Raw genomic sequence first — 57671 nt, 5'->3', positions numbered from 1 at the left:
AATCCGGATGGAACTTCTCTGTTGGCAAATCCGAAAATCTGTTCGGATTCTCTGTATTGAATCATTGCGCGGAATGTATACAGATCTTCCGGCGTTGTAACTTTAATATTACCTCTTGGGCCGGCTACAAGTGAAACCTTCTTTCCAAGCATTTTCATCATACTGCATGTATCTACGACGCCTTCATATCCCGGGTTATTCATACGCATCTGTGCATGTGCTTCCAGCACATCACCCAGATAAAAACACTGTGGTGCCTGGGCTGTATAGAATTTGGAACGCGGTGGAACTTCATCTACTGTTTTTCCATCCTCGCTGATGACCGGTGTCTCAAATAACGGTGTACATGTAATCGCATTTCCGTGTTCTTTTACGCATGCCAGGTCATCATCAATGACTTCCTTTGAAATACATGGACGTACACCATCATGGATGAGTACAATTGAATCCGGTGTATTGTTCTCTCTTGCTGCCTGTAATGCATTGTAGATGGAATCCTGTCCGGTTGCGCCGCCCGGAACGATTTTTTTCACTTTGTCGATCATATGGCGCTGTACCATCTTCTGTAATTTGCGAATATACTCTTCTTTACATGCCACGTAAATCTCGTCAATGTCCGGATGCTCTTCAAAAATATCCAGTGTATGGATAATGATTGGTTTTCCGTTTACTTCGATAAACTGTTTCGGAAGTCCGGAACCCATTCTGGCTCCCACTCCACCTGCGAATACAATTGCAATATTTTTACTCATGTCTTTTCTCCTTATTTTACCTGTTGTTTTTCTTTTTGTTCTATATTAGCTATTCAACGTTTTCCAGTTCCAGATATTCCAGAGTTCTCTTGAATCCATCTTTTACAGAATACTTTGGGTTCCATCCAAGTTTTCTGAGCTTCTCACTGCTTAAGATTCCCAGTGTATATGGCGCAGTTCCCTTTGTTCCGCCCTCCGGAATATCAAATACAAGTTTCAGTCCTCTCTCCGGATAAATGCTTACAAGAATCTCTGCCAGATCACGGATGGAAACTTTTCCTGCTTCATTACCAATATTATATACAATATCTTCCGAATCTAACAGAATCCGGTACATACCTGCGATAGCATCCGCAATATAAGTATAAGTTCTGACTGCTGTTCCTTCACTCTTCAATACAATGTCTTCATTATGATATACATTTTTCAGAAAATCTGCCTGTACACGTCCATCATAAATAGACATTCCCGGTCCGTATGTGTGTGCCAGTCTGGCAATCTTTGTATTCAAGCCATACTCTTCATGGAAGCATACGCACATCGTCTCTGCTGCTTTCTTTCCTTCGGAATAGCAGGATCTTGGATTCAACTGGTCTACAAATCCGTAAGTATTCTCATAGAAGAATTCCTGTCCTTCATCCGGCTGTCCGTAGATCTCTCTGGATGAAATAAAGAGATATCCTTCTGCATTTTTCTCTTTTGCAAGTTCCAGTGTTTTAAATGTTCCGATTGTATTTGCGGCAATTGTCTCCACCGGCTGGTTCTGCATAATAAGCGGACTTGCCGGACTTGCTGCATGGATAATATAATCAATATCTCCGACATCCGGGATATCTTTTGTCACATCAGCTACTACAACATTCACATCTTCACGGTTTCTGATCTCTTCCGGAAGTTTATTTACATTTCTCATAACAGCATCCACTTTAATACCATAATGCTTCTCATCGTTGAGCATCAGGAGTACATATAACATATAAGAACCTACCATACCGCTTGCACCGGTAATCATTACGGTTTTATTTTTCAGTTTCTCCCATGAAAGATCTTCTGCAATAATTGTCTTTAAATCGTCTTCTAAAACTCTGTTCATCTTCGTTCCTCCGTTTATTTAATAAATCGAAATATAAAATCTGCAATGTCTTTTGTTGCATGTTCTGTTGGTGTTACATATTTATCTGCAAACTGCTTTAAGGCTTTCTTATCATAAGAGTCTTCTTCGATCGCACGCACGATCTCAGCTGCATCTTCGGATATCACACCCGGCAGTTCGTTTTCATAGTCAATCGCAAGTCCTCTGCCATTTTTATAAAAATCCATGTCGAAATCATAGAAATACAGCGGAATGCCGAGTACTGCTGCTTCGTATATAATACAGGAATAATCACTGACTACATAATCTGCTACGGACAGCATCTCAAAACTTGAAAATCCGTCAGCGCTCATGGTCTCATTCTGAAGCTTCATCTTCGACAGCGGATGTAATTTCACAACCAGATTATATCTGTCTGTATCGACTGCATGAATCAATTTTTCAAGTGCCGGACCAAATGCTGTCTCATCTTTCCGAAATGTCGGAATGTATAAAATCACCGGCTTTTCTTTCAGTTTCGGATATTTTGCATATATCTTCTCTTTTGTCTTTTCCTGATAAGACCTGCTGTTTAGCAGATCCAGTCTTGGAAGCGGCATAGTGACGATTTTTTCAATCTCACAGCGGAATCCTTTTGCCAGATGATCCTTGTACGCATCTGCACTCGCAAATACATAATCATAATTCTGATGCATCTTCATTGCTTCGGCTATCTCGCGTCTGCTGCCTTCTGCTGTATCCAGTGCTGTATAGCCGAACTTTTTCATTGTTCCCATGGAATGCCACATCTGGATAACCGTCAGCGAATTTTTATGTTTTAGCAGGCTGACCGGAATACAGTAAGTATCCAGCACCGCTACCTGTGCGGTTGCAAGATGGTACATCTGCGTCAGCATATGGAAACCATAACGAATCTTTCCGAAAAGGCTGGAATCCACGCCCCCATCCAGTGTTTTACACAGCAACACAACCTTAACACTTTTGTTTTGTTTTAAGAGTTCATGTTCCACCATACGGAATTCGTCCGATGGCTCATTACTCTGCCGGCTGAGCATGACAATTTTTTTCTGTGTCGGCAATAATTTCATACCATTATATAAAAGCTGCAGCCCTGCCGTACCTATTTTAATTATTTTTACCATGTTTTTTTTCTTTCCATTTTTCAAATTTATACGGACAGTGTTTGTTGTTCTTATCAAACGCCTCTGTACTGTCTGATTTCAGTAATACAATTGCCGTCTGGAAAATAAGCTGGATATCTTTCAGTATACTGAACTGTTCAATATACATCATATCCATGATCAGCTTATCTTTCGGTGTCGTATTATACTTGCCTCGGATCTGCGCATACCCGGTCAAACCGGCTTTCATGCGGAGACGGTACTCAAATTCCGGAAGTTCTTCGGTATATTCCTTTACATTTTTAATCATCTCTGGTCTCGGACCAACAAATGTCATATCACCTTTTAATACATTTAAAAGCTGTGGAAGTTCATCAATTCTTGTTCTGCGAAGAAACTTGCCCGGCTTCGTGATACGGTCATCATCCTTTGTAACGGAATGGTTATCATTATTCGGCTTCATGGTGCGAAGCTTATACACTTCAAAACGCTTGCCGTGAATGGTCGCTCTCTCCTGTTTAAAAAGAACCGGCCCTCCATCATTAAGTTTCACTGCAAGACTTCCAAGGATCCAGAACGGGGAAGATAAAATTCCTAGCACAAGCGACAGAACAATATCCATGCTCCGTTTTACAATTCTCTGCTCCATAGTAAGTGCTTTTACATTCTTATTCAGCAGATATACATCATTCAACACATATTGTTCCGCATTCAGTTCCATAATATCTTCGATCTCCGGATTGAAATAAAGATTCACATTGTACTGATAGCACCAGCGCATAATATCTGTACGCGCTTCTACCGGTACATCATATACGAATACAGTCTGCGCTTCTTTGATATACTTTCGCTTATCCGGATTGCGATAATCCACAACAGACGAAATCTGATATTGCTTTTTGAATTTTTGCATAGAAAATACAAGCTCGTCCAGCCTGCGCTGTGAAGATGTGATCACGCAACACTGTTCCGGCTTGTGGATCAGGAAAAACAACCAGTTTCCCGCATATGAAAAAAAGATAATGAGAACAAGCTGTACACAAAGAGCGAGTCCTAAAAGTCCCAGACTGTTCAGACGGAATTGCCATACGCTCGGTACATTGGTTCTCATGATCATTAACTGCAGATAAGTAACAATATCTGTGCAGATCACGGCAAGTGTCAGTGAATAGATGATCGGCTTACTCTTTCTGCGCCCCACATCATATTTCCCGTATACAGACAGGAACAGCAATCCAACAATCGCGAATGTTGATACAGTAATTCCAAGTGTACGGGACAATCTGGTCAGTCCGATACTCTCTCTTCCCATGATACGGACAAACGCCATCATTAAAGATATATAGAAAATAAATTTTATAAATAACCACAATGTTGTCTCAAATTTATGCAAATGTTTTTTCATTCAGCCACCTCAAAATACGCATATATTTAATATACCTGTAACATTATATACGAATATGTACGATATTTCAAGGTTTATCGGCACGACAAACGGCACCGCGCTCTCCCATGGGATTACACGATGCCGTTTCATTCCTTTTTTTATGTAAATATTTTTATGCTTTTTTCAAATACTTTGACGCAATGTAATAGTTTTTGCTATTCATTTTAAAGCGATACCACTTATATCCATCTGCCTTTTTGGAATAGCCGTTTTCTACGTTGAGCTTCTGTCCTTTTTTCAAAGTTCCCTTCGTCGCATACTTCGTTCCGGCTCCTGTCCGGTAATTGACACTTGTTGTTGTCACATATTTTGTATATGTTTTCTTTGCCGCTGTTACCTTTTTCAGGTATTTTGAAGCAACATAATATTTTTTACCGTTCATCTTAAAGCGATACCACGTATAACCGTCCGCCTTTTTGGAATAGCCGTTTTCTACATTGATCTTTTGTCCTTTTTTCAGTGTTCCTTTCGTCGCATACTTTGTTCCGGCTCCTGTCCGGTAGTTAACGTTTGTTGTTGCTTGGTATGTTGAATATGTTTTTGCCTGTGCAGGCTTTGGATCTGGTTTTGGCGTTGGTTTGTCATTCGAAGAACCGCTCTTTTTCGTCACTTCAATTCCAATAGCATCAACTGCTTTTCCGGAACTTGTCACTGCATAGATCATACATTTTCCGGCTTTCTTTCCTGTGACTTTACCACTGTCATTCACAGTTGCCACTGCCGGATTACTTGTCTCATAATAAATCTTTCCTGCTTTTGAAGATTTTGCGCTAAGCTGTTTTGTATTGCCTGCCACAATCTTCGTGTTCGTATTCATCTGCAGATAACGGCTGGATACATAACCTGTCTTTCCGGCATACGTTACTTTCATCCAGTACGGATTTGCCTCCTGCGTGGAAACCGCCAAACTCTTGTCCGTATATTTTCCGCCACTGACTGTCACTTTCTTTCCTTTCGGTATCGTGCCAAGTGAAGGCGTACTGGACGAAACGCCTTTGCGTAGCGTGACATTCGTTGTAACAGTTCCACTCTTCACAGATTTGGAAATCGTCACGGTCGCTCCCTGTGACGGCATATTTTTATAAACCGGAATGTAAAATACATAAGCATCATTGACAATATTCATATTGTTATATGTATTATAAGTAGAATTTGCTTCCGCTGCCGCTCCCGTCAGATTCTGCATATACTGATGGCTGTAATATGGTTTTACAATTGTATTAAAGCGTTCATAATAAATCGTATTCTGTCCGCGCTTGATGAATTTTTCTGCGATCCATTGCGCCCCTCCGGTAATGGAACTGACCGGAGACATCCACGGTCTTGTATAGGAAGTGTTCTTCCCGCTCGATCCGCCCTTTGCAAAAATAAGACCATTGGCAACCGCTGAACCGGTAGCTCCTCCCGGCACTGCACCTATATTATAGTAATTATAATATCCACGGTAAGATTTCCTGCCATAGGAATATTTGCCGGAAATACTTCCATTTGTCAGCTTAGCGCCTGTCTCCTGCCGGATCTTGGATGTCAGGAACAGTGGACTGACGCCCGCATTTGCACCGGCAGCAAGAATCGTCTCGCCATACGTCCGTTTCAAATTAAATGTTTTTCCTTTTTTGTCCAGATAACTGATCTTCTTTTTATAAAGATCTGTCCCTTTTAAAATATTTTCCACACCAGTCAATGTATGATATTTGGAATTATAATTCAACGCTTCAAACATGAAAATATATCGATCCGTCAGAAAATTCCTTGGATCTGCATAATAAGCAACTGCCGGTCTGCTTGCCGATACCCAGTTTGGTCCATCCTTTCCTATGTAGGCTCCTGTAGAAGCATTATAATCTGTACTCTTTTTACTGAGCAGAAGGCTTCCTGCTGTCTTCGGCAGAAGACTGTTATTCGTGCTGCTCTTTCCACCAGAAATACTTTCCTTAGCCACGACTTCATTCCAGTCCTGCCCTGTATTTTTCGCAATAAACATCCAGTTTGGATGTGCTTTATGAAGTGTGGCAAGCAGCTTCTGATAATCAGCAGGAAATTTCTTCAGTTCACTGCTGTAAGTTCCTGTCACCGCTCTTGCTTTGTTCTCCTTGAGCCAGCCTGTATACTCCTGTACCAGCTCTTTTGTCTCTTCATCCTGCTTCGCAGGCTCTTCCGTTTTTTCTGATGTTTCCGTCTTTGCCGAATCCGGGCTCTGCATTTCCGCAGTTTCCGCCGTTTCTGTATTTTCTGCGGGCTCTGCCGCACAGACCGGCAAAGTACACAGCATCACACCTGTTAATGTCATTGCAAACATCTGCCTTATTTTCTTATTTTTCATTGCAAAGCCCTCCTCATTTTCTTTTTAATTTTTGACACAGAACTTTCATATGGAACAGTTACATATAACGCTTTTCCTTTATAAGAATAGCAATACTGTTTTCCGCTGGAATCTCCTTCCGCCGCCACAGACTGAACATCCCAGCCTTTCATTGTGCCAAGCTGCATGCGGATCAGCGACTTGATCTGATTCTCAGACATATTCGTATCTGCGCTTCCTGCCACGCTGTTGATTATACTGTTTGCATGTAAGACGATCTCCGGAGACATCGCTTCATGAATCAGTGCAGTCAGAAGCGCCTGCTGGTTTTTCCCCCTCTGATTATCTCCCGCTGCCAGGGCATGTCGTTCTCTTACAAACGCCAGCGCCTGCTTTCCATTAAAATGATTCGTTCCTTTTTTTACATCCACTACTGTTCCGGATTCTTTTCCTGTTGTAAATGCCAGCTTGGATTCTACATCTACTCCTCCCATAATATCCACGATATTTTCTACCGAAGAAAAGTTTACACGTACAAAAAACGGAATCTCTATATCATATAGATTTTCCAAAGTTGCAATCGATGTGTCGATTCCATATACTCCTGCATGCGTAAGCTTGTCCTTTTGTGTTCCGGACACCCCCGGAATCGTCACATAATAATCCCTCGGTGTTGTCGTAAGAAGAATCTTATGTGTCTGCGGATTCACAGTTGCAATCAGATTCACATCACTACGGCTCTTTTTATTAATATTACCATAAACATCAATACCGCTGATATAAACGTTGAACGGCTTTTGTATTACATCAATTGATTTTTCTTCCGTGTATTTACCGCTTTCTTCACCAATTGCGATCGTATCCAGCGCCGAATTAACTTTTAATCCATAAAAACAGAGAATACACATCAACGCCGCCGTCACAAGAGAAATCCATTTTCCGGTTGATTTCTTTTTCCATCTGCCATTCACTCTGCGTTTCCCGTAACGCACAGCCCGCATCTGCATAATCTTAACGATACATGCAAATATCAGCAATATCGCTGCAAATCCCACCATATATGGCACCGGTAAAATTCCAAGAATAATCATGGAACCAAAAGCTGCAATGGAAGCAAGAACCTGCAGAATCCACAACAAATGAGAAACTGCACCAATCTTTACCGGTCTCCAGTCATCCCGGCGTTTTTTACGTTTTCTTCTCTTCTGATTACCGGATCTTGCTGTATACGGATCTGCATCACGGTATCTCCGTCCTGTTGTATACGGATCCGTATCGCAATATCTCTGTTTTCCAGACCGTCTGCTATATTCATCATACAGATCCTGACTGTAGAAATCATCATACAGATCTTCACTGTATCCTTTCCTGCTTCTCTTGTATTTTCGTTCCTGATTTGGCAAATGATCTAATTCATTATACAATTCATCTATATCCTTAGCCATTATTTATCTCCCTTCTGTATATCCGAGTTCCTTAACAAAAAACAGTTTTTCCTGTTGGAAAAACTGTTTTTACTTTTACTCTCCCAATCCGTCTTCTACAGCGCTGACCATCGCTTTCATTGCATCAGCTTCGTCTTCGCCGTCGCAGATTAAGACAATCTTATCCCCTTTTTTTATACATGCTCCAAGCACACTCAGCACACTTTTTGCATTTGCTACTGTCTCTTCATGTTGAAACAGCACTTTGCAGTTATAATAGCTCGCCGTATTACAGAATACCCCCGCAGGTCTCAGATGAAGCCCCGTCGGATTACTGATCGTTACTTCCTGCTTTAACATATTGTTGCCTTTCTCTTAATTGTTTTCTTTCGTTTTTTCTTCGTCCTTGACATTCGCCTTCGCTTTATTTTCAAGCACTACTTTAATGCTCATACTCTTCTCCAACGTACAATGTTCCGGAAGTGATACCTGAATTGGAACATTATAAGTTCCGGGTTCCGTATATTTTGCCAGATCAATACTTACACTTTCATCGATATCTATCTTATTGAGCGCATCTTCCGGTCCACGAATCTGAATATCCAGTGCATCTGCGGATTCATAATTGATAGACAAATCACTGTCAAGATTCAGAACCGATACAGAACCTACTGATATTTCGAAAGATTTTGTTCCGTCCTTTTCTATCAGGATCGTTACTGCCACAGAATTTGCATTCTCATCAGCCAGTACGATTCCATCCGGAAGATACTCCGAAACATCTATAACCTTTTCTGTCTTTTCTTTCAGATTTTCCATTGCCAGCGCTGACGCCGGAATCTGAATCTCTGATAGCTGCTGAAGCTTATCAACATCTCCTGACACACTGATCTCTTTCGGTTCGTATTTAATATTTGAAAATTCATAACCATTTGCTGCCTGGATCGCTGAAGTGTCAAAATTCAACGGTACGTTTTTTGTACGAAGCAGTTCAACGTGAATGTCTACACCTTCTGTACCAAGATTATTGCTCAAGAGATTCTGGTCAATCTCATTGTTATCTTCATCATATAGTTTCAGCTCAGATTCCAGCGTTGATGTCTTGGATAAACCAGACACACTGACTGTAGCTTCTACTTTACTGATCTTATCAATTACGGATTTCGGTCCACGGATCGATACTTTCTCCGGCATAGCCTCAATCTGTCCTAAAACATATCCATCACGTACCGTACCTGTTGTCTTTGGAACGATTGGGAATTTCTTTGTCTCCTCATCTTCCAGTTTCACCTGCATATTGCGTGGTGTCGCATATGCATCCGCTACTTTATAATTTTTCACCGTAACTTCAATCGGTATCTGTGTCTCCAATGTAAGTTCCTTCATATCAGCAACAGCAGTGATATCATTTGCACTTAATTTACTCAAAACAGAACGTTTTGCCTTTACCGTAACTGTAACATTCTGTGTATCATCCAGAATCTGATACGTCTTTGGAGAATCCTCTGAAGCAAGCACTTCTGTATTGATCACTGTTACAGGAATGTTACTGAAATTCTGATCCATGATCGGATCATCAATATTAACCACTATAAGCCACAACAAACCTGCAGCCAGAAAGGCTAATATCTTAAGACTAAAATTATTCGACAGTCTTGTTCTCATTCTTACGCCTTCCTTTCCGCAAAGAATACCATTTACCGGACTCCACCTTGCGGTTCTGGATCTGTTCCAGACTCGCTCTTAATTCCTCTCGTGTAATATCACGAAGAAGTTTTCCACTGTGCGCAACTGAAACAGCACCTGTTTCCTCAGAAACAACAATGATCACTGCATCACTGACTTCGCTCATCCCCACAGCTGCACGATGTCTTGTTCCCAGATCTTTGCTAAGTTCCATGTTGTCCGACAACGGCAGATAACAGGTTGCCGACACAATTCTGTCTCCACGCACAATAATCGCACCGTCATGAAGTGGTGTATTATGTTCAAAAATCTGTTCCAGAACCTGTTTGGAAATCAGGCAGTCCAAATGAATTCCTGTACTCTCGTACTCTGTCAGACGGATTGCCTGCTCTACTACGATCAGCGCACCTGTCTTCACACTTCCCATACTATAAGAAGCTTCTACAATACTTGTGATCGTATCCTCGCTGAACCGCACTCTGTCTCTTGTCGTATCAAACGGAACCATAGAAGAAAGTACACTTTTTTCTCCCAGCTTTTCCAAAGCTCTACGAAGTTCCGGCTGGAAAACGACAACTGCTGCCGTCGCCATAACCGTAACTGCGTTCTTGGCAAGGAACAAAATCGTATGCATCTGGAAAATTGCGGCAACAAGAATAAACACAGCCAGCACAAGGATTCCTTTCATCAGCATCCATGCCTTTGTATTCTTTACCCAGATCATCAACTGATAGATCAGAAATGTAAGAATCAATACTTCTACAATATCTGTAATCCTTATATTAGGAAAATACACCTCTGTTACATATTTCTGCAAAAAATGAGAAATACGCTGTTCCATTCTGTCACCTCCTTCTTTTTTTATCGCATTCTTTATTTCATATTAAGATCTTTTTTCAAACTCTGTGTCAAAAGCAGTTTATTTACTTCATCAATATCATGTTTCTTTGCAGAAGGACCTTTTTTAGCTGTCGGTCTCTTCCGTCCCTGATTGCTCTGCCTCTGATTCGGATGTACTTTTTCAGCTCTGTCATTCTTAGGCTGTCTGTTCTTGCGGATCTTATTTGTATCCATGATCTCCGTTCCATGTCTTTCATTGATCCGTTTTACGGTCTTCTCCGGTGTTGCCACTGAAAGCTTCGGAACTGCTTTTACATAATAATAGTATTCGTCATCTTCATATTGCAAATTCTCACTTTTTGCATAATCCACAGAGAAGAAAAACAATTCAAGAATCAGTCCAATGATCACCGCAAATATATTGCCAAAGATCAAACCTACATAAGAAGTATGAACTCCCAGTGCCACATCTCCGATTGCAATCACGATAATATTCGCTACTGCTCCGGCAGCAATTGCAATCTTCCATGCATGATCTGCCGCCTGACGGTGAATCGTATATACAAGGAACAAACAGATGATAAATGCTGCAATTGCAATCCACATTTCCTTATTCTGAAACACCTGCTTTACATAAGCAGTAATCTCTGTCATCATTTTTGCTTTCCCGGAACTTTCCATTCCCGGAGCTGCTTTCTTCACATATGCCATCATATAATATACAATCGTTCCACAAATTACAGCTACCAGACTGATCGGTGTTGCAACCAGACCTAATGCGATTGGAATAATGTATGGAATATTGAACGCAAATGCGATTGGTGTCAGCAATACTACAATTGCCATTTTCGGTGTCAGGCGTAAATAAAAAATATACATAACAAGAAAAATCAACGCTGTAACTGCCAGTGCCGAAACGGATGCTGCAAACATATGTACCAGAATCAGCGCTGTAGCAAGAAGTACCGTGATGATCATCGGGAAGAATGTACAGATCACAGCAAGAGCCAGCGTTGCTACCGGTGATGCCGCCGCTTTCATAAAGCCGACATTACCATTGATCAGATAAAACGTCACCAGTGCGAGCACAAATTGTATTCCCTTATCGAATACTCTGGAATGTGCTGCATACAGTTCCCGCATTTTTTCTCGTATTACAAACAGATTATCCATATTATTGTTTCTCCTTTTCATACAGTTTAAGCAGTTTTATCAGATCATGATTATACATCTTCACTCTCTGTCTTGCATCCTTATGTTTCTGATTATACACATGGCTTGTCACACCGGCATATATCGCCAGTATCACAACATATCCTACTACTGCAACAAGCATCATAATGAGCATTAACAGCAATGACATATGACCTACGATCAGGTCAAATCCCGCCAACAGTATCAGCATCCACACACAGATATATCCAACCGTAACCCACAAAAATGAGCAGATTGAATGTAAGCCGACATAATCTTTTCTATAGTATTCACTGATCTTAAAATCTTCTTTTCCCTGTGTCTGTTCATATAAAGCAAGTTTTGTCATCAACTTCACTTTGCTTCTATCTAACATAATCCACCTCAAACTTCTATTTTCTACTTTTAAACATCATTTTAAGTATAACAAATATCAGTATCCTTGTCCAATACTTATAGTTAAAAAATAGACTTTTTCAGCGCCTGCTTTTTTCAGCAGAAATGATACTGCATCGATCGTATTTCCGGTTGTATAAATATCATCTACAACAACAATCGTACAGCCTTTCCGGAAGCGGTATTTTAGTCCAAATGCCTGTTTCAGGTTCTGCTTTCTTCCTCTGTGTCCCTGGTTTTTTTGTGGCTTTGTATTCTTTGTGCGGACTACAAGATCTGTTTCCACAGGCAGGTTCATAAGTCTGCCGATCTCTGCAGCAAGAAGTTCTGCCTGATTATAGCCTCTCTTCTTTTTTCTCTTTTTATGTAACGGAACCGGTATGAGTACATCCGGATTCCATCTTCGGATCTCTTTTTCAAATTGTCCGACCAGTACTTTTGCGTATTCTTTAGCGAATGCTCTTTGATTATGATATTTAAATTGATATATAGAATTGCTCACCGGTTCTTTATGCACCCACACTGCACTTCCGGCATCAAAATAGTGCTGTCCCTCTGCACAGTCATAGCAGTATTCTTTTTCAGATACATGCAGTGGCTTTCCGCACTGTACACATCTTGGTTCAGTCACAAAAAGTGGCTTAAGCTTCTTCTGGCATTCAGGGCAGATCCCCGTTCTGTATGCCCTCATGCAGAATGGACACCTCTCCGGCCATAAAAGTTTTAACAGCCACTTCCATATTTTTTCTTTATTATCTGCTTTACTATTGCTGTCTTTATTCTTAATCAATAAACTCCTGGATTCGTTCTGCCAGGCTCGTATTCCTGTTCTGTTCGTGTGTATTACGAATCATTTCCTGAAATACGGTTTCACTCCCCACAAGTGTCACACATTGTTTTGCCCGTGTCACTGCTGTATACAAAAGATTTCTCGTATAAAGTTGTCTTGGTCCCTGCAAAAGCGGAATGACAACCGCCGGATATTCACTTCCCTGCGCTTTATGAATCGTGATTGCATATGCAAGTTCCAGTTCATCTAACAGCTGATACGGATATTTGACTTTCCGCTGTTCATCAAACTCTACCGTCACAGTTTCTTCGTATGTATTAATCTCACGGATAATTCCGGTATCTCCATTAAAAACGCCCTGCCCTTTGTCTATGGTCATTCCATATTTTGTAGATACTTCCCATTCCAGTTGATAATTATTTTTAATCTGCATAACTTTATCACCTTCACGGAAAAGCCGTTCTCCATATTCTTTTTCCTTTTTATTCTTCTGTGACGGATTCAGATATTCCTGTAAAATCCGATTCAGCCGTTCCACTCCAAGAAGACCTTTGCGCATCGGTGTCAGGACCTGGATATCATATGGTTTTGCGTGTACATATTTGGGCATCTTCTGTTGGACAAGTGTAATTGCAATACTAATGATCACATTCGGATCCTGTCTTTTCAGGAAGAAAAAATCCATACTCTTATTATCCAGTACAATCGGTTCTCCCTGATTGATCTTATGCGCATTCACTACAATATCGCTTTCTCCCGCCTGTCTGAAAATCTTTGTCAGCATAACGACCGGAAAACATTTCGAAGCTATAATGTCTTTTAAGACACTTCCCGGACCTACACTTGGAAGCTGATTCCGGTCACCCACAAGGATCAGACGGGTTCCCGGAACAATCGCACCAAGCAGTGCATACATCAGTGGCAGATCCACCATCGACATCTCATCTATGATAATTGCATCTGTTTCCAGCGGATTCTCCGCATTTCTTCCAAATCCGGATGGGGTGTCTTCCTCCTCCGGATTTCCATTCACTTCCAGCAAACGATGAATCGTCTGTGCCTCATATCCGGTTGTCTCTGTCATTCTTTTTGCAGCACGTCCGGTAGGCGCAGCCAGCGCAATCTCCATTCCTTCGCTTTCAAAAAAATGAATCATTGCATTGATGGTTGTTGTCTTTCCTGTACCCGGGCCTCCGGTCAGCACCATAATCCCGTTTCTCGCCGCCTCCATGACCGCTTTTTGCTGCATTTCATCCAACTGCATCCCTGTATTTTTTTCAATTTCATGAATGCGGTGGAGAAGGACTACATCTGCAATTTCATCCCTTGTATTCAGATCATGCAGCATCTTTGCTGTATTCAGTTCCATATAATAATAATGCGAAGCATAGATTCTGTCTTCTTTTACAACGATTTTCTTTTCCATAGAAAGATCCATCAGATATGGCTCCAGATCTGTAATTCGTACGCCAAGCAGTTCGCCCGCGCGATACAGCAGTTCCTTCTTATGCAGGTAAATATGTCCTTCCATGACACTTTCCTGCAAAGTATAAAAAATACCGCTGCGGATCCGGAAATCGGAATCTGTATGGATTCCAACTTTTGATGCGATCTCATCAGCAGTTTTAAAGCCAACACCCGGCACATGATCTGCAATCTGATATGGATTATTTTCTATCACACGGTAAACATTCTGCCCGTAATGCTGATAAATCTTTGCTGCAAGAGTCGTAGATATTCCATAATTCTGCAGGTAGATCATTGCCTCCCGCATTTCTTTTTTCTCTTCTACCTGAACAGCAATCTCTCTTGCCTTCCGCTCGCTGATTCCCTTGACTTCTGCCAGACGTTCCGGCTCTTCTTCAATGATCCGGAATGTCTCTTCCTTAAACTTCTTGACAATACGTCCCGCAAGTGCCGCTCCCACGCCTTTAATTGCGCCTGAGCCAAGATATCTCTCAATGGAAATCAGATCTTCCGGCGCACATACTCGTGAAGCCGATACCTGAAGCTGTGTTCCATACAGCTTATGTACCGTATATTCGCCTTCAAGCTCCAGAAGTTCGCCTTCTTCTATATAATGAAACTTTCCTACACAGGTCAGTTCACCATCTTCATTATTTAAATTAAAAACTGTATAACCATTTTCTTCATTCCGGTATACAATGTGTTCTACATAACCTTTTATCTCTTCCATATGTGCTTCTTCGTATTTGTATTTTAATATTCTTTCTGTCCACTCATAAATTCAACATACTGTCCGGTTCCAATAGCAACTACCTGCATCGGTTCATCAGCAGTCATTGTATTAATACCGGTACGCTCTTCAATCAGCTCTTCCAGCCCGCGGAGCATTGCTCCTCCACCGGTCAGAACAATGCCACGCTCCAAAATATCTGCTGACAGCTCCGGCGGAGTTCTCTCCAATACGTTCATAATTGATTCTACGATCTGTCCCGTTGTCTCCCTTAATGCCTGCTCCGTCTCCGACGAAGAAATTGTTACGACTTTTGGTAATCCGGTTACAAGATTACGGCCTTTCACTTCCATCACTTCGTCTTCCATCATCTGATAGGTCGTTCCGATCTTAATCTTAATATCTTCTGCTGTTCGTTCACCAATCAGAAGATTGTGTTTTTTCTTCATGTAACGGACAATGGCTTCATCAAAATCATCTCCTGCAAGTTTCAGTGAGGCACTCACAACTGTTCCCCCCAGAGAGATCACAGCTACATCTGTTGTTCCTCCACCGATATCTACGAGTAATGTGCCACATGGCTTGGAAATGTCAATTCCGGCACCAATCGCTGCCGCAACCGGTTCCTCGATCAGTTTCACATCTCTCGCACCTGCCGCATAAGTAGCTTCTTCTACCGCTTTACGCTCCACTTCTGTCACACCGCTTGGTACACAGATACTGATACGTGGCTTTTTAAATGAACGCTTTCCCATTGCTTTCTGTACAAAATATTTGATCATCTTTTCCGTCACAGTATAATCTGAAATCACACCATGGCGCAGCGGACGGATCGCTACAACGTTTCCCGGTGTTCTCCCGAGCATCAGTCTTGCTTCTTCTCCGATCGCTCTTATTATATTTGAATCTCTGTCAAAAGCCACAACAGATGGCTCTTTTAAGATAACTCCCTTTCCTTTTACATATACCAGAACACTGGCAGTGCCTAAATCAATCCCAATATCGACCGACATGTTCAATCCCCTTTCATTTCTGCATCTGGTTTTCATGCATGTATCATTATAATCAAATTCCTCTAAAATAGAAAGCCCTTTTTCCTTAATTATTTGTGAAGCAAACGTGTATCCTGTCGAATGGAACTATTATTTATCTAACACCTGTCGGATATATCTGCCTGTGTAGGAAACCGGATTGTCAGCCACCTGTTCCGGTGTTCCCTGCGCAATAACAGTTCCGCCCTTATCTCCGCCTTCCGGGCCCATATCAATGATATAATCCGCAGTCTTAATAACATCCAGATTATGTTCGATCACAAGAACGGTATTTCCATCTGCGGAAAGTCTGCGCAAAATTTCCGTAAGTTTGTGCACATCTGCAAAATGCAGTCCGGTTGTCGGTTCATCCAGAATATAGATGGTCTTTCCTGTACTTCTCTTACTCAGTTCTGTTGCAAGTTTGATTCTCTGCGCTTCTCCTCCCGAGAGCTGTGTCGAAGGCTGTCCCAAGCGGATATAAGAAAGTCCTACATCGTACAGAGTTTCCATTTTTCTGCGGATACTTGGTACATTTTCAAAAAAATGCAATGCTTCTTCCACCGTCATATTCAGCACATCATAAATACTCTTACCCTTGTATTTTACCTCCAGAGTTTCTCTGTTATACCTCTTTCCGTGACAAACTTCACAAGGCACATATACGTCTGGCAGGAAATGCATCTCTATTTTTAAAATACCGTCTCCACTGCAGGCTTCACATCGTCCGCCCTTCACATTGAAACTGAATCTTCCTTTTTTATAGCCTCTTGCTTTGGCATCCGCTGTTGACGCAAAAAGATCACGGATCAGATCAAAGACGCCGGTATACGTGGCAGGATTTGACCTCGGTGTACGCCCAATTGGAGACTGGTCAATGGCAATTACTTTGTCAAGCTGTTCCAGTCCTTCAATATTCTTGTGCTTTCCCGGAATTGTTCTGGCACGGTTCAAATCCCTGGCAAGTCTTTTATATAAAATTTCATTTACAAGAGAACTTTTCCCCGAACCTGAGACACCGGTTACACAAGTCATAATGCCAAGCGGAATCTCCACATCGATCCCTTTTAAATTGTTCTCTTCTGCATCGGTAATTTTCAGCCAGCCTGATGGCTTCTCCCGCACTTCCGGCACCGGTATCTTCTTCTTGCCACTTAAATATGCTCCTGTTATCGAATCCGGATTCGCCATGATTTCTTCAGCAGTTCCCTCTGCTACAACTTTTCCACCATGTTCTCCCGCTCCCGGTCCAATATCAACAATATAATCTGCTTCCCGCATTGTATCTTCATCATGCTCTACTACAAGAACTGAATTGCCCAGATCACGCAGATGTTTCAGCGTATTTAATAATTTATCATTATCTCTCTGATGAAGTCCGATGCTCGGCTCATCCAGAATATATGCCACACCTACCAGGCCGGAACCGATCTGTGTTGCAAGCCGGATTCTCTGCGCTTCCCCTCCGGATAACGAACCGGTTGCTCTTCCAAGTGTCAGATAATCCAGCCCAACATCCAGAAGAAATCGGATTCTTGCACGGATTTCCTTTAAAATCTGTCCCCCGATCAACATCTGCTGTTTGTCTAATTCCAATGTTTCCAGGAACTGATGCAGTTTTTCAATAGAGAGGTCTGTCAGTTCGGCAATATTGCATCCTCCGACAGTTACTGCCAGCGCTTCCGGTTTTAGCCTCTGCCCTTTGCAGGCACTGCACGGCGTAATCCTCATGAATTCTTCATATTCTGCTTTCATTGTCTGGGAACCCGTCTCTCGGTATCTGCGTTCCACGTTGCGGAGCAGCCCTTCGAAAGCGACATCATACACACCTTCTCCACGCTGACCTTTGTAATAGACTTTCACTTCTTTTCCATCCGTTCCATGGATCAATATATCGTGGATTTTTTTCGGATATTCCTCAAAAGGTGTATCCAGTGAAAATTTGTACTCCTTGCTTAAAGCATCGAGAATCGCATAGGTAAAACTCTTCTTATCGGTACACGACTGCCATCCCAGTACCGTAATCGCACCTTCGGCGATGCTCAGTTTCTTATCCGGAATCATCAGATCTTCATCAAATTCCATTTTATAACCCAGTCCGAAACATTCCGGGCACGCACCAAACGGATTATTGAAAGAAAAGCTTCTTGGTTCGATCTCATCAATACTGATTCCGCAATCCGGACATGAAAAGCTCTGACTGAAATTCATCGTTTCTCCGTCAATAATATCTACCATCATCAGGCCCTCTGCCAGGTGTAACACATTCTCCACCGAATCTGTCAGTCGTTTTTCGATTCCAGGTTTTACAACGAGACGGTCTACGACAATTTCAATGTTATGTTTGATATTCTTATCTAATTTGATCTCTTCCGAGAGTTCATACAGATTCCCGTCAATCCGCACACGGACATATCCACTCTTCTTTGCACGGTCTAAAAGTTTCTCATGGCGTCCTTTTCTGCCACGGACTACAGGCGCAAGAAGCTGGATCTTCGTCCGTTCCGGAAGTGCCATAATCTGGTCTACCATTTGATCGACCGTCTGTCTTCTGATCTCTCTTCCACACTTTGGACAATGCGGGATTCCGATTCTTGCATATAATAATCGGAAATAATCATAAATCTCCGTTACCGTTCCAACCGTAGATCTCGGATTCCGGTTCGTAGATTTCTGGTCAATAGAAATTGCTGGTGAAAGTCCCTCAATGCTCTCTACGTCCGGTTTTTCCATCTGTCCCAAAAACTGTCTTGCATAAGAAGACAGCGATTCCATGTATCGTCTCTGTCCTTCCGCATAAATGGTATCGAACGCCAAAGAAGACTTTCCCGAACCACTAAGTCCTGTAAGGACAACCAGTTTATCTCTTGGAATATCCAAATCTACATTCTTCAGATTATGCTCATTGGCTCCCCGTATTCTTATATATCGATTGTTCTCTTTTCTATCCACCGTTTTTTATGCCCCTTTATTTTAATTGTTTCTGCAACTGCTGCATTTTTTATTCTATCTGGCTTTTTATCTGCCATTTTTCTTTATTCTTCCTTCTGTAGCTTCTTTAATTCTATTAATTTATCACGCAACTCTGCTGCCGCTTCGAAATTCAGCTCTGCTGCCGCTTTCTTCATCTGCTTTGTCACATCTGCGATCAGCTTCTCCAGTTCCTTTGCACTCATAGACTCCGGATCTTTTTCCATCTTCATCTCAGATGCAGCAACTTTCTTTGAAATACTGATCAGATCACGGACGCTCTTCTGTATCGTCTTTGGTGTGATTCCATGTTCTTCATTATATTTCATCTGGATTTCACGTCTCCTTGACGTCTCATCCATCGCTTTCTGCATAGATTCCGTGATCGTATCCGCATACATGATAACATGTCCTTCCACATTACGCGCAGCACGGCCGATCGTCTGTACCAGTGACGTCTCTGAACGTAAGAATCCTTCTTTATCCGCGTCAAGAATTGCCACAAGTGTAATCTCCGGAATATCCAAACCTTCACGCAAAAGATTGATTCCGACAAGCACATCGAAGACATCCAGTCGCATATCACGGACAATCTCTGTACGCTCCAGCGTATCAATATCCGAATGTAAATATCTTACACGGATGCCTACTTCCCGCATATAATCGGTCAGATCCTCTGCCATTCGTTTCGTAAGTGTTGTAATCAGTACTTTATTCTTTTTTGCGATCTCTTTATTCACTTCACCAATCAGATCATCAATCTGTCCTTCTACCGGACGCACTACAATCTCCGGATCCAGAAGCCCGGTCGGACGGATTACCTGCTCTGCCCGGAGAAGTTCATGCTCTTCTTCGTAAGTGCCTGGCGTAGCCGAAACAAAAAGTACCTGGTCAATCTTATTTTCAAATTCATCAAAACTAAGCGGACGGTTATCCAGTGCCGATGGCAGACGGAAACCATATTCCACCAGGGTACGTTTTCTCGACTGGTCTCCATGATACATTCCACCAATCTGCGGAACTGTCTTATGCGACTCATCAATCATCATTACAAAATCGTCCGGGAAATAATTCAGCAGCGTATTCGGCGGCTGTCCCGGAAGCAGTCCTGCCAGATGTCTGGAATAGTTTTCAATTCCGGAACAGAAGCCAGTCTCCCTCATCATCTCAATATCAAAATTTGTCCGTTCCGCAATACGTTGTGCTTCCAGAAGCTTTCCTTCGCCTTTGAAATATTTCACCTGGCTTTCCAATTCAAGCTCAATATCATGAATTGCTTTCTCCATACGTTCCTTTGGAACGACATAATGAGAAGCCGGAAATATTGCAATGTGATTCAATGTATTTTTAATCTCACCGGTAAGCATATCAATCTCTGAAATCCGATCGATCTCATCCCCGAAAAACTCAACTCTGATTGCAGTATCCCCACGGTCTGCCGGCACAATCTCTACTGTATCTCCCCGCACACGAAACGTTCCACGCTTGAAATCCATATCATTTCTGTCATATTGAATATCTATCAGCTGACGCAGTACTTCATCCCGGTCTTTCTCCATTCCCGGTCTTAATGATACCATCATCTGCTCAAAGTTCTCCGGTTCGCCCAAACCATAAATACAGGATACACTGGCAATTACGATTACATCTCTCCGTTCGATCAACGCCGCTGTTGCCGACAGTCTTAATTTATCAATCTCTTCATTTACAGAAGAATCCTTCGCAATGTAAGTGTCGGATGACGGAACGTAGGCTTCTGGCTGGTAATAATCATAGTAGGAGACAAAATATTCCACTGCGTTATCGGGGAACATCTCCTTGAACTCTCCGTATAACTGAGCTGCAAGTGTTTTATTATGAGCGATGACAAGCGTCGGCTTCTGTAATTGCTGAATCACATTTGCCATCGTAAAAGTTTTTCCAGAACCCGTAACCCCTAGTAAAGTCTGGCATTGATTGCCTTCCTTGAACCCTTTTACAAGCTCTGCTATCGCCTGTGGCTGGTCTCCGGTTGGCTTATATGGGGCTTTTAATTTAAAAGCATGTCCGTCCTGCGGGCTGCTTTTATGAGCAAGTAGCTGCCTATTGTCAGCGGATTGCGAATGTCCTTTTTCTGCATTCATGGTAACTCCCTCCATTCATGCTTATTGAACTACTAATGTTCAATAAGATGTGACTTTTAATCGCATTTATGCGATTGAAAAAGTTCTGTGAACTTTTTTACTATGATCATTATCAGCCAAAAATTCGTATCCAGATTCGTAACGAAAAGCTTATTTTATGGTGAATAGATGTGTTTCTCACCTCGTTACGAATAAAAGTCACAAAATTCATATTTGCGGATAAAACAGCACTCGGAAATACCTGATGATACCAGGCTCCGGTTCTGTCATATTTTTACTGTTTGTTCTTGTAACATTCCCTATTATATCAGACATTTTTTTGAAAGTATATAGATGAAGGTAAGAAAAAAGTACAAATGTTCGATTCTCATTTGTACTTTTCTATCTTACTACTATTCTATTTTTTATCATGCTGCGTTGAAATATTCCTCCAGGATTAAGTCTATTTCAATCACTTCTGAATAATCATAATACTGATCTTTCCGCTCTTTTGGAATAACTTCTTCAATAAATGCGAAACACCTTTTGAATTAAAGCTATTCTTCAGCAAAATAGTTGCATAGGTATTTCTCAACTGGTGAAAATGAATATCAGGCAAATCCAAGGATTTCAACAAGTCTTTATAGTATTTCTAATGCGCTGGTGTAAAAATGTTCTTCTGGCACATCAAGTCCCTCTCATGTTCATATGCGCCCTGCCTTTCTTGTTTCTTTAGAATACACCTTGCTCTTTTCATAATAAAATAAAGCTCTATTTTCTACAAATATTTTTATATTATATCATCCACACATAAAATCAAATACATAGTACTGTGAAATCAAAGTAAATATTTCTATCAACAGAACCTTTTATGACAACATCTCTTTCACACAAATACTCCGATAATCACTCGGTGATATTTTATATCTTTCTTTAAATACACGGTTAAATGTTCTCTGACTTTCAAATCCACTATCCAGACAAATGTTTGTAATAGAATCACTCGTATTTTCCAAACGATGGCATGCATAGTTCAGCCTTGCATCGTTAAGATATTGATTAAAGTTTCTATGGAATGTTTTGGAAAAGAGTCTGGATAAAACATATTTGCTCACCCCCAGATCTTTTGCCATCTTTTCCAGCGAAAATTTCTTCTTAAAATTTGCTGATATATAGGAAACTGTCTGGTAAATAAGATCGTTGCTCCCCACATTACTCTTTTCTACCAAATTTAATTTTCCTATGCAGCGTGCCAACACAATTTGAAGATATGCCTGAGCAACAGTAATATCCGACTGTTCTGTCTCTAAAATTGCATTTATAACCCTATATACCTCCGGTTCAACCTTTTCCGCTTTGATGATTGGGTATTCAGGAGCCATGGATTGCATGATATCTGCAAATTTTGCTATCGTAAATGGCGATGCAATCAGATAAGTCGCTTTATTTACACCGGGTGTCAGTACCTGATAGTGATGAATAACATCTGGAAATACAAAGCCTATATCTCCTTTTTCCATATGGTATAGTTCCTGTCCGACACCAATTTCTAATGCTCCACTTGTTACACAAACGATCTCCAGTGCATTATGAAGATGTGGTTCAATATGTTTTGATTTCCTATTTATTGCTATGATTTCCTCTTTTGTGTCAACATATTTTAACTGCATGAAATACTCCCCTTTGCAACATTTGTCTATATCTTCTTTCGATTTAGCAAGCAATCCTTTTACACCCATCTTATAATCAACTTGTAAATGAGAAAAGGAGGAATTGCAAATGAGCAACCTAAAAAAATATCTGAATGACCTTTTAGTATTCTACACTGAATATTTTCTTAAGGCCATTTCACAAAAATGAAGTGGTCCTTTTTTATTTTCAAAATACAGTTCAATCACTTTATATATAGAAAAAAGCACTGTCTCATCGAGCAATGACCAGACAACGCTTTCTCCTGTCAATTCTAATTTATGTCTGATGCATCTGTTACTTCATCTGCAGCAATTCCTTTTTCTGCTTTCAGTTTTTTATTTGCATCTTCTACATTCATTCTTGAAAGTACAAACATAATCAATACATCAAAGATTAACGGAAGCCACAGATACATAAACTGCATCATATCAAGTGCAGACTGCGGCTGAGTTGCATTTGTTCCGATATATCCACTGAACTCAAGCAGCCATCCAGCAACAGCAGTTCCAATACCTCCACCGATTTTTACGCCAAGAGAAGTACAAGAGTACATCGTTCCGTCAATTCTCTTTCCCTGTGTAAGATAAGTGTACTCAGAGCAGGATGCGATAACTGCATTCATATCTCCCTGCCATGGTCCCTGACCTAAAGCTGCAAGAGCTGTAAATGCCATCATCAGCGGAACACTGCCCATATATCCTGCAACAACAACAAGTGCTCTACCGATGACTGCTAAGATATAACCTCTTAAGTTCAGTTTATACATACCTTTCCACTTACCAACTAATGTCGGTGTGAAAAGCAGGGCAATGATCAGTGGAATATTTACTGCCCATGCAAATTGTCCAAACAAATTCTTATTTTTCAGTACCCATGTCATGTAATAAATGCCAGCTCCAATCATGGCACCATATAACTGCTGTAAAATATATGTTCCACAAATCATCATGTAATATTTGTTTTTAACAAGAAGCTTGAATGCCTGTACCATTCCGTACTTTTCATTATCATCCTTTACTTCTCCTTCGTTAAGTTCTTCCTCAGGAAGTTCCTTAACAGAAAGTGCTGAAATCGTATTTACGGCAAGACCAATGATTGCATAGATAATAGCAACCGTTCTCCATGCCGCAGCATCTCCACCACATTTATCTACAAATCCAACTGTAATCGCCTGAATCAGAAGACTTGTTGAAAATGCAAAAATAAAACGGTAAGATCCCATTTGCACACGCTCTTTGCTGTTCTTTGTAATCAGTGACGTAAGTGCTGAGTAAGCAATATTGTTTGCTGTATAAAACACACCATTTAACAGTGTATAAGAAATAAAGAACCATGCGTATTTAGCCGTTATTCCAAAGCTGACTGGTACTGCAAAGCAGCAGACCAGCGTAATGGCACAACCAATGTATCCGTATAGCATCCATGGCTTCGCTTTCCCCATTTTACTGTGTGTTTTGTCAATCATTGATCCAAAAAATATATCCGTAAAACCATCAAATAGTTTTGATACGGCAATCAGGGTACCTACGACACCTGCAGCAAGTCCTACTGAGTCCGTCAAATAGACCATCATAAAAGATGTCAGGAACGCATAGACTACATTACCTGCAATATCGCCTGATCCATATCCAATTTTGTTATACCATTTCAAATACTTTTTTTCTTCCATCGAATTTCTTTGCTCCTCATCTTCATCGCACTTAGAATCGCTTTCCTTGTTTACGGGTTACATGAAACTTTATTATCCCTTTACATACGGTATCAGCGTAAACTGGAACCGGAATAATACATCATCAAATCGGTACTGATCCAATACAACTGGACCACAACTATTAGAACCAATGCCATTTAATGCGTAGTCAACGCAAAATACTACACTATCTGATTCTGTCAATTCATAATTATGCGTTTTCTTCTCAAGTTCTTCCTGCGTATAATAAGAAGCATTGAATGAGAAGGTATTTTCCGCAGAGACCACAGTTCCATATCGGCTGTTGTTAAGCTCTACATATTCACAATCATAATGGCTTCCATTTTCCTGTGGGCGAATATAATCCTCATGCAAATCATCTACATTTGTCTGATACAAACCGTGGCTCGCAGCCTGATGTTTGTCACAATAGCTTTCCTGTGGTCCCATTCCAAAGTATCGTGCAGCTGAAAGTTTTTTATCCAGGAACATCCTCACACCAAATCTTGGCAGGTCCGGAAATTCATCATCTTTCGTTACTGCAATATCTGCATCAATCTTTCCAGCAGCTTCTATTTTCCATGTGATCGTCACATCAAGAATCTTCTGTACTGTCTCTGCCACAACGGATGCATGGCTTGTAATTTTCACACCATGCTTTCCCTGCACGACCTCTGTCGTGTAAGCTCTTGTATAAGCTTTATCATAATGGGCTTTCTTCCATTCAGACTTGATGTACATATCATTATCTGTTGGTGCCCTCCAGATATTTAATTCCATTGGGTGGTTCAGATATTCCCGACCTGCGAATTTCATCTCTGTAAAGAGTGCAGTACGTTTGTCTATGGTATAAGCAAATTCACGCCCCTTGATATGGATCTGTGTATCATTTTCATTTACCTGCAACTCAGAGTCCACTGCTGTTTTTTGTAGCCATTTCTCAGCAAGTTTACATTTTGCACCGTCTTTGCTTACCTCAATTTCATCGAATCCAAGAATATGGTCTTCATCCAACAGTGGCAATTCCTTTTTCAGATGGTAAATAAATTTTAAATAACATTTTCCACTCTCTGGCACATTGATTTTAAGGTTTATTTTTCCTTCACTGTGTGGTGCTGCTGAAACTTCTGGAAGTTTACCTTTGCTGATTACAAGCCCGTCCTGCGTCAGTTCATAACTGATCTTCACATAATCTTTCAAGTCATCAAAATCCATGTAGTTATGAAGCACCAGTTCTCCGCTTTCTTTGTCATAGGAAATAACCCTTGCCGGGCGATAAACATTCTTGTATTCCAAAAGTCCTGTATGTACCGTTCTGTCCGGATATACTAATCCATCCATACAGAAGTTGCCATCATGAATTTCTTCGCCATGGTCGCCCCCATAAGCATATATAGTCTTTCCATTCTCAGCAGTTCCATGAGCAATCGCATGGTCACACCATTCCCAGACAAAGCCGCCGCACATTTTATCATTATCCTGAATCATCTGGAAGTAATCTTCAAAATCTCCAGGTCCGTTTCCCATGCTGTGACAGTACTCTACCAAAAGGAAGGGTTTGCTTCCATCTTTATCCAGATATTCCTGAATTTCGGAAAGCGCCGGATACATCCGGCTGTACACATCCAGATTGCTGTAATCATATGTTTCATCATAATTACGGTATCTTGCACTCTCATATTGTGTGATGCGGTCTGGATCAAAATTCTTTGTCCATTCCAGTGCTTTTTCAAAGTTGCAGCCATAAGCACTCTCATTTCCCATTGACCACATAACAATACAGAAACGGTTTTTGTCACGTTCCACCATGAGTTTTACTCGATCAACGATTGCCTCTTCCCATACCGGATCATCTGCAATCTTCTCATTCCATCGTTTGAACCGATTGTAATCAGTGTCTTCTTTTCTGTAGATCATAAATGGACCATGAGCTTCAATATCTGCTTCATCTATTACCATGAATCCATACTTGTCACACATTTCATAGAAAAATGGTGCGTTCGGATAGTGGCTGGAACGGATCGCATTAAAATTATGCTGCTTCATTAACGTAAGATCGGTTGTAATCTGTTCCGGATTGATTGTAAATCCAGTAACCGGATCAGAATCATGTCGATTGACACCACGGAATTTAATCTTCTGTCCATTTAAATAAATAACCTGGTCTTTAATCTCTATCTTTCTTAATGCAATGTGATCTACAATTACTTCATTCTCTGTTTCAAGAATCAGTTTATATAGATATGGATTTTCTGTATTCCAAAGTTCCGGACTTGCAATTTCTAATACAGCTGTTCCTTCTTCAGCAATACTACCTAGTGCTACAACTGCTCCGTTTCTATCTTCAATCGAAATTTTTACATTTAACGGAGAGTAGAATTTCATTTCAATTTCTACTTTCGCAAGCATATCCTCAATTCTTGTTTTAATATGATAATCACTGATTGCCTGTTTTGGTCGTTTCAAAATGTACACATCCCGGAAAATACCACTCATACGGAATTTGTCCTGATCTTCCAAATAGGAACCATCACACCACTTCATTACCAACACTGCCACCGTATTCGTTCCATCCTGAAGTACATCGGTAACATCAAACTCACTGGTCATATGCGAAACCTGGCTGTATCCTACATAAGAGCCATTGATCCATACATAAAAGCAACTGTCTACTCCTTCAAAGTTCAAAAAAGCTTTTGATGCTTTCTCATCTCTACTGTACTCAAAAGTATGTACATAGGCTCCACACGGAATGTCCTGTGGCACATATGGTGGATCAAACGGAAATGGATACCGGATGTTTGTATACTGGTGTGTATCATATCCAGCCATCTGCCATACACTTGGAAGCTGAATCTCATCAAAATTTTCTGTATCATAATTCTTCTCAAAAAAAGAATCCTGAATGTCATAGATGCTGTTAAAATACTGGAACTTCCAAGTTCCATTCAATAACTGCATACGATCTGACTCTTCTCTGTGTTCCACCAAGTTATCCATTCTTCTGGATGCCGGAATATAATAGGCTCTGGCTGGCATTGTGTTTTCGTGCAGTACGCTTAGATTTTCATAATAACGTGGTACGATCATAAATAGCTCTCCTCCAATACATATACATTTTTTTGCACTTTGTTTTTCCAAAGCAAACCTTGTCTTTTACTTTTATGTTTACGTTTCTCTGTTTTGCTATATATATCTTATCCTAATCTGCAAAACATGTCTATGAATTGGATTAGACAAAATATGCACTAAATGATACAATGATAAAAAGTACGAAAAGAGGTGCTGTCCTATGTATTTGAACACCGGTTATTTGAACCACTCACATATGGATTTCAAAGACAAAAGTCGTCCGCTGATTGTAGGTAGCTGTGGTACTTACCGTCTTTCCAGACATCCCAAACTTCCGACCTACCGTCCAAGGGGTCGTCTGGATTATCAGATTATATATATCACTGCTGGTTGTGGGCATTTTCATTTTGATAATGTAAATAATGAAACGATTGTTCCAGCCGGCAACATTGTACTGTACAGACCGAAAGAACTCCAAAAATATGAATATTACGGAGAAGATAAGACAGAAGTATACTGGATTCACTTCACAGGAAGCAATGTAAAAAATATCTTACGTCAATATGGGTTTCCAGATAAAGAACATGTCTTTCAAGTTGGTACATCTAATGAATATGAACAAATTTTCAAGCATATTATTATCGAGCTCCAACGCTGTCAAGATAATTATGAGGAAATGCTTGTCCTTTTGCTACGTCATCTTCTGATCAGTTTCCACCGGGAACTGACAAGAGAGCACATATTAAAAAATGAATACCTTGATCATGAGATGGATAATGCTGTTACCTTTTTCAGTGAAAACTACAATCAAAATATCAATATTGATGATTATGCTGCCTCACGAGGCATGAGTGTCAGCTGGTTTATCCGAAATTTCAAAAAATATACCGGTTCTACACCAATGCAATTCATTGTGGGAATCCGCATCAACAATGCTCAGATGTTACTTGAAACAACAACTTATTCCATCAATGAGATTTCTAAGATTGTCGGATATGATAACCAGCTTTATTTCAGCCGGCTTTTTCACAAGCTGAAAGGATATTCGCCAAGAGAATACCGAAAAATAGTAAACGCTCAACAGCGAGTACATTGAAAAATTGAGAACCGCCGTAATTGGCGGTTCCTGGCTACTGTTGTTTTCGAATCCCTTCTGGAAGTTTTTTAGACCATGGTAACAGGTTCTCAAGAAAGGTTCGATCTTTTTGTTCCATATGTTTTGGAATCTCCTCCAGAAGATATACAAAATAATCATATGGCTTTAGGTTGTTTGCCTTTGCAGTTTCGGCAATACTATAAATGATTGCTGAAGAATGGGCACCATTGATCGTGTCAATCATCTGCCAATTTTTCTTGCCGATACAAAATCCTCGTATTACTCGTTCACTGGCATTATTATCAATAGGAACTTCTCCATCTTTTTAAGGTACGCAAATAAGGCATCAACTCCATACTGATCTATACTTATAAATGCTCTCGTCTGCGTTATGTATAATTGATATTTAAATTTCTGGCAAGCAGCGTCAATAAAAAGATACCCGGAAACTTTTACATTTCCGGATATCCTGTCTTATATCTTATATTATTTTACATCTTAGCCGAAAGACTGCTCTGTACGGTTGATGATCTCATCCTGTAACGGTTTGCTTAAGTTACGGAAGAAGTCACTGTATCCGGCTACACGAACGATCAGGTCGCGGTAGTCATCCGGATGTTTCTGTGCTTCGATCAATGTCTGTCTGTCAATGACATTGAACTGGATATGATGTCCGTCCATTGCGAAATAGCTACGGATCAGGCTGGACATGTTCTCAAGTCCTTTTTCTCCTGCTACAACATCCGGAGTAAATTTCTGGTTCAGAAGAGTTCCTGCTGTTGCAAGGTGATCCATCTTTGAGCAGGATTTGATAACTGCTGTAGGGCCGTTTGTATCAGCGGATTTCTCCGGTGAGATACCTTCAGATACCGGAACATTTGCTTTTCTTCCGTTAGCAGTTGCTCCGATTACTTCTCCGAAGTAAACGTGGCATGTTGTCGGGAGCATATCTACTCCGTATTTTCCGCCTCTCATAGTCGGACGTCCTGTAATCAAATCATGGTACAGGTTAAATACATCCTGCATGATAGAATCTGCATAGTCATCATCATTACCATACTTCGGTGTCTTATCATGTACCATACGATAAATTGCATCGTATCCTTCAAAGTTATGATCCATCGCTTCGATCAGTTCTTCCATTGTGAAGTTTTTCTTATCGAATACGTTATATTTAATTGCTGTGATACAATCTGTAACAGTTCCGATACCTACACCCTGGATATAGTTTGTATTGTATCTTGCTCCACCTGCATTGTAATCTTTTGCATTGCTGATACAGTCGTTTGTTACAACTGAAAGGCACGGTGCAGGCATGTTCTCTGCATATAATTTCTCGATTACATTATTTCCACGTACTTTGATATCGATGAAATGTTTCAGCTGTTTCTGGAATGCATCCCATAATTCTTCATATGTCTTGAAGTCTTTTGCATAACCAAGTTTCAGACCGAGCTGTTTGCCGGATTCATTGTCAAATCCATTATAAAGTGTAAGTTGGAATACTTTCGGGATGTTCAGATATCCGGTCAGGATATATGCTTCACTTCCCCATGCTCCTGTCTCAACGCATCCTGAAGATCCGCCGCGGCGTGCATCTTCCAGTGATTTACCTGCATTGATAAGCTCCATTGTCTGTGCTTCTGTATTGTAGAATGCCGGCTGTCCCCATCCTTTTCTTGAGATCTCGCATGCTCTCTTTAAGAAACGTGCCGGTGTCTTCTTGCTGATTGTTACGTTAGAGTTTGGCTGAACCAGTTTCATCTCGTCCATACAGTCAAGGATCAGATAGCTGACTGCGTTAACTCCATCGCGTCCGTCCGGCGTCACACCACCTGTATTGATATTTGCAAAATCTGTGTATGTAGCACTTTCTTTTAGTGTGATACCTACTTTTACCGGTGCCGGCTGGTTGTAGAATTTCACCCATAAGCACTCTAACAGCTCTTTTGCTCTATCATCATCCAGAATTCCTGCTTCCGTATCTGCCTCGTAGTATTTGATCAGATGCTGGTCAAGACGTCCCGGGCTGAATGCATCCCATGGGTTCAGCTCTGTTGTAACTGCCAGATGTGTGAACCAGTATAACTGGATTGCCTGCCAGTATGTCTTTGGTGCATGTGCAGGAACAACTTCCAAGTTGGCTGCGATCTGTTTTAATTCTTCTTTACGAACCGGATCAGCTTCTTTCTCAGCCATCTCCAGTGCTAATTCATGATATCTCTCGCCAAGGATGATCACTGCGTCGCAGGAAATATCCATAGCTTTTAACTCTTCCATCTTGTCGTATGCTTCCGGATCATTTAAGAAATCAAGCGAATCCATTGTCTTCTTGATTTTCTCTTTGTAATCCATATATCCGGTTGTAAATACCTGTTCTCCACCACATGTATGTCCCGGTCCTCTCTGCTCCATGAACTCGGTGAACATACCTGCTGAATAACAGTCATTCCACTCCGGAGTCATAGTTGCAAGAAGTTTTTCTCTCATGCTGCGTCCCTGCCAGAATGGGATGATCTCCTCTGCCTGAAGCTTTCTGTCTTCTTCTGTTGTATGGAAAGATACAAGGTCACGCTCGCTCATAACTGTCATATCTTCTACGCTGTGGCAACAAAGTTCCGGGAATGTCGGAGATGCCTGCGGGTCTTTTCCTTTTTCACCTACGATCAGTTCTCCATCACCCAGATATAATGTCTTCTTGGAGAAATACTCTTTTAATACCATAGATCTCATTACAGGAATAGAATATTTTCCATCATTCTCTCTGTAAAAATCTGTCTCGATCTTCGCTCTCTCCAAGTCGATATGTACCGGTGTTGTTACACTCAGTTCTCTCAGTTTCTGAATTCTTTCATTCATGCCTCTTTTTGCCATTGTTTTAACCTCCTATTCTGGTATTTGAGAAGCCTTCATCCTGGAAAAGTTTTACAAAACCTTCCATCTCTTCATTTGTTGGTGCCGTTAAATCAGTTCCTTTATATTCCATATCCAGTTTTGGATACTTGCTGCTTCCTGTATTATGGTACGGCAACAGATTCACCTGTGCCGGATGGATATTGTGTTCTTTTAAGAACTGAATGGTTGCCTTCATATTCTCATCATTGCCATTCACTTCTTTGACTGTCGGAATACGGATGTAAATCCTTGCTCCCGCATCCGCTAATTTCACAAGGTTCTCAAGAATCAGTCTGTTATCTACGCCTATGTACTTCTTATGAAGCTCCGGATTCATCACTTTCACATCATATAAAAATGTATCTACATACGGTAAAACCGCTTCAAATTTATCATACGGCACATATCCGCACGTATCAATTGTTAAAGAAATCTCTTCCTTCTTAAGTGCTTTGGCAATTTCCAGCACATACTCCGTAGACATTGCCATAACTTCTCCGCCGGAAAGAGTAACACCGCCGCCGGATTGCTCGTAGAACATCAGATCCTTCATCAGTTCTTTTACCAGTTCTTTTACCGGATACTCTTCTCCCACTGTCTCACGGATTCCTTCCGGGCAGTAATTCTCACACTTTCCGCAAAGATTACACAGAGATTTGTCAAGAACCGGTTTTCCCTCCGTCATTGAAATCGCGCTCTGCGGACAGACTTTTGCACAGGCTCCGCATCCAATGCATTTTTCCTTATCGTACTGAAGTTCTCTTTCAAATCGCTGCGTCTCCGGATTGTGACACCAGACACATTTCAGCGGGCATCCCTTAAAAAAAACGGTAGTACGAATTCCATCTCCGTCATGAATAGAATACTTCTGGATATTCGTAATATAATTCATGATCTTACTCCTTCCCGTTACTTTTGTTTTACTGTTAGACTTTTGTTTGTACTTTAGTCTAATAATAGCAAAGAAAGAGAAGTTTGTCAATCTGTTATCAAACTTCTCTTTCCTTATTCTCTTATTCTTCGCGCTGTCTCCATGCCGTTTAATTCTTTCATGTAGGTGTCAAGAAACAGCAGTTCCATAGCAGTACTGTATTCAAAAGGTTTCTTTCAATCTCTACATCTTCACAGATGACAATTTCTCTCATCCATTACTCCTCTTCATTCTTCTCCATAAATTCCGTCTCAACCAGCTCCCATATCTCATCTCTTCCCTGCTTCGTCACAGATGAAAATGGAATAACAATCGTTCCCGGAAGCAGATTTAATCCTTGGCGAATTGCTTTGATCTGCTTTTGTACCTGGCTACGCTTGATCTTATCTAATTTAGTCGCGATAATGATCGGATTGAATCCCTGCTCCACGATCCAACTGTACATCAGTTTGTCGTTTGCAGACGGATCATGCCGGATATCAATCAGAAGAAAGACTGCCTTCAACTGTTCCGATCCATGGAGATACCGCTCAATGAGCTGACCCCATTTCGCTTTTTCCTGCTCAGATACTTTTGCATATCCATATCCCGGAAGATCTACCAGATATAATTCTTCATTAATATTGTAAAAATTAATCGTCTGTGTCTTTCCTGGTGTCGCGGAAATACGCGCAAATGATTTCCGATTCATGAGAGCATTAATGAGGGATGATTTTCCAACATTTGATTTTCCTGCAAATGCAATTTCCGGATGTTCATTTTCCGGTAATTTACTTGTAATTCCACATACTGTTTCCAGATTCAGGCTTCTTATAACCATATTCTTTTCCCCCTTTTAACGCTTTAATGCAAGCTTCAATACTTCATCCATATGAGAAACCGGAATGATCTCCAGTCCTTTTGTAATCTCTGTTGATATCTCTTCTACATCCGCTTTATTTTCCTTTGGAACAAGAACTGTCAGGATTCCCGCATTTTTAGCAGCGAGAAGCTTTTCTTTCAGACCTCCGATTGGAAGAACCCTTCCACGCAGCGTAATTTCTCCGGTCATTGCCAGATCTGCACGGACTTTTTTCCCTGTAACAGCCGAAAAGATTGCTGTTGCCATTGTAATTCCCGCCGACGGACCATCTTTTGGCACTGCACCTTCCGGTATATGTATATGAATATCATGCTCTTTGAAAAATTTCTCATCAATCTTATGCTCCGAGCTGACGGAGCGGATATAACTGATACCTGTACGCGCGGATTCTTTCATCACATCTCCGAGCTGACCGGTCAGCAGGATTTCGCCTTCTCCCGGCATGACATTTACTTCAATCTGAAGCGTATCGCCGCCAACACTTGTCCATGCAAGTCCCCGCACAATACCAACTTCATCCTTGTCATTTTTCATCTGATAGCTGAACAGCTCTCTTCCGAGATAATGTTCCAGATTCCTTTCTGTCACGCGTACGGCTTTCTTCTTATCTTCCAAAATCTCTCTTGCTGTTTTGCGGCAGATATCAGCAATTTTACGTTCCATCTGCCTGACTCCGGCTTCTTTTGTATAATTTCTTGCAATCTTCCACAGAGCTTTCTTGCTGATCGACAGTTGTTTTTCTTTTAAACCGTGCTTTTTCAGCTGTTTCGGGATCAGGTGTTCTCTTGCAATATGAAGTTTTTCATTTTCCGTATAACTGCTGATCTCAATCACTTCCATACGATCTAAAAGCGGTCTTGGAATCGTCTGTAATGTATTCGCTGTTGTCACGAATAATACTTCCGAAAGATCCAGCGGAACCTCCAGGTAATGATCTCTGAAATTCTTGTTCTGCTCCGCATCCAGTACTTCCAGAAGTGCTGAAAATGTATCCCCTTTATAATCATTGCTGACTTTGTCGATCTCATCCAGAAGGAGCAGTGGGTTCTTCACTCCGGCGTTCTTCACAGCCGCTGCAATTCTTCCCGGCATCGCTCCGACATAAGTTTTTCTGTGACCGCGGATCTCTGCCTCATCTCGTACGCCTCCGAGTGAAATACGCACATACGGCTTCTTCAAAGCATGCGCCAGTGATTTTGCGATGGATGTCTTACCGGTTCCCGGAGGTCCAACCAGGCAAAGGATTGGTGCATCTGTGTTCTTCGTCAGAGCGCGTACCGCCAGAAATTCAAGCACACGTTCCTTTACTTTGTCCAGTCCATAATGATCTTCGTCCAGAATCTTTTTGGCATATGCAATATCTTTGTGTTCTTTACACATGTGATCCCACGGCATATCCAGCATCGTTTCGATATAAGTACGGATAACTCCCGACTCTGCCGGATTATTCATGGAATTACGGAATCTCCGTATCTCTTTGGAAATCTTCTCTTTTACTTCATCCGGTGCCTCCAGCGCATCACACTTCTGCTGAAATTCATCCGCATCCGATAACTGATTTTCATCTCCAAGTTCTTCACGAATCAGTTTGAGTTCTTCACGCAGAATATATTCCCGCTGGTTTTTATCCACACGTTCTTTAATCTTTTCCTGTAATTCTTCTTTAATATTAAGTACCTGAATCTCATTCACAAGCTTATAGGCAAGTTTGTCATACCGTTTCATAAGATTCGTTTCTTCCAGAAATTCCTGATATTCCAGATAAGACATCGGAACATTGGCATTGATCACATTTACCATTTTCTTAAGATTTGTGATCTGATCGATCTGATCTGAAAATTCCTTCGCAATCTTTGGATTTTTTGCCATGTATTCTTTGAAAATATCCCGGAGTCCCTGCACCATTGCTTCCAGATTGAGCGGTGACTGTTCTGCTCCGGTATCTTCCCATGAAGTATCCACATCCTCTCGCACTGCAACCATTCCGCGCAGATATGGCTCTTTAAACTCCAGATCAATGAGTTCTGCTCTCTGCTCTCCGCTTACCAGAACACGGCTGATCTTCTTCGGAAGCTTCACAATCTGCTTGATTGTTGCAATACATCCGATTCTGTGTATATCTGTCACATCCGGATCTTCTGTCTCTATCTCATACTGCCCTGTCAGGAAAATCTTCTCTCCTTCTGTCATAGCCTGATCAATTGCCTGCAGTGATTTCTCACGGCTCACATCAAAATGTGCCACCATCTCCGGCAGGATCGTCATTCCACGCAGTGCCACAACAGGCAGACTTATTCTTTCATTTTCCATATATACTCTCCTGTTTTATCTTCTTGGATCTCTTTCGTGCTTTTCTTATAAAACTGAAAGCTTCTCCGGCCCTTCTCATACAAAGTTGAAAAGCTTCTCCGGCTAATATATAAAAGCAGGCGGGCACAATTACCTGTACCCGCCCCATAATTACGCACTCTCTGAACTTATCATCTCATGCTCACATACAGGTTCACCAATGCCTTTTACTACATCTTTCGTAATCCTGCATGTCTTCAACGTCTCATCGGAAGGTGCTTTATACATAATATCCATCATGATGTTCTCCATAATTGCACGGAGTCCCCTGGCACCTGTTCTTCTCTTAAGTGACGTCTCAGCTATCTCTTCAAGCGCAGCCTTATCAAATGTAAGATCCACACCATCAAATTCCAGCATCTTCTGATATTGTTTCACAATTGCATTCTTTGGTTCTGTTAAAATAGATATTAACGCATCACGGTCTAACATCTCCAGTGTTACATTCACCGGCACACGTCCGACCAGCTCCGGAATCAATCCGAATTTTACAAGATCCTGTGGAAGGACCTGTTTCAGCAGACGATCCACGTCATCTTCATGCTTCTCTGCAATCTCTACATTGAAACCAATAGATTTCTGATCGATACGTTTCTCAATGATCTTCTCAATTCCTTCAAACGCGCCACCACAGATAAACAAAATATTCGTAGTGTCGATCTGGATCAGTTCCTGATGTGGATGTTTTCGTCCGCCTTGTGGCGGAACACTTGCCACGGTTCCTTCAATAATCTTCAACAATGCCTGCTGTACACCTTCTCCGGATACGTCTCTTGTAATTGATGGGTTCTCGGATTTTCTAGTAATCTTATCAATCTCATCAATATATATAATTCCATATTCTGCGCGCTCAATATCGCCATCTGCTGCCTGGATGATCTTAAGCAGAATGTTCTCAACATCTTCACCGACATAACCGGCTTCTGTAAGTGCAGTTGCATCCGCAATTGCAAATGGAACATTCAGGATCTTTGCAAGCGATTGTGCCAGAAGCGTCTTGCCACAACCAGTAGGTCCAAGCATCAGAATGTTACTCTTTGAAAGCTCCACACCGTCTCTTCCTGCCATAATCCGTTTATAATGATTATAAACTGCTACGGAAAGAACCTTCTTTGCTTCTTCCTGACCGATCACATACTCATCAAGAAATGCTTTGATTTCTTCTGGCTTTAACAGATTGATATCTGAGAACGGATTCCATCCGGCATTACTGTCCGGATTCATCTCCTCCTCGATAATCTCTGCGCACACTTCAACACAGTCATCACAGATATATACGCCTTCCGGTCCTGCGATCAGCTTACGCACCTGCGACTGTGTCTTATTACAAAACGAACATCTCACCTGATCATCGTTTCTTCCTGCCATTTTCTCACCTCATATCCCGGAGAACCGTCTTAGCGACGTGTAATTACCTCGTCGATCAGACCATACTCCTTTGCTTCCTCAGCCGACATAAAGTTATCACGGTCTGTGTCCCGGCTGATGACTTCTAACGGCTGTCCTGTATTCTCTGCAAGGATCTGATTCAGTTTCTGGCGTGTTTTCAAAATATGATCAGCCGCAATCTGAATCTCTGTAGCCTGTCCCTGCGCACCACCGGATGGCTGATGGATCATAATCTCCGCATTCGGGAGTGCAAGTCTCTTTCCTTTAGTTCCACCGGAGAGAAGGAAAGAACCCATGCTTGCAGCCATACCAATACAGATTGTCTCGATATCACATTTGATATACTGCATGGTATCATAAATTGCCATACCTGCTGTTACAGAGCCTCCCGGACTGTTGATATACAGATGAATATCTTTCTCCGGATCCTCTGCTTCAAGGAATAATAACTGTGCTACGATCACACTCGCGGACACGTCTGTTACTTCTTCCCCTAAAAATATAATTCTGTCTTTTAATAATCTTGAATAGATATCGTAGGAGCGCTCTCCACGGCTTGTCTGTTCAATGACATAAGGTACTAAACTCATGTATATGCCTCCTCAATATAATATCTGCTGTTATTTATTTCTCTACAGCATTTTCTACAAGGAATGTAACAGCTTCCTGAACTGCCATATCCTCTTTCATCTGCTTCTTCTCAGCATCACCCATAAATTCTTTCAGCTTGTCAGCTTCCATCTTATAAGCTTCTGCCATCTTAGCGATCTCTTCGTCCAGTTTCTCATCGCTGATCTCGATGTTCTCAGCTTTTGCAATAGCTTCCAGTACAAGACGAGTCTCGATACGTTTTACAGCCTGCGGCTTGAACTCTTCGTTCATCTTCTCCTCAGTCATTCCTGTGAACTGATAGTACTGCTCCATAGTCAGTCCCTGAGACTGGATTCTCTGTGCAAAATCGTTAGCCATCTGTGAAATCTGTGTATCAACCATAGCATCCGGGATCTCATAAGAAGCATTCTTAATTGCCTGCTCTACAGCCTGATCTTCCTGTTTGCGTTTTCCATCTGTAGCTTTCTGCTCTTTGATCTTAGCTTTTACGTCTGCTTTGTACTCATCTAATGTATCGAACTCAGAAACTTCTGCCGCGAATTCATCATCGATCTCAGGAAGCTCTTTTGCTTTGATCTCGTGTACTGTGCATTTGAATACAGCTTCTTTTCCCTTCAGCTCTTCTGCATGATAATCTTCCGGGAATGTTACTTTTACTTCTACTTCTTTTTCGGCTTCTGCTCCGACAAGCTGCTCTTCAAATCCCGGGATAAATGATCCGGAACCGATAGTCAGTGGATAGTTCTCACCTTTTCCACCCTCAAATGCTTCTCCGTCTACAAACCCTTCAAAGTCAAGGATTACTTCGTCTCCATCCTGTACTGCACGGTCTTCAACTGTTACAGTTCTTGCGTTCTTTTCAGCTTCTTCCTCGATCTTAGCTTCTACTTCTTTCTGTGTTACACGTGTAGATACTTTGTCTACTTCCAGTCCTTTGTACTCTCCAAGAGTAACTTCCGGTTTTGTAGCTACTTCTGCTGTGAAGATAAACGGTTTTCCCTTCTCAATCTGTACGATGTTGATCTCCGGTCTGGAAACGATCTCAAGCTCGCACTCATCATAAGCATCTGCATATGCTTTTGGAATGATCTCATTTGCAGCATCATCAAAGAAGATCTCTGCTCCGTACATCTTCTCGATCATCTGACGCGGAACTTTTCCTTTACGAAATCCCGGCAGACTGATTTTGTTCTTCTGCTTCTTATACGCACTCTGAAGTGCTTTTTCTAAATCACTGGCAGGTACTTCAATTGTAAGTTTTGCCATGTTCTTTTCTAATTTTTCTACCTGTAAACTCATGTTACAATTTCCTCCTGATTCTATTCTTTAATCGCGCTTTTATGCGCCTGCCCCATACGGGGTAACGATCGCCTGTTACAGGCATATCAAATAACATTCACCACAGAATTATAACACAAACATTTGCAAATATCCACCCTTAGTTTTTATCTGTGAAAAAAACTGTTTTTTCGGGAATTTCTATACACTTTCTGCAGATATTTCTGCTCCTCCCGGTGCTTTTTATTTTTCATATACAATTGCTTCTGCAATCTCTCTTGACTTGTCTTCTCCAACAAGCACTTCGATTAGTTTCAGAGCAAATGCTATCGCCGTTCCTACTCCCCGGCTTGTAATAATATTGCCATCCACTGCTACCTGTGTGCGAAGCATAACCGCTCCCTGGATCTCTGTCTCCACCCCCGGATAGCAGGTAATTCTCTTTCCTTTTAATAATCCGAGATTACCGAGCACTGTCGGAGCTGCACAGATTGCTGCTATCGGCTTTCCTTCGGCTACAAAATCCTTTACTACGCGTCTGACACCTTCATGTGCATTAAGATTCGTTGTTCCCGGCATTCCTCCCGGCAACACGATCATATCTGATTCCACAAAGTTCACTTCTTCAAACAGATCTTCTGTCTGTATATTAATACCATGGGCACCATGTACAGTATAATCCTCCATGATAGAAATCGTATCTACATATATCTGTGCTCTTCTGAGCAGATCAACAACGGTCAGCGCTTCGATCTCTTCAAAGCCGTCCGCCAGCAACACACTTACTTTTATCATTCCTTTTTCTTCCTTTCATCGTATTTTTTGCATTTTTCTTCCAATATAAATATTAACACCGTTTACTTTTTGTGTAAACTATATTATCATTAGTACAGAACTGTATGTCGTATCAAAAAAGGGGGACTCCTATTGGAAATCGAGCGCAAATATCTAATCCGACACTTACCGGCACATCTGCGTCTGGATTCTTTTTCTTGTCGAATCATTGAGCAGGGTTATCTAAACACAACCCCCGTCATTCGTATCCGCAAAGACAATGACAAATATGAACTCACTTACAAATCTTCCGGTCTTATGACCAGGGAAGAATACAATCTTCCGCTTACAGAAAAAGCATATCTTCATCTGTTGCCGAAGATTGACGGAAGACTGATTCGCAAGAAGCGGTATATGATTCCTTTATCCGATATTCTGACGATCGAGCTTGATCTCTTCGAAGGAGATCTTGCTCCACTCATCCTTGCCGAAGTAGAATTTCCGGATGAAACAAGTGCCAATACTTTCTGCGCACCTGACTGGTTCGGAAAGGATGTTACCTTCTCCGGTGAATACCACAACAGCAATCTCAGCAAGATGTAGCAGCAACTTTTTGTTTAAAATACACTTTTGAAACATTTCGGTGCAAACAAAGCAATTTTTTTAGTAAATTGCTATACTAACTAACATACACTCAAGCACGGAGGTGATACCATGTCCAATATACAGCTTGCTAATAACTTACGATTTTTAAGGACAAAACACAAACTGACTCAGGATGATCTGAGCAGTCTGCTGAATATCTCCAGACAGGCTTATTCAAATTATGAAACGAGCAAACGAACCCCGGATCTGGATTCGCTGTTACATATATCCAGATTTTATCGGATTTCTATCGATGAACTGGTCCTTGATAATCTTCAGAGTACTTATCACACAAGCGCTTTGAAAACCGGAGAAGAATATATTCCGTATGTAGTTATGGCAAAAGAAAAAAATACCGGCAATTCCATTTATCTTTCCAGAGAAGAGCTTGACTTTATTATTAAATATCGTGCACTCTCTGAAGAAAACAAACAGATTCTTGCCGGTTTTCTTTCAAACAAACCTTAACAGACGATTATTCCGTCATAATGAATCCATCATGTACTGCGTTCATCGCTTTCTCGATGTCTTTCTCATCTACCAGTACAGTAATTCTGATTTCAGAAGTCGAGATCATATTAATATTAACCCTTGAGTTGTAGAGAGATTCGAACATCTTGGCTGCAACTCCCGGGTTACTCATCATTCCAGCTCCAACCACTGATAATTTTGCAACATTCTTATTACAAGTAATCTCCTGAATCGTCAGACGCTCCTTGTTCTCGTTCAGTATTTCAAGTGCACGATCCAGATCATCTGATGCAACCGTAAAGGAAATATCTTTTGTTCCTTCTCTTCCTACAGACTGGAGAATAATATCTACATTAATATTGTTCTTTGCAAGTGTATTAAATATTACAAATGCCGTGCCCGGTTTATCTTCTACACCGATCACTGAAATCCTGGCTGTATTTGCATCTGCTGCGACTCCCGTTACTAACAGTTTTTCCATCTTGGCTGCCTCCTTGACTACTGTTCCTTCTGCCTCTGTCAGGCTGGAACGTACTACTAATTCTACATTATATTTCTTTGCCATCTCTACGGAACGGTTGTGCAATACTTTGGCTCCCAGACTTGCCAGCTCCAGCATCTCGTCATATGTGATGACATCGAGTTTTCTTGCATTCTTTACTACACGTGGATCTGCTGTATAAACACCTTCAACATCTGTATAAATCTCGCATTTATCTGCATGAAGAACTGAAGCTAGCGCAACTGCTGTTGTGTCAGATCCACCACGTCCCAGAGTCGTAATATCATCGTATTTGTTAACTCCCTGAAAACCGGTGACAATAACAATCTTCCGGGAATCCAGTTCATGCTGGATACGCTCTGTATCTACGCGTTTAAAACGAGCATTTCCATATCTGGATGTAGAATGCATCATAACCTGAAATGCATTCAAGGATACCGCCGGAACATCCAGTGCCTGCATCGCCATAGCCATAAGCGATACGGATACCTGCTCTCCGGTTGTCAGAAGCATATCCAGTTCTCGCTTCTTAGCAGCCGGATTAATATCATGTGCCATTTCTATCAGATTATCTGTAGTATCTCCCATTGCGGATAATACAACTACTACATCATGTCCTGCTTTATAATCTTCAATGCATCGTCTGGCAACATTGAAAATACGTTCTTTATTCGCAACAGAACTGCCGCCGAATTTCTTTACAATTAACATTCGCTTGCCCTCTTTTCTTATGCTTTCTGATCTTCAATCCTTATCATATGTAAGATCTGATCTTTGTACCGGTTTGCTCTTGTATCATAATCACCTTCCATCATAACCGGCGTTACAATTCCAAATTCACCTTCTAATCCCGGAACTTTCACGATTTCGATCTCTCCAAAGGAATATTCCAGATCTTTCCGCATCTCTTCTTCATCACCTTTCATGCGGATGAAGAATCTGCGTTTGGCATCACCTTTATCTTCCAGCGTCAGTTTTTCCTGTTTCCACATTGTCATAATATTGCGGTTCAGGTGTTTTGCTGCATCTACAACATCTGCTACAACTGCACTTGCTGTCGGCAGTTTACCGGCACCGCTTCCATAAAACATTGCATCACCAAGAACATTACCATGTACAAAAATCGCATTGAACACTCCATTTACATTGTACAGTGGATGTTCCGGATAAAGCATGCAAGGCGCAACGATCGCATGCAGTCTGCTGCCGTCTCTCTTGCTGGAAGCGAGCAGCTTGATCGTTGTTCCCATTGCCTTGGCGTATTTCATATCCTCTGTCGTGATCTTCGTAATTCCTTCACAGTAAATGTCTTCAAAGTCAACCTGATTTCCACTGATCAGAGAAGATAAAATTGCAATTTTACGGCAGGCATCATATCCTTCCACATCCGCTTCCGGATTGCGCTCCGCATAACCATTCGCCTGTGCCTCTTTCAGAACCGTGTCATAATCAGCTCCTTCATAGAACATCTTTGTCAGCATATAATTTGTTGTACCATTTAAAATACCTGTGATCTCCTCAATCTCGTCCGCTGTCAGAGATGAATTGAGCGGACGGATGATCGGGATTCCGCCGCCTACACTTGCTTCAAACAGGAAATTAATGTTCTTTTCTTTTGCAATCGACAACAGCTCTGCACCGTGTTTCGCTACAAGAGCCTTGTTTGAAGTTGCAACGCTTTTTCCCGCCAGAAGACTTCTCTTTACAAATGTATAAGCAGGTTCAATTCCCCCCATCACTTCTACAACAATATTAATCTCTTCATCCTGTATGATCGTCTCAAAATCATGGACAATCTTCTCCTGCACCGGATCTCCCGGAAAATCTTTCAGATCCAGGACATACTTCACCTGAAGTTTCTCACCAATTCTCTGATTAATTCCTGCTCCATTTGTATCAATTACTTCTACGACACCGGAGCCTACGGTTCCATAACCCAAAACTGCAATATTTACCATATATCTCTCCTTTATCTTTCCGCTTTCTGTTTCAGATATGCATTAATAAATGCGTCAATATCCCCATCCAGCACCGCATTTACATTACTGTTTTCCTGACCGGTTCTGTGATCCTTGACAAGTGTATACGGCTGCATTACATAAGATCTTATCTGGTTTCCAAATCCAATCTCCTTGATCTCACCACGGATATCTGACACTTTTTCTGCCTGTTCCTGCTCTTTCATAAGCTGAAGCTTTGCTTTCAGCATCTGCATCGCTTTTTCTTTGTTGTGATGCTGCGAGCGTTCGTTCTGGCACTGCACAACAATCCCGGTAGGCAGATGCGTAATACGAATTGCCGAAGATGTCTTATTAACATGCTGACCACCCGCACCGCTGGCACGGTATGTGTCGATCTTCAGATCCTCGTCTGCAATGTCAATATCAATATCATCTTCTATGTCCGGAACAACATCACAGGAAGCAAATGATGTCTGCCGTTTCCCAGCCGAATTAAACGGCGAAATACGAACCAGACGGTGTACGCCTTTTTCAGATTTCAAATAGCCATAGGCATTCTCACCATTCACTTCAAACGTTACTGTCTTAATTCCGGTAATATCTCCATCCAGATAATCCAGTACTTTTAACGCGAACCCTCTCTGTTCTGCCCAGCGGTTATACATACGATAGAGCATACCTGCCCAGTCACAGGATTCGGTTCCTCCGGCGCCTGCGTGAATCGTCATGATCGCATTGCAGGAATCATATTCACCTGACAACAATGTCTGGATACGAAGTTCTTCAAAAAGCGTTTCGAACTTCTTCCATTCCTGTTCAATTTCTTTCACTATAGAAGGATCCTCTTCTTCATATCCCATTTCCAAAAGAATCGCCACATCTTCATATCCGGTATAAAGCGTGCGGATCTTCTCTGTAAGTTCTTTCAGATCCTTCAGTTCTTTCATAATCTTCTGGGATTCTTCCGGATCATTCCAGAAATCCGGTTCCTCTACCTTGCGCTCCAGCTCTTCGATCCTTTTCTCCTTGCCGGCGACGTCAAAGTGAATCCCTCATCTCGGCAAGAGGTTCTTCGTAAGCATTATAAATGCTCTTAAGCTGATCTAATTCAACCACTTTTGCTTCACCTCTTTCTTTTTATATTCTCATTTTTGTATTCTGTTTACAGGCTGTGGCTCTTACTTTCTGCCACAACACTGTTTGTATTTCTTACCGCTTCCACACGGACACGGATCGTTTGGATATACCTTTTTCTCTGCTCTCTTCTTCGGAGTATGTGCTGCGGAATCGTCTTTATTCGTTCCTGTAACCTGTGCAACCTGTTCACGTTCTACTTTTTCTTCCAGCCTTACATGGAACAGTGCACGTACGGTGTCAGCAGAGATGCTCTGTGTCATCTCGCCGAACATCTCATATCCGATCATCTTATATTCTACCTTCGGATCTCTCTGTCCATAAGCCTGCAGACCAATTCCCTGACGGAGCTGATCCATATCATCGATATGATCCATCCATTTTGCATCAATAACCTTAAGCAGGATCACACGCTCGATCTCACGTACCTGTTCTGGTTCCTGATACTCCGCCTCTTTTACTTCGTATGCTTTTGCTGCACGCTCTTTTAACAGATGTTTCAGCTTCTTCGGTGACAGTCCCTTGACATCTTCCGGTGCCAGAGGTTCCATTGGAATTGTCTCTAAGATATTGCGGTTCAGTTCTACCAGATTAAACTCTTCATAATCCTGATCCGGACTTACGATCATATCTACAGTATTCTCAATATAATCATTCATCATATGGAAAATAGAATCACGCATGTTGTCTCCATCCAGTACATGTCTTCTTTCTTCATAAATGATCTCTCTCTGCTCGTTCATTACCTGATCATACTCTAACAGATTTTTACGGATTCCGAAGTTGTTACTCTCGATCTTCTCCTGTGCTTTCTGAATCGCACTGGATAACATCTTATGCTGTATCTGTTCTCCTTCTTCTACACCAAGTGCATTAAATACACTCATCAGACGTTCAGATCCGAACAAACGCATCAGATCATCTTCCAGTGAAATATAGAATCTGGATTCTCCCGGGTCTCCCTGACGTCCCGAACGTCCACGAAGCTGATTATCAATACGTCTGGATTCATGACGCTCTGTCCCGATAATCTTCAGTCCGCCTGCTTCTCTGGCTTCATCGTCCAGTTTAATATCCGTACCACGACCAGCCATGTTTGTTGCGATCGTAACTGCATCATGGATACCTGCCTGTGCAACAATCTCAGCTTCCAGTTCATGGAATTTCGCATTTAATACATTGTGCTTGATTCCACGACGTTTTAGCATACCACTGAGAAGTTCGGAATTCTCAATTGTAATCGTACCAACCAGTACCGGCTGATGTTTTGCATGCGCTTCTTCGATTGCATCACATACAGCTTTGAATTTTTCCTTTTCTGTTTTGTATACAGCATCTTCCAGATCCTTCCGGATAACCGGTTTATTTGTAGGAATCTCTACAACATCCATTCCGTAAATCTCACGGAACTCCTTCTCCTCTGTCAGAGCAGTACCTGTCATACCGGACTTCTTCTCATATTTGTTAAATAAATTCTGGAACGTAATCGTCGCAAGAGTCTTACTCTCTCTCTTAACTTTTACATGCTCTTTCGCTTCAATCGCCTGATGAAGTCCGTCAGAATAACGACGTCCCGGCATAATACGTCCGGTGAACTCATCAACGATCAGTACTTCATCATCTTTTACAACATAGTCTTTGTCACGAAACATCAGATTGTGTGCACGCAGTGCCAGAATAATATTATGCTGGATCTCCAGGTTTTCTGCATCTGCCAGGTTCTCAATATGGAAGAACTTCTCTACTTTCTTCACACCATCTTCTGTAAGGTTGATGTTCTTTTCTTTCTCGTTAACAATGAAATCTCCGGTCTCTTCAATATCTTCACCAAGGATTGCATTCATTTTGGAGAACTCCCCACTAGCTTCACCACGTTCTAACTGACGTGCGAGAATATCACACGCTTCGTAAAGCTTTGTAGATTTGCCACTCTGTCCGGAAATAATAAGCGGAGTTCTTGCTTCATCGATCAATACCGAGTCAACCTCATCGATAATGGCAAATTTCATACCTCTCTGTACAAGCTGTTCCTTGTAAATTACCATGTTATCTCTCAGATAATCAAATCCAAGTTCATTGTTCGTTACATATGTGATATCGCAGTTATATGCATCTCTTCGCTCGTCATTGTCCATCTCATTCAGAACTACGCCTACGGTCAGTCCAAGAAACTCATGAACCTGTCCCATCCACTCAGCATCACGCTTTGCCAGATAATCATTGACTGTTACGATCTGCACACCTTCACCGGTCAGCGCATTCAGATATGCCGGCAACGTTGATACAAGTGTCTTTCCTTCACCAGTCTTCATCTCTGCGATACGTCCCTGATGCAGGACAATACCACCGATGATCTGTACTCTGTATGGCTTCATTCCCAGAGTACGGTATGCTGCTTCACGCACAACTGCAAATGCCTCTGGAAGGATATCATCTAATGTTTCTCCGCCAGCAAGTCTGTCTTTGAATTCTTTTGTCTTCGCTCTTAATTCTTCATCTGACAGGCTCTGCATCTGCGGTTCTAACGCCTCAACCGCATCTGCGATCGGATAAATTCTCTTCAGCTCATGTTCACTGTGTGTTCCAAATATTTTCTGTATAAAACCCATGTTGATATATACTCCTTATTTGTAAATTTACTCAAATTTTATTCTAGCACTATCCGAATCTCAATTCAACCAATTTATAAAGTGTTTACAAACTGGTAACACTTCCTTTACGAACGATATTTCCGGACTTTTTCATACGGAAGCGTTCCGCCAAAAAGATCAAGGGCACTGCCGATTGTAAAGTCCAGACATCCTTTTGTCAGATGCGCAAATTGCTCTAAATCCTCCATGCTTCCGATCCCCCCCGCATATGTAACCGGATTGCCATGATATCTGCCGAGAAGTTCAGCCAGATGCTTGTCCACACCGGCTGCCTTTCCCTCTACATCCACACCATGCACAAGGAATTCATCACTGTATTCCGCCAGTTCCTTTAATATCTGTTCATTCAGGACAACATCTGTAAATGTCTGCCACCGGTCTGTCACAATGTAATACTGCCCATCTTTTTTCCGGCAGCTTACATCAATGACTACATGTTCTTTTCCTACTTCTCTTTTCAGCTTCTCCAGCGCATCCCAGCGGATCTTACCACCTTTAAATACATAAGAAGTTACGATTACATGGCTTGCACCTTTTTTAATATAGCCGGAAGCATTCTCCGCCGTAACCCCACCGCCGATCTGCATCCCGCCGGGATATGCCCGTAATGCTTTTTCTGCCTGTTCCAGTGTCTTCTTATAATATTCGGAAGAAGGCGGATTCAGCAATATGATATGCCCGCCTTTCAAGCTATCTTTCCTGTATAAATCTGCGTAATAATCCGCATCCATTTCAGACGCAAAATTTTCTGTTGCCTGATTACCTTCGTCTCTTAAGCTTCCGCCTACGATTTGTTTTACTTTTCCATTATGAATGTCAATACATGGTCTGAATCTCATAAATCTGCGTCACTCCTTCTTTACGATTACACTACTAGTGGATAAAGCCCAACTACATTTAATAATGATACCCACGAATTGTTCCGTGCTACGCACTCTCACAATTCTGCCCACTATTCGCATATCGTGGGATCACAATCCCACTTTTATGCTCATATTGGGGCAGGTCCCAAGGTCATACAGCCACTTATGAGCAAGCTCATGCGGCTTTCGACCTTTTGACCTTGGTATCATTGCATTATTATAGCACACCGCCTTTTCAAAAAAAAGAAAAGGCGGTGTGCTGTCTCATTATTTCTTATCTTTTTTTGTTGTTTTGTCTGTCTTCTGATCCGTTGTCTTTTTGTCTGTTGCTTTATCTGTCTTCTGATCTGCATTGTTATCTGTGCCGTCAAAGCCATCTTCTACATCATCTTTGATGTCTTCAGCTCCGTCTTCAATATCATCACCAATCTCATCTGCGACTCCATCATCATTTTTCGTATCGTCTGCTGTTCCATTTGTCGCATCATTTGTACGATCACCATTGTAGTCTGTAGCCTTATTATCTGCATTGTCATTTCCACAGCCTGTCAGTGCACCCATCACGCAGACACACAACACTACCAGCATACATCTTCTCAACTGTCTCATATTTTCATTCTCCCTTTCGTTCCTGTATATTTATCTATTTATCAAGTAATACTTGTTATCATGTAATATTTACATTTTTGCAGATTCTATACTTTCACGATTCTGGGATTATTTTACATCTATGTCACAGTTTTACAATCAGCATTGTTTTCACATTACATACGCTCTGTAATCTCACCGCTTCTGTATGCCTGAAGAAGCATTTTCAGATCTTCAATCTGTTCTTTTAACTCCTGACCTATATCAGTATCTCCTACCAGCTTTCTCTCCAGCACACGTTTTACAACAACGCTGTCTGAATGGATGTCGCTTTCTTTTTCAATCGCTGCTTCTGTTGATTCAAACGGTTCATGCGCCGCAAGAATCAGTCCGTAAGAATTATAGATCAACGTATATCCTGCAATGCCGGTCTGTTTCTGATAGGCTCTGGAAAATCCGCCATCGATCACAAGCACTTTTCCGTTACATTTGATCGGGCTTTCTCCCGTAATCGCTTTCACCGGCACATGCCCGTTAATGATATGTGCACTCTCTTCGGTCAGTCCAAATTCTTTCAGAATCATATTGATTACTTTTTCATTTTCAAGCAAATTATAATATGGGTTTTTCTTTTCTTTATGCGTCTCTTTTTCAGCAAGGAAATAACGTTCAAATGTTGCCATTTTATCTTTTCCAAACAACGGGGAATTTTCACTCAACCAGATATACCACATCATGTCCTTTCCCCGCTCTTTTTCCCTCTTATTTAATGCATAAAATCCTTTTCGCACATAGCTTTCCAACACTTCATACAGACTCTTTCCTTTGTAGGATCTGCCGTACAGCCGTACACTTTTCAATGTTCCGTCCTCTTTAAGCGGAACACAGCCATGATAGAGCAGATTTCCATTATAGACTTTGTAGAGTCCACCCTTGTTCAACAGAAAGCGCATATGATCCTGCAGTTTCTCACAGTTTAAAAATGCACTTTCAAGCCGCGACATGATCTCTTCCTCGTCTTTGCTGAGCGCATATGGATGTTTCGGATCGATTGTCGGAAAATTTATATCCAGCATCTCATATTCTTTTCCATCCAGAGTTATAACACCACGTTCATAATCGATCTTGTCTAACAGATTGCGATCCTCCAGATGAAATCCCGGATTCTTTTTGATAATCTGTCCTTCCACTTTAAATTGAATAACCGACATTGCTTTGTGCATCCGTATCTCAAGCTGTTTTTCATTGATGTCTCTATTCTGCTCTCCTTTTAATTTGAAACATTCACACGGATCATCCTTATATACCCGAAGTGCAAATGTCGCAAGCGGAAGCAGGTTGATCCCATATCCATCCTCCAGAATATCCAGATTGCCATATCTTGCGCAGATACGGATCACATTTGCGATACAGCCACGCTGCCCGGCAGCTGCCCCCATCCACAGTACATCATGATTCCCCCACTGAATGTCTACGGAATGATAATTCTTTAATTTGTCCATGATGATGTGCGGTCCCGGACCTCTGTCATATACATCTCCTACAATATGCAGGTGATCCACCGTCAGTCTCTGGATCAGCTCACTAAGCGCCACAATAAAAGGTTCTGCTCTGCCAATTCCGATGATCGTGCTTACAATGGAGTTATAATACGACTCTTTGTCCGAAACTTCCGGACGCACCGTAATCAGCTCCTCGATCACATAAGCAAATTCTTTCGGCAGTGCCTTTCGCACTTTTGATCTTGTGTATTTGCTTGCTGCGCATTTACACACTTCAATTAACCGGTACAATGTAATCTTGTACCAGTCCTCCATACTCTCTTCGGTCTGTCTGATCCGATCCATCTTTTCTTTTGGATAATAAATAAGAGTAGCCAGAGATTGTTTGTCTCTGCTACTCAAAGTATTTCCAAATACATCATCAATTTTACGGCGCACAGAACCTGAGCCGTTCTTCAGCACATGTGAAAACGCCTCATATTCTCCGTGAATATCCGTCAGGAAATGTTCGGTTCCTTTCGGAAGATTCAAAATTGCCTGAAGATTAATAATCTCCGTTGATGCCTTAGCGATGGTCGGGTACAGCTCAGAAAGTCTCTCCAGATAACGTTCTTTTAATTCTTTCATAAACTCCTCCCATAATTAAAACTGAATGACATCCGACATGTCATACAGCCCTGCCGGTTTACCTGCCAGAAATTTGGCAGCTTCCACGGCACCTTTTCCAAAGATTGTCTTGGAATATGCTGTATGCTTAAATTCTATTACTTCATCAGTTCCGGCAAACAGTACTTCATGTTCCCCTACAATCGTACCGCCACGGACTGCTGAAATCCCAATCTCTTTTGTATCACGTTTCTTACGCTCCTGGCTTCTGTCATATACATAATGATATGCTTCATCCATTGCTTCATTCATAGAATCCGCAAGCGCAATTGCTGTTCCGCTCGGTGCGTCCAGCTTCTGGTTGTGATGCTTTTCAACAATCTCCATATCATATCCTGCCGGTGCAAGAACTTTGGTTGCTTCTTTTAATAATTTCATCAGAAGATTGATACCAAGAGACATATTTGCAGATTTTAAAACTGCTGTTTTCTTTGCTGCTTCTGGAATCTTTGCAAGTTGTTCTTCTGAAAGACCTGTCGTGCAGAGAACAACCGGCATTTTTTTCTCTTCGCAGTATGTAAGCAGAGCATCTGCTGCTGCCGCGTTAGAAAAATCAATGATCACATCTGCTTCCACATCGCATTTTTCCAGGCTTTCAAAAACCGGATAATCATTGGCGATTCCTGTATATTTATCAATTCCTGCAACAAGCTCGATTCCTTCGTCGGCTTTAATAAGTCCCGTAATTACCTGTCCCATATGTCCATTGCATCCATGCATGATTGCTCGTACCATTTTATTTCCTCCTGTATGTTCCCACGATTGTCATAGAAAAAGGATATCACAACTGGTGCCAGTAAGCAACCAATGATATCCTTTTCACATATTCTGCACAATATGTATCTTATGCTAATTGAATTCCGAAATCTTTCATTGCTTTTGCCAGCGCCTGTTCATGCTCTTTAGAGATCTCTGTAAGCGGCATGCGAAGCGGTCCACACTCAACTCCCATAAGCTGCATTGCTTTCTTAACCGGAATCGGGTTCACTTCACAGAACAGTTGCTCAATAAGAGGCAGTGCTTTCAGCTGAAGTGCTGCACTCCCTTTTACATCTCCATTAAAGAACTTCTTGCAGATATCATGTGTTTCCTGCGGCGCAACATTAGACAGCACAGAAATAACACCTTTGGCTCCCAGTGACAACATCGGCACGATCTGGTCATCATTACCGGAATATAAATCAATATTTCCATCTGTCAGAGCCATGATCTTCGCAACCTGTGAAATATTGCCAGACGCTTCTTTTACAGCTACGATATTATCTACATTCTTAACAAGCTCTGCAACCGTTGCCGGTTCAATATTGCATCCGGTTCTGCTTGCAACGCTGTACATGATAATCGGAGCTTTTGCTTCTTTGGCTACTGCTGTATAGTGACCGATCAGTCCTGCCTGTGTCGCCTTATTATAATAAGGTGTTACCAGTAACAGACCATCTGCGCCATAATCTGCCGCCTCTTTTGACATGTCGATGGCTGTTCTTGTGCAATTAGAACCAGTTCCGGCAATTACCGGGATTCTGCCTTTCACACGGTCAATAGCAAATTTCACACACTGCATATGCTCTTCTTCCGTCATTGTAGCAGATTCTCCGGTCGTTCCGCAGATAATGATCGCATCCGTACCGTGTGTACAATGATAATCAAGCAATTCATCAAGTTTATTATAATTAATGGTTTCGTCGCTGTTAAATGGTGTAACGATGGCTACACCTGCACCTGTAAAAATAGACATACATATCCTCCTGACTGCATTTCGTTATTAACAGAATTTTATCACCATTCAAATATGATGTCAATGAAACTCTTTCCCCCTTTACAGGTACTTTGTCATTTTCTCTCATTTTCCATCAAATTCCCACACATTCCAGTTTGCTTACCGAAACTTCATATGCTATGCGTTTCTGGGTTTCTGTCTCTGAAAGTTTCTTTACATATTCCCGACTCTGGATTCTCCCAAGGATCTGCACATGCTCTCCCACTTCAAAAGCAGAGGCAAATCTTGCATTTCTTCCCCAGCAGATACACGGTATGTAATCTGATTTTCCATATGGACGGTTCACCGCAAGCAGAAGATCTGCAATTTCTCTTCCGAGCGGAGTTTTACGGTATACCGGCAGTTTACAGATATAGCCGTCCAGCAAGATATTGTTTGTCCGCGCTCCATCCGGCTCTTCTTCAATAAATGTAACTTCTCTGGCGAACACGGACAGTACAAGTCTGTTTTTCTGTTCCTCATGGCGGTTGTAAGAGCGAAACTGTCCACAGATCATCAGATATTCCCCTTCATAATCCTGGCTCACATCGACCAGTCGTTCCGATACCATTACCGGTATCCGGTCCCTGGAATTGCTCAGACGCTTCACATCAACATCTACCATATAAAAGCCCTCACCGAACACTTCGTGGCTGAATGTAAAGCCTGATACAACTTCTCCCATAATTGTTACCTGATTGTTTTCAATAACCTTATCTGACATAATTTTACATTCTCCTTCCTCTGAATCGTATTTTGAGTCATACCATAATTTATGAAAGTCGGAATGCTTTTAGAACTAAATACTTGTAAATTCTATAAAATATGATAAACTAATAAAGTTGTACAATGAAAAATGGAAAATTATATGTTAATAGGAAGAGAAAAGGAAGGTTCGTATGAAGACAAAACGCGAAGATGTACGTAATATAGCAATCATTGCCCATGTCGATCACGGTAAAACGACATTGGTTGACGAATTATTGAAGCAAAGCGGTGTATTCCGTGAAAACCAGGAAGTGGAAGAACGTGTTATGGATTCCAACGATATTGAACGTGAGCGTGGAATCACAATCCTTTCCAAAAACACAGCAGTCTATTATAAAAATACAAAGATCAACATTATCGACACACCGGGGCATGCTGATTTCGGTGGCGAGGTAGAACGTGTTTTAAAAATGGTAAACGGCGTTGTCCTCGTTGTAGATGCATTTGAAGGTGCTATGCCACAGACCAAATTCGTTCTAAGAAAGGCACTGGAACTGGAACTTCCGGTTATCGTATGTATCAATAAGATCGACCGTCCGGAAGCAAGACCGGATGAAGTTATCGACGAAGTTCTTGAACTGTTCATGGATCTGGATGCTTCAGATGAACAATTAGACTGTCCGTTCGTTTACGCTTCTGCAAAAGCAGGTGTTGCAGTTCTGGATCTCTCTGATGAAGAGAAAGATATGAAGCCTCTTTTTGAGACAATCTTAGAGTATATCCCGGCTCCGGAAGGTGATCCGGAAGCTCCGACGCAGGTACTGATCAGTACAATCGATTACAATGAATATGTCGGAAGAATCGGTGTCGGCAAAGTTGATAACGGTACAATCCGTGTAAATCAAGATATGGTTCTTGTAAACCATCATGATCCTGACAAACAGGAAAAAGTAAAAATCAGCAAACTTTATGAATTTGACGGTCTGAACAAAGTAGAAGTAAAAGAAGCTACGATTGGATCTATCGTTGCAATCTCCGGTATTTCTGATATTTCCATCGGTGATACACTCTGTTCTCCGGAAGCTCCGAACGCAATTCCGTTCCAGAAGATTTCAGAGCCAACGATTTCCATGAACTTCATCGTTAACGACAGTCCGTTTGCCGGACAGGAGGGAAAATACGTTACTTCCCGTCACTTACGTGATCGTCTGTTCCGCGAGCTGAACACAGATGTCAGCCTTCGTGTAGAAGATACCGAGAACATGGACAGCTTCAAAGTATCCGGACGTGGCGAACTTCATTTATCCGTTCTAATTGAGAATATGCGCCGTGAAGGTTATGAATTTGCAGTCAGCAAAGCAGAAGTTCTTTATAAGAAAGACGAAAAAGGTAAATTATTAGAGCCTATGGAGACAGCTTATATCGATGTGCCGGACGAATTTACCGGAACTGTCATCGACAAATTAAGCCAGCGTAAAGGTGAGCTGCAGAACATGGGTGCAACCGGTGGCGGATATACCCGTCTGGAATTCCGTATTCCGGCACGTGGTCTGATCGGATACCGTGGAGAATTCTTAACAGATACAAAAGGAAATGGTATCATCAATACTGCATTTGACGGCTATGCTCCGTACAAGGGAGACATCACTTACCGTAAGCAGGGCTCTCTGATCGCATTTGAGACAGGCGAATCTGTAACTTACGGACTGTTCAGTGCCCAGGAACGCGGTGTGCTGTTCATCGGTGCCGGCGAAAAAGTATATTCCGGTATGGTTATCGGAGAAAATGCAAAAACAGACGATATCGAAGTCAATGTATGTAAGACCAAACATCTTACCAATACCCGTTCCTCCAGTGCAGATGAAGCACTTCGTCTGACACCTCCGAAAGTATTAAGTCTGGAGCAGGCACTGGACTTCATCGACACAGACGAATTACTGGAAGTAACTCCGAAAAACTTAAGAATCCGTAAAAAGATTCTGGATCCAAAGATGAGAAAAAGAGGAAATCGATCATGATCTTTTTGTGGCAATTAGAAAATATTCGAACACCGTTTTTCAACGAAATCATGCAATTTGTCACTTATTTTGGTCAGGAACTATTAATCATAGCGGTTATCTGCGCACTGTACTGGTGCGCGGATAAGCGCTTTGCTTATTATCTGGGCTTTACTTATTTCACAGCAGGATTCTGTGTGCAGGCGTTAAAGATCACTTTCCGGATTCCAAGACCATGGATTCTGGATCCAGAATTTAAAGCTGTAAAAAGTGCAATTCCTGCCGCCACCGGATATTCCTTCCCAAGCGGCCATACTCAAGGGGCTACATGTCTCTTCTTCCCGTTAGCTCTCCGTGCCAAAAAAACATGGGCAAAAATACTGTTTATACTCGCATTTTTATGTGTTGGTTTTTCCAGAATGTATCTCGGATGTCACACACCAAAGGATGTTTTCGTATCTATGGGTCTGTCCATTATCATTGCATCCGTTTTCTGGCATTTCCGTTCAAAACTTGAAAATGTTACTACTTGCACCGCACAGATTTCTGTCCTGCTCGGTATACTCGCATTCGCTCTCGCCGGCTATGCATGGTATTTATATCATGGACAGATGATTGCTTTGAAATACGCAATGGACTGCTTCAAAGCTGCCGGAGCCGGACTGGGCTTTGCCCTGGGCTGGTATCTTGAACGCACACATCTGGACTTTCAACCGGATACCTGCTCCGGAAAAGGTCAGATTTTGAAATTTATCATTGGTATACTACTGACACTTTGCGTGAAACTCATCATCTCTTTTATTTTCGGCTCTTCTATCTTGGCAAAATCCGCCGAATATTTTATACTGCTGTTATGGATCATTTATTTTTATCCTTATCTGTTTACCAAATACAGCAAACACTAAGAGGAGAATTTTATGCGAACAATCATTGCCAATTTTTTAAAACGACTGACCGAAATTCTGGAACTTTTCATTGCTTTGATGCTGGCTGCCGGTATTATTTTATTATGCGTGCGGATCGCCACATCACTTGCCAATGTTCCGGATCTGAATACGTGGCCAAACTATGACGATCTGCTGGAAACCTGTTTTAATCTGATCATCGGAGTGGAGCTTATCCGCATGGTTTATTATCATACACCGGCGACTGTATTTGAAGTTCTGATCTTTGCGATTGCAAGACAGATCATCATCGATCACTCTTCCAGCTATTCTAGCCTGATCGGCGTATGTGCGATTGCTGTTTTATTTGCAACAAGGAAATATCTGTTCTGTGAATTTGATATTCCAAACGAAACTATTTTGCGCGCAACGACGAAAGTAAAACTTGCTAATAAACTTCTGGGTATCTCGCTTCCTTACGAAGAAGATACTGCCACACTTCGAGATATTCTGGAAGAAAGCCTGAAAAAAGGAGAAACCGATATCGGTGTCGGTGCCTGCGCCTACTATTCAAACTGCGGACTTCGTGTTGCAAAAATGCATAATGGAAAAATTTCCAGAATTGAAGTAATTCATGCTATACAATAGTCAACAAACATGTTATACTAAATATATCAGATATATTTCTTTCTGTGTAGAAATTGTCAGATTTTATATATCTGAAAAATGTCAAAAAGGAGTTGAGCATCATGAAGTTTATCATTATCGGAAAAAACATCGATGTAACACCAGGCTTAAAACAAGCTGTAGAAAGTAAGTTAGGAAAATTAGAAAGGTACTTCACTCCAGAGACGGAAATTCACGTAACCTTAAGCGTACAGAAAGAACATCAAAAAATTGAAGTTACAATCCCTGTAAAAGGTACAATTATCCGTTCCGAACAAGTCAGCAGTGACATGTATGTATCCATCGATCTTGTCGAAGAGGTTATTGAACGCCAGCTTCGCAAATATAAGAACAAACTTGTTGCCAGACAGCAGGAAGGCGGCAACTTTAAACAGGAATTTTTCGATACCGCAGAGAATACAGATGAAGACGAGATCAAGATCGTCCGCACAAAGAAATTCGGCATCAAACCAATGTATCCGGAAGATGCATGCATCCAGATGGAACTGCTCGGACACGATTTCTACGTATTCTGCAACGCAGAGACCGAAGAAGTCAACGTAGTCTACAAACGCAAAAACGGCTCTTTCGGATTGATAGAACCAGAGTTTTCATAAAGCTACGAGCAAGACATAGAATAAGGGAAGCGGGTGGTAATGTTCACATTACCACCCGCTTCCCTTATTCTTATG

Annotated in this window: 44 protein-coding genes and 1 pseudogene (1 of these 45 cut by a window edge); 7 read left to right on the top strand and 38 right to left on the bottom strand. The window is 41.5% G+C overall.

The window, feature by feature from the left end; all coding sequences use genetic code 11:
* The 19 genes from ispD to DW125_RS10735 all read right to left on the bottom strand — a co-directional run.
* On the bottom strand, nucleotides 1-752 hold the 5' portion of the coding sequence (gene ispD, locus DW125_RS10835; protein ID WP_021861635.1) for a 2-C-methyl-D-erythritol 4-phosphate cytidylyltransferase. The gene continues 10 nt to the left of window position 1, outside the view; 752 of the gene's 762 nt are visible here — the first part of the coding sequence; its start codon is at nucleotides 750-752; its stop codon lies beyond the left edge, outside the window.
* A gap of 49 nt (nucleotides 753-801) precedes the next feature.
* Nucleotides 802-1845, bottom strand: coding sequence for an NAD-dependent epimerase/dehydratase family protein (locus DW125_RS10830; protein ID WP_021861636.1), 1044 nt, complete (start codon nucleotides 1843-1845; stop codon nucleotides 802-804).
* Nucleotides 1846-1859: 14 nt separating this feature from the next.
* Nucleotides 1860-2987, bottom strand: a complete 1128-nt coding sequence (locus DW125_RS10825; protein WP_021861637.1) for a CDP-glycerol glycerophosphotransferase family protein — start codon at nucleotides 2985-2987, stop codon at nucleotides 1860-1862.
* Complete coding sequence (locus DW125_RS10820; RefSeq protein ID WP_021861638.1) at nucleotides 2971-4371, bottom strand: sugar transferase; 1401 nt, start codon at nucleotides 4369-4371, stop codon at nucleotides 2971-2973. The genes DW125_RS10825 and DW125_RS10820 overlap by 17 nt, the downstream gene beginning before the upstream one ends.
* Before the next feature lie 154 nt (nucleotides 4372-4525).
* The gene (locus DW125_RS10815) at nucleotides 4526-6736 is read right to left on the bottom strand and encodes an SH3 domain-containing protein (RefSeq protein ID WP_117538129.1); all 2211 of its coding nucleotides are present in this window, start codon (nucleotides 6734-6736) and stop codon (nucleotides 4526-4528) included.
* Nucleotides 6733-8160 (bottom strand): LCP family protein, encoded by a 1428-nt coding sequence (locus DW125_RS10810; RefSeq protein WP_117538128.1) that lies wholly within the window; start codon nucleotides 8158-8160, stop codon nucleotides 6733-6735. Before DW125_RS10810 ends, DW125_RS10815 begins: the two co-directional genes overlap by 4 nt.
* 75 nt (nucleotides 8161-8235) lie before the next feature.
* On the bottom strand, nucleotides 8236-8499 hold the full coding sequence (locus DW125_RS10805; protein WP_021861641.1) for an HPr family phosphocarrier protein: 264 nt from the start codon (nucleotides 8497-8499) through the stop codon (nucleotides 8236-8238).
* A gap of 15 nt (nucleotides 8500-8514) precedes the next feature.
* Nucleotides 8515-9804 (bottom strand): CdaR family protein, encoded by a 1290-nt coding sequence (locus tag DW125_RS10800; protein ID WP_117538127.1) that lies wholly within the window; start codon nucleotides 9802-9804, stop codon nucleotides 8515-8517.
* Nucleotides 9782-10666 (bottom strand): diadenylate cyclase CdaA, encoded by an 885-nt coding sequence (gene cdaA, locus DW125_RS10795; protein ID WP_021861643.1) that lies wholly within the window; start codon nucleotides 10664-10666, stop codon nucleotides 9782-9784. Before cdaA ends, DW125_RS10800 begins: the two co-directional genes overlap by 23 nt.
* 32 nt (nucleotides 10667-10698) lie before the next feature.
* A complete protein-coding gene (locus DW125_RS10790) occupies nucleotides 10699-11838 on the bottom strand; it encodes a hypothetical protein (RefSeq protein WP_021861644.1) in 1140 nt (379 codons plus the stop codon).
* 1 nt (nucleotide 11839) lies between these two features.
* Nucleotides 11840-12235, bottom strand: coding sequence for a hypothetical protein (locus tag DW125_RS10785; protein WP_021861645.1), 396 nt, complete (start codon nucleotides 12233-12235; stop codon nucleotides 11840-11842).
* Between the two features lie 57 nt (nucleotides 12236-12292).
* On the bottom strand, nucleotides 12293-13045 hold the full coding sequence (locus tag DW125_RS10780; RefSeq protein WP_021861646.1) for a ComF family protein: 753 nt from the start codon (nucleotides 13043-13045) through the stop codon (nucleotides 12293-12295).
* Entirely contained in the window at nucleotides 13038-15242 is a 2205-nt protein-coding gene (gene recD2 / locus DW125_RS10775; protein ID WP_117538126.1) for an SF1B family DNA helicase RecD2, read from the bottom strand. The genes DW125_RS10780 and recD2 overlap by 8 nt, the downstream gene beginning before the upstream one ends.
* A gap of 23 nt (nucleotides 15243-15265) precedes the next feature.
* Nucleotides 15266-16255: a rod shape-determining protein gene (locus DW125_RS10770; RefSeq protein ID WP_021861648.1), complete on the bottom strand. Its 990-nt coding sequence runs from the start codon at nucleotides 16253-16255 to the stop codon at nucleotides 15266-15268.
* Nucleotides 16256-16384: 129 nt separating this feature from the next.
* Nucleotides 16385-19225: an excinuclease ABC subunit UvrA gene (gene uvrA / locus DW125_RS10765; RefSeq protein WP_117538125.1), complete on the bottom strand. Its 2841-nt coding sequence runs from the start codon at nucleotides 19223-19225 to the stop codon at nucleotides 16385-16387.
* 83 nt (nucleotides 19226-19308) lie between these two features.
* Nucleotides 19309-21381 carry an excinuclease ABC subunit UvrB gene (gene uvrB, locus DW125_RS10760; protein ID WP_117538124.1) on the bottom strand — a complete coding sequence of 691 codons (2073 nt, stop codon included), beginning with the start codon at nucleotides 21379-21381 and terminating at the stop codon, nucleotides 19309-19311.
* A gap of 833 nt (nucleotides 21382-22214) precedes the next feature.
* On the bottom strand, nucleotides 22215-23015 hold the full coding sequence (locus tag DW125_RS10745) for a helix-turn-helix transcriptional regulator (protein WP_117538123.1): 801 nt from the start codon (nucleotides 23013-23015) through the stop codon (nucleotides 22215-22217).
* Nucleotides 23016-23308: 293 nt separating this feature from the next.
* Nucleotides 23309-24706 (bottom strand): MFS transporter, encoded by a 1398-nt coding sequence (locus DW125_RS10740; RefSeq protein ID WP_117538122.1) that lies wholly within the window; start codon nucleotides 24704-24706, stop codon nucleotides 23309-23311.
* Nucleotides 24707-24778: 72 nt separating this feature from the next.
* Complete coding sequence (locus DW125_RS10735; protein WP_117538121.1) at nucleotides 24779-27817, bottom strand: glycoside hydrolase family 2 TIM barrel-domain containing protein; 3039 nt, start codon at nucleotides 27815-27817, stop codon at nucleotides 24779-24781.
* 202 nt (nucleotides 27818-28019) lie between these two features.
* On the opposite strand from DW125_RS10735, the gene DW125_RS10730 reads away from it, so the two are divergent.
* Nucleotides 28020-28895, top strand: coding sequence for an AraC family transcriptional regulator (locus tag DW125_RS10730; protein ID WP_117538120.1), 876 nt, complete (start codon nucleotides 28020-28022; stop codon nucleotides 28893-28895).
* A 34-nt stretch (nucleotides 28896-28929) separates the two neighbouring features.
* On the opposite strand, the pseudogene DW125_RS10725 reads toward DW125_RS10730, so the two are convergent.
* The 9 genes and pseudogenes from DW125_RS10725 to DW125_RS10685 all read right to left on the bottom strand — a co-directional run.
* A pseudogene (locus DW125_RS10725) lies at nucleotides 28930-29217 on the bottom strand (transposase domain-containing protein); the annotation flags it as partial.
* A 176-nt stretch (nucleotides 29218-29393) separates the two neighbouring features.
* Entirely contained in the window at nucleotides 29394-31769 is a 2376-nt protein-coding gene (gene hypD / locus DW125_RS10720) for a trans-4-hydroxy-L-proline dehydratase (protein WP_117538119.1), read from the bottom strand.
* A 4-nt stretch (nucleotides 31770-31773) separates the two neighbouring features.
* Nucleotides 31774-32682: a trans-4-hydroxy-L-proline dehydratase activase gene (locus tag DW125_RS10715; protein WP_117538118.1), complete on the bottom strand. Its 909-nt coding sequence runs from the start codon at nucleotides 32680-32682 to the stop codon at nucleotides 31774-31776.
* 256 nt (nucleotides 32683-32938) lie between these two features.
* Nucleotides 32939-33541 carry a ribosome biogenesis GTP-binding protein YihA/YsxC gene (gene yihA / locus DW125_RS10710; protein ID WP_021859590.1) on the bottom strand — a complete coding sequence of 201 codons (603 nt, stop codon included), beginning with the start codon at nucleotides 33539-33541 and terminating at the stop codon, nucleotides 32939-32941.
* Nucleotides 33542-33556: 15 nt separating this feature from the next.
* The gene (gene lon, locus DW125_RS10705; protein ID WP_117538117.1) at nucleotides 33557-35893 is read right to left on the bottom strand and encodes an endopeptidase La; all 2337 of its coding nucleotides are present in this window, start codon (nucleotides 35891-35893) and stop codon (nucleotides 33557-33559) included.
* Between the two features lie 150 nt (nucleotides 35894-36043).
* A complete protein-coding gene (gene clpX, locus DW125_RS10700; RefSeq protein ID WP_021859588.1) occupies nucleotides 36044-37300 on the bottom strand; it encodes an ATP-dependent Clp protease ATP-binding subunit ClpX in 1257 nt (418 codons plus the stop codon).
* 29 nt (nucleotides 37301-37329) lie between these two features.
* On the bottom strand, nucleotides 37330-37911 hold the full coding sequence (gene clpP, locus DW125_RS10695; RefSeq protein WP_021859587.1) for an ATP-dependent Clp endopeptidase proteolytic subunit ClpP: 582 nt from the start codon (nucleotides 37909-37911) through the stop codon (nucleotides 37330-37332).
* A 34-nt stretch (nucleotides 37912-37945) separates the two neighbouring features.
* Nucleotides 37946-39232: a trigger factor gene (tig, locus tag DW125_RS10690; protein WP_021859586.1), complete on the bottom strand. Its 1287-nt coding sequence runs from the start codon at nucleotides 39230-39232 to the stop codon at nucleotides 37946-37948.
* 222 nt (nucleotides 39233-39454) lie between these two features.
* Nucleotides 39455-40006: a DJ-1 family glyoxalase III gene (locus tag DW125_RS10685; protein ID WP_117538116.1), complete on the bottom strand. Its 552-nt coding sequence runs from the start codon at nucleotides 40004-40006 to the stop codon at nucleotides 39455-39457.
* A gap of 132 nt (nucleotides 40007-40138) precedes the next feature.
* Between DW125_RS10685 and DW125_RS10680 the strand changes: the two genes are divergently transcribed.
* Together DW125_RS10680 and DW125_RS10675 are read left to right on the top strand one after the other, a co-directional pair.
* Nucleotides 40139-40588, top strand: a complete 450-nt coding sequence (locus DW125_RS10680) for a CYTH domain-containing protein (protein ID WP_021859570.1) — start codon at nucleotides 40139-40141, stop codon at nucleotides 40586-40588.
* A 111-nt stretch (nucleotides 40589-40699) separates the two neighbouring features.
* Complete coding sequence (locus DW125_RS10675) at nucleotides 40700-41098, top strand: helix-turn-helix domain-containing protein (RefSeq protein WP_021859569.1); 399 nt, start codon at nucleotides 40700-40702, stop codon at nucleotides 41096-41098.
* 7 nt (nucleotides 41099-41105) lie between these two features.
* On the opposite strand, the gene DW125_RS10670 is transcribed toward DW125_RS10675, so the two are convergent.
* The 10 genes from DW125_RS10670 to DW125_RS10625 all read right to left on the bottom strand — a co-directional run bounded on the left by DW125_RS10670 (nucleotide 41106) and on the right by DW125_RS10625 (nucleotide 53448).
* A complete protein-coding gene (locus DW125_RS10670) occupies nucleotides 41106-42314 on the bottom strand; it encodes an aspartate kinase (protein WP_117538115.1) in 1209 nt (402 codons plus the stop codon).
* 17 nt (nucleotides 42315-42331) lie between these two features.
* On the bottom strand, nucleotides 42332-43561 hold the full coding sequence (locus tag DW125_RS10665; RefSeq protein ID WP_117538114.1) for a homoserine dehydrogenase: 1230 nt from the start codon (nucleotides 43559-43561) through the stop codon (nucleotides 42332-42334).
* 11 nt (nucleotides 43562-43572) lie between these two features.
* Nucleotides 43573-44680, bottom strand: a protein-coding gene (gene prfB, locus DW125_RS10660; RefSeq protein ID WP_117538113.1) for a peptide chain release factor 2 whose coding sequence is annotated in 2 segments (ribosomal slippage) — nucleotides 43573-44604 and nucleotides 44606-44680 — 1107 coding nt in all. Because the reading frame shifts where the segments join, the coding sequence is not laid out codon by codon here.
* Between the two features lie 62 nt (nucleotides 44681-44742).
* Nucleotides 44743-47307 (bottom strand): preprotein translocase subunit SecA, encoded by a 2565-nt coding sequence (gene secA, locus DW125_RS10655; RefSeq protein WP_117538112.1) that lies wholly within the window; start codon nucleotides 47305-47307, stop codon nucleotides 44743-44745.
* A gap of 107 nt (nucleotides 47308-47414) precedes the next feature.
* Nucleotides 47415-48188, bottom strand: coding sequence for a phosphoribosylformimino-5-aminoimidazole carboxamide ribotide isomerase (gene hisA, locus DW125_RS10650; RefSeq protein WP_117538111.1), 774 nt, complete (start codon nucleotides 48186-48188; stop codon nucleotides 47415-47417).
* A gap of 291 nt (nucleotides 48189-48479) precedes the next feature.
* Nucleotides 48480-48821, bottom strand: a complete 342-nt coding sequence (locus DW125_RS10645) for a hypothetical protein (RefSeq protein WP_021859563.1) — start codon at nucleotides 48819-48821, stop codon at nucleotides 48480-48482.
* A 155-nt stretch (nucleotides 48822-48976) separates the two neighbouring features.
* Nucleotides 48977-50929, bottom strand: a complete 1953-nt coding sequence (locus DW125_RS10640; RefSeq protein ID WP_117538110.1) for a fructose-1,6-bisphosphatase — start codon at nucleotides 50927-50929, stop codon at nucleotides 48977-48979.
* A gap of 15 nt (nucleotides 50930-50944) precedes the next feature.
* A complete protein-coding gene (gene dapB, locus DW125_RS10635) occupies nucleotides 50945-51703 on the bottom strand; it encodes a 4-hydroxy-tetrahydrodipicolinate reductase (RefSeq protein ID WP_021859561.1) in 759 nt (252 codons plus the stop codon).
* 109 nt (nucleotides 51704-51812) lie between these two features.
* Nucleotides 51813-52703, bottom strand: coding sequence for a 4-hydroxy-tetrahydrodipicolinate synthase (gene dapA, locus DW125_RS10630; RefSeq protein ID WP_117538109.1), 891 nt, complete (start codon nucleotides 52701-52703; stop codon nucleotides 51813-51815).
* A gap of 115 nt (nucleotides 52704-52818) precedes the next feature.
* Nucleotides 52819-53448, bottom strand: a complete 630-nt coding sequence (locus DW125_RS10625) for a single-stranded DNA-binding protein (protein ID WP_117538108.1) — start codon at nucleotides 53446-53448, stop codon at nucleotides 52819-52821.
* A gap of 175 nt (nucleotides 53449-53623) precedes the next feature.
* Here DW125_RS10625 and typA point away from each other — a divergent pair, with 175 nt between their 5' ends.
* From typA to hpf, 4 genes are all read left to right on the top strand, one after another.
* Nucleotides 53624-55450 (top strand): translational GTPase TypA, encoded by a 1827-nt coding sequence (gene typA, locus DW125_RS10620; protein ID WP_117538107.1) that lies wholly within the window; start codon nucleotides 53624-53626, stop codon nucleotides 55448-55450.
* A complete protein-coding gene (locus DW125_RS10615) occupies nucleotides 55447-56334 on the top strand; it encodes a phosphatase PAP2 family protein (protein ID WP_117538106.1) in 888 nt (295 codons plus the stop codon). Before typA ends, DW125_RS10615 begins: the two co-directional genes overlap by 4 nt.
* 12 nt (nucleotides 56335-56346) lie before the next feature.
* Nucleotides 56347-56961, top strand: a complete 615-nt coding sequence (locus DW125_RS10610) for a phosphate-starvation-inducible PsiE family protein (RefSeq protein WP_021859556.1) — start codon at nucleotides 56347-56349, stop codon at nucleotides 56959-56961.
* A gap of 101 nt (nucleotides 56962-57062) precedes the next feature.
* On the top strand, nucleotides 57063-57596 hold the full coding sequence (gene hpf / locus DW125_RS10605) for a ribosome hibernation-promoting factor, HPF/YfiA family (RefSeq protein WP_021859555.1): 534 nt from the start codon (nucleotides 57063-57065) through the stop codon (nucleotides 57594-57596).
* Nucleotides 57597-57671: the final 75 nt, after the last annotated feature.

The sequence above is a fragment of the Dorea sp. AM10-31 genome (genome assembly GCF_003435815.1).
In the GTDB taxonomy this organism is placed as follows: domain Bacteria; phylum Bacillota; class Clostridia; order Lachnospirales; family Lachnospiraceae; genus Dorea_D; species Dorea_D hominis.
The sequence above is the reverse complement of the archived record's forward strand: the minus strand, read 5'-3'. Positions and strand labels throughout refer to the sequence as shown.

What these genes read in the sequence shown, in the direction of transcription:
- DW125_RS10830 (WP_021861636.1), bottom strand. Translation starts at nt 1,845, where the DNA reads ATGAACAGAGTTTTAGAAGACGATTTAAAGACAATTATTGCAGAAGAT.
- DW125_RS10825 (WP_021861637.1), bottom strand. Translation starts at nt 2,987, where the DNA reads ATGGTAAAAATAATTAAAATAGGTACGGCAGGGCTGCAGCTTTTATAT.
- DW125_RS10820 (WP_021861638.1), bottom strand. Translation starts at nt 4,371, where the DNA reads ATGAAAAAACATTTGCATAAATTTGAGACAACATTGTGGTTATTTATA.
- DW125_RS10815 (WP_117538129.1), bottom strand. Translation starts at nt 6,736, where the DNA reads ATGAAAAATAAGAAAATAAGGCAGATGTTTGCAATGACATTAACAGGT.
- DW125_RS10810 (WP_117538128.1), bottom strand. Translation starts at nt 8,160, where the DNA reads ATGGCTAAGGATATAGATGAATTGTATAATGAATTAGATCATTTGCCA.
- DW125_RS10805 (WP_021861641.1), bottom strand. Translation starts at nt 8,499, where the DNA reads ATGTTAAAGCAGGAAGTAACGATCAGTAATCCGACGGGGCTTCATCTG.
- DW125_RS10800 (WP_117538127.1), bottom strand. Translation starts at nt 9,804, where the DNA reads ATGAGAACAAGACTGTCGAATAATTTTAGTCTTAAGATATTAGCCTTT.
- cdaA (WP_021861643.1), bottom strand. Translation starts at nt 10,666, where the DNA reads ATGGAACAGCGTATTTCTCATTTTTTGCAGAAATATGTAACAGAGGTG.
- DW125_RS10790 (WP_021861644.1), bottom strand. Translation starts at nt 11,838, where the DNA reads ATGGATAATCTGTTTGTAATACGAGAAAAAATGCGGGAACTGTATGCA.
- DW125_RS10785 (WP_021861645.1), bottom strand. Translation starts at nt 12,235, where the DNA reads ATGTTAGATAGAAGCAAAGTGAAGTTGATGACAAAACTTGCTTTATAT.
- recD2 (WP_117538126.1), bottom strand. Translation starts at nt 15,242, where the DNA reads ATGGAAGAGATAAAAGGTTATGTAGAACACATTGTATACCGGAATGAA.
- DW125_RS10770 (WP_021861648.1), bottom strand. Translation starts at nt 16,255, where the DNA reads ATGTCGGTCGATATTGGGATTGATTTAGGCACTGCCAGTGTTCTGGTA.
- uvrB (WP_117538124.1), bottom strand. Translation starts at nt 21,381, where the DNA reads ATGGAGGGAGTTACCATGAATGCAGAAAAAGGACATTCGCAATCCGCT.
- DW125_RS10745 (WP_117538123.1), bottom strand. Translation starts at nt 23,015, where the DNA reads ATGCAGTTAAAATATGTTGACACAAAAGAGGAAATCATAGCAATAAAT.
- DW125_RS10740 (WP_117538122.1), bottom strand. Translation starts at nt 24,706, where the DNA reads ATGGAAGAAAAAAAGTATTTGAAATGGTATAACAAAATTGGATATGGA.
- DW125_RS10735 (WP_117538121.1), bottom strand. Translation starts at nt 27,817, where the DNA reads ATGATCGTACCACGTTATTATGAAAATCTAAGCGTACTGCACGAAAAC.
- DW125_RS10730 (WP_117538120.1), top strand. Translation starts at nt 28,020, where the DNA reads ATGTATTTGAACACCGGTTATTTGAACCACTCACATATGGATTTCAAA.
- hypD (WP_117538119.1), bottom strand. Translation starts at nt 31,769, where the DNA reads ATGGCAAAAAGAGGCATGAATGAAAGAATTCAGAAACTGAGAGAACTG.
- DW125_RS10715 (WP_117538118.1), bottom strand. Translation starts at nt 32,682, where the DNA reads ATGAATTATATTACGAATATCCAGAAGTATTCTATTCATGACGGAGAT.
- yihA (WP_021859590.1), bottom strand. Translation starts at nt 33,541, where the DNA reads ATGGTTATAAGAAGCCTGAATCTGGAAACAGTATGTGGAATTACAAGT.
- lon (WP_117538117.1), bottom strand. Translation starts at nt 35,893, where the DNA reads ATGGAAAATGAAAGAATAAGTCTGCCTGTTGTGGCACTGCGTGGAATG.
- clpX (WP_021859588.1), bottom strand. Translation starts at nt 37,300, where the DNA reads ATGGCAGGAAGAAACGATGATCAGGTGAGATGTTCGTTTTGTAATAAG.
- clpP (WP_021859587.1), bottom strand. Translation starts at nt 37,911, where the DNA reads ATGAGTTTAGTACCTTATGTCATTGAACAGACAAGCCGTGGAGAGCGC.
- tig (WP_021859586.1), bottom strand. Translation starts at nt 39,232, where the DNA reads ATGAGTTTACAGGTAGAAAAATTAGAAAAGAACATGGCAAAACTTACA.
- DW125_RS10685 (WP_117538116.1), bottom strand. Translation starts at nt 40,006, where the DNA reads ATGATAAAAGTAAGTGTGTTGCTGGCGGACGGCTTTGAAGAGATCGAA.
- DW125_RS10675 (WP_021859569.1), top strand. Translation starts at nt 40,700, where the DNA reads ATGTCCAATATACAGCTTGCTAATAACTTACGATTTTTAAGGACAAAA.
- DW125_RS10670 (WP_117538115.1), bottom strand. Translation starts at nt 42,314, where the DNA reads ATGTTAATTGTAAAGAAATTCGGCGGCAGTTCTGTTGCGAATAAAGAA.
- DW125_RS10665 (WP_117538114.1), bottom strand. Translation starts at nt 43,561, where the DNA reads ATGGTAAATATTGCAGTTTTGGGTTATGGAACCGTAGGCTCCGGTGTC.
- secA (WP_117538112.1), bottom strand. Translation starts at nt 47,307, where the DNA reads ATGGGTTTTATACAGAAAATATTTGGAACACACAGTGAACATGAGCTG.
- hisA (WP_117538111.1), bottom strand. Translation starts at nt 48,188, where the DNA reads ATGAGATTCAGACCATGTATTGACATTCATAATGGAAAAGTAAAACAA.
- DW125_RS10645 (WP_021859563.1), bottom strand. Translation starts at nt 48,821, where the DNA reads ATGAGACAGTTGAGAAGATGTATGCTGGTAGTGTTGTGTGTCTGCGTG.
- DW125_RS10640 (WP_117538110.1), bottom strand. Translation starts at nt 50,929, where the DNA reads ATGAAAGAATTAAAAGAACGTTATCTGGAGAGACTTTCTGAGCTGTAC.
- dapB (WP_021859561.1), bottom strand. Translation starts at nt 51,703, where the DNA reads ATGGTACGAGCAATCATGCATGGATGCAATGGACATATGGGACAGGTA.
- dapA (WP_117538109.1), bottom strand. Translation starts at nt 52,703, where the DNA reads ATGTCTATTTTTACAGGTGCAGGTGTAGCCATCGTTACACCATTTAAC.
- DW125_RS10625 (WP_117538108.1), bottom strand. Translation starts at nt 53,448, where the DNA reads ATGTCAGATAAGGTTATTGAAAACAATCAGGTAACAATTATGGGAGAA.
- typA (WP_117538107.1), top strand. Translation starts at nt 53,624, where the DNA reads ATGAAGACAAAACGCGAAGATGTACGTAATATAGCAATCATTGCCCAT.
- DW125_RS10615 (WP_117538106.1), top strand. Translation starts at nt 55,447, where the DNA reads ATGATCTTTTTGTGGCAATTAGAAAATATTCGAACACCGTTTTTCAAC.
- DW125_RS10610 (WP_021859556.1), top strand. Translation starts at nt 56,347, where the DNA reads ATGCGAACAATCATTGCCAATTTTTTAAAACGACTGACCGAAATTCTG.
- hpf (WP_021859555.1), top strand. Translation starts at nt 57,063, where the DNA reads ATGAAGTTTATCATTATCGGAAAAAACATCGATGTAACACCAGGCTTA.